Origin of the sequence: Paenibacillus radicis (ex Xue et al. 2023) (assembly GCF_024722015.1) — a bacterium.
In the GTDB taxonomy this organism is placed as follows: domain Bacteria; phylum Bacillota; class Bacilli; order Paenibacillales; family NBRC-103111; genus Paenibacillus_S.
The window spans coordinates 57,672-115,342 of the sequence record NZ_JANQBD010000002.1; the positions used below are offsets into that span (position 1 = coordinate 57,672).

Consider the following 57,671-nt stretch of genomic DNA (forward strand, 5'->3'; position numbering starts at 1 on the left):
TGCTCTCCTCCTCTTCGCCAGCTGCCGCTATAGCTGATATCGTAAAATAAAAAAAGCCGCAAAATAAGCAGCGTCGTATGCATGTATGTTCTTGTCTCCTGAAAGCAAAGAGGAGCTGTCTCACTGCCTGCTCCTCCACTTTTGTTACTCGTTAGAGCTTAATAATGTTGCGGTAGTATATAGGTTAGCTTAAAAAACTGTAGGCACCATGCCTCCGTCCATACGGATTGGAGAACCTTTAAATGCCGATGCATAAGGGCTGCATACGAATGCAGCAAGCCTGCCGATTTCAAATGGCTTGATGAACCGCTGTATTTCGGATTGGGGCAGGTTTGCAGCCATAAATTTTTTCTCTTTTTCCGAAAATGCCATATCATCCGGAAACAAATTGTCAATGATTTGATATACATTTTCGGAAAGCGTTGGTCCTGGCATGATCGTATTGGATGTGACTTCCGTTCCTATCGTTAGTTTAGATAAGCTTTTTGACAGTGATAATAACATAGATTTGGTCATGCAATACTGAGGCATTTGCCCTGAAGGCATAATCGCTTCTTCACTTGCAATGAAAAGTATTCGTCCATAATTGTTTTTCAACATTTGAGGCAAATAAAATTTAGATAAACCATTAGCGGCAAGGACATTCGTTCGAAAGTATTTTTCCCATATTTCATCGTCAACGTCCTCATATGACATGATTTCATAAATACCCATATTGTTAACCAGAATATCAACATCGGGATATTTCTCAAATAAAGCTTCTCTTTGCTGCATATCCACAATATCGGCTGTAGCATTACGAGGGGAGGTAGATGGGAACTCCGACTTCAATTCATTTACCGTTCGTTCTACCACTTCATTATTCCGTCCATTAACGAGGACATTGACACCTTCTCTGGCAAGTTCAATGGCAATTGCTTTCCCTATACCCCTCGTCGATCCAGTTACTAAAGCTGTTTTGTTCCTTAATCCCATATCCATAATATATATCTCCTTTGTTGTCATCCGCAGTAAGCTGATTAGAAGTTATTATTGAAACATCCTTGTGCTCCGGATAGAGATTATATTACCTTGTCTGGATCGTTCGGTAACTAGCGTACAACGCCAAATTTCTTGTTTAACCCGCCAAATAATGAAACCCGGAAAGTGCTACCCTTGAGTAGAACCGTTAGGTTGGTGATTCTATGACGACAGATTTGCCCCTAAATATTCAGAACGCCATTTTGCAGGAGTATCCCCTTCCCAAAGGCGAAAGGCGCGGTAAAATGAGTTCTGATCTTCATACCCAATTAAGAATGCCACTTCTTTTATGTCAAGCTTAGGGTCTGCCAAGTATTCCCGTGCCTGTTCATGCCGTGCCTGTGTCAACAGCTGATTGAAAGTTGTCCCTTCGTCAGTAAGACGGCGCTGCAGGGTACGATCGCTCATGCCCAACTCACTCGCCACAGCCCGAATGTCAAGGCGCCCTCCGGTTAGGCTGCGTTTCAAGATCCACTTGACCATCTCGGGGATTGAACGACTGCGCTGTTCATCCAACGATTGGTCCAAGACGGGAGTCAGGATCTCCAGCAACTCTTTGTTATACGAAATAAAGAGGCGGTCCAGATCTCTTCGATGCAGCGTCAATCGGTTCTCGGCTGCTCCAATCCGGATAGGGCATCCGAAGTAAGCTTCAAGGGCTTTTACATCGCCCATCGAGTGGGAAAATTCTACGGACCTTGCAGTTAAATGCTGGCCGGTGCCGCGTCGCCCAAGCTCTAGAAGAAAGGCCAGCGTGGTGCCAACCAACATTGGCGGTCCGGGTTGCTCGCTGCGCATCCAGTCCAATTCGATTGTACAGCGTTCACCCTCTTCGGTTATACACAAGCTTTCCGGAGGGCATAGTTGTTTGTACCGGGCCATTCGGTTAAGGCCATCGCGATAATCACGAGCATGGTAGGTCGCTAAGACGGTCGGTGGATATTGTGTCGTTTCAAAGACGCTTACAAGCTTGATGATTCCGATGGCTGTGTCACCAACGAGATCGGAGTATGCTTGCCAGATTCTGAAATATTGGGCGGCGGTGACTGCGGCTGGTTCTGTAATAATGGTGAGCGGCAGCTGCGCTTTGCGAGCAACATCGTGTGGGGCAATGCCTAATTGTTGTAATCCCGTCCAAAATCCCATTGGTAATTTTATACGGTCAGATTTCATTACGTATGGATCTCCTTTAGTTGCTTACCTACTCATTCCGGCTATGATTGCATTACTTCATTTTAGCGTTTTAATATACCATGTATCACAGGCAAAATGTTCCGTTGCATTTAATGGCTTTTCTAATTGAATGAACCCATTCTTTTTGTAAAACTTATTGGCTGCAACCATATTGCTAAGAGTTTCAAGATAACATTTTTCATAGTACTGTTTTGCATAATCTAGGGCAACCTGCAGTAACTCGCTTGAAATTCCTGTGCCTCGTGTTTCTTTAAATGCATACATCTTTTGCAATTCACATATATCTGGCCAGCCCATCACGGGTCCTATACCACAACCAGCTACTATTTTTTTATTTTCCTCAACAACCCAATATTTAGAACCCTCATTTTTATACAGATTATAAAAATCCCCTAAACTCGGATCAGACCAAGCAGTCCCAGGTTTATTCGCCCCAAATTCCACCAAACAAGTTCTAATAAGGTACTCTACTTGTTTATTATCTTGTTCCTCTATCTCTCTTATCAACATGAGGTAAACCTCTCTATCTTTTTTTTGGTTACCTTCTATTTTAGCATCGTTTTCCGTTGGTGTAACTAAATGCCACTAGAAACCAAATATAGCTTTGAAACTTTACCAAATAAAGGGAATTAAATGATAACGTGTTTTCTTACAATATTCCTCATATCCTTTTAACTCTTTTAACAATACTTTTTCTTCATTTAACAGCCTTAGAACGATAAAAATGATTATAGTAATCGAGGGAATCACTGCCCAAATTGAACCTAATGCCAGAGGCGTGAAAAGTATAATAAATATAGCCCCGGTATACATTGGATGCCGAACTAACGCGTATGGACCTGTAGTGATAACTTTCTGGTTCTCTTTCACTTCAATTATGGCAGACGTATAAGAATTCTCTTTAAAAACAAAGAAAACAATCGAAAAGCCAAGTAAGACGATAACATCTGCAACGAATAAAATAAATAAAGGAACATTTGACCAACCAAACCGATAGTCTAAACTAGGAAGGACTAACAATCCGACAAAAGAAATTCCCGATATGGTTTGGAAAATTTTTTGTTCCTTTTCTTTTTCTTTAGCATTACTTCTCCTCTCTATCAGTTCAGGATCCCTCTTCAAAAAATAACCATTGATAATGAACGTTGAACCTAAAAAGATCACAAAATAAATCCATGCCTCCCAAAAGTTAAAAGATCCTGCGGGCAAAAAGAGAAAAATAAAGAAAACGATTGAAAACAGGAGCGTCCTAAAGTAGATTTTTTTCTTTAACAAAAATTACACCTCCCCTAAAAATAGTTTCTTCAAAATGGCTCAAACTTACACTTGGATAACCACCCTCGTTTCCCTTATTTATGGTATTATCCTGCTGTCTCAAGACAGGATTGCAAAAAAAGCTCCTTCACAAGGAGAGAGCTTTTTTCTTTAATTTCCTATACTCTTCTATGCAGTTAATTGGGATCCAGCGGCTGTAAGAAATCAACTTGGACCACTTTCGTCAGTTTCTCGGTTAATTAGATAAAGTTGTTGTCTGACAACCATTCCTCACACAACTTCGGCCACATAGCGACAGGCCCCTTGCCAGAACGAATACCAAAACCATGACCGCCCTTTCTAAAAATATGCAAATCGGTCTCCACGTTCGCTTTCTTTAATGCCGAGTAGTACTTGACGCTGTGAGCACTAGAAACAGCAGTATCATCATTGGCGTGAAAGATGAAGGCCGGCGGATGATTTGCGTCAACAAGCTGATCATTGGGATACATTCGCAACGGCTCGAAGTTCGGTTTGGGCTCTCGATCCCCAAGATTGATCACCGGATATCCAAGAATTAGGAAGCTTGGGCGAGCATCTAACTCATCCGCCTCATCTAGAGGGTGATATACACGAGAACTATATTGGGTTCCTAAAGTTGCTGCCAAATGACCACCTGCGGAGAAACCAATAATCCCCACTTTGTTCGGATCCAAATTCCACTGGTCTGCATTACGTTTAATGAGCCTCATTGCTCTTTGCGCGTCCTGCAAGGGAACCGAATATCCTTTCTCGTGCCCTTCTCCAGGCAGCCTGTACTTCAGCACAAAAGCTGTAACCCCCAAAGCGTTGAACCATTTGGCACTATCGTAACCTTCTTTGTCGTAAACCACCCGTTCATAAGCCCCGCCTGGAGCAATCACAACCGCTGTTTTATTTCCTTTCCCCTCTTCCGGAAAAAAAGGAATAATGCTTGGGGTGGTGATTCCCATAAAAGCTCTGTCCTTTATCTCCGGGTTTATGCTTCTTTCGATAAAACTTTGGTTTAATTGAATATGTTCAGAACCTGGTGCTGCTCCTGGCCATAGTAAAATCTCATTTTCAAACAAACAGTCTTTCAACAAGATCACCTTCTTCGTTAGAGTAATTGCCATCATTTAAATTAATTTTTTAGTCAAAATGATTTCCATGGGCTCATTCTCGAGCAATAAACATCCGGCATCCCGATATCCTAAACTTCTGTAGAAATGTTGTGACTCTTCATTAGCCAGAGTGGACGTCATAACAAGTTTAAAGCCATTTTGTATCATTTCATCTTCCCATATGAGGACACTTTGCTTTCCTATTCCCTTGCCTCGATATTGTTCGTCGATCCATATCATATTCATGAACGGTGTGTTATCCCAGAAGTATCCGTATCTCAGCCATCCAATTCTACTCTCATCTTGGTTCTTTAGTATGTATATTTCTTTTCCCTTTATTTTTGGCAATATCAAGTTTTCTAAAATGTGATGGTCATGTTCTCGTATGTATCCATAGTCTGAATCAGTTGCAGGAACCATCTTCATCCTTATTTCGCCCCCTTGATGCAAGCGTAACAACTAATCCAGCTTTTGTAAACTGCCCCTTTACTTAAAAACGAACAAAAAAGGAGCTGCCGCGAGGAAGCTCCCTACATGAAATCACTATTCTGTTTTTTCTCTAAGAGATCTCGGTTGTGCAACAACTTTCGGGGCTCTTCAAAGGTGAATTATTTATACTACATACACCTGTTTCAGGTAAATCCAGTTCAACCTTCAAAGCGGATTCATAGTCACCTGCCAAATAGGCTACTATGGATCTAACTTGTTCATAACCAGTTGCCATTAGGAAGGTTGGTGCGCGACCATAGCTTTTCATTCCAACTATATAAAATCCCTTTTCTGCATGACGCAGCTCTTTTTCACCATGTGGACGCACTGTACCGCAGCTATGAACATTGGGATCGATAAGTGGCGCTAACGTATCTACACTTTCCGTAGCTTGATCAATGTTTAAGCGCAGCTCCCTCAGGAAGGAGAAATCCGGCCGGCTTCCAGCATTTACAATAATTTCGTCCATTTCGGTTATATCCAAAGCTGTCTGATTAAGCATTCCACTTATTGTAATTTTTGTTTCTTTGGATTTTACTTGTTGGATTTTGAACGGTGTCATGACTTTGATTTGTTTCGAATCTACCAGATGATGAATGCGCGTGCCAAGCTCTCCTCTTGCTGCAAGCTGATCGTTCTCTTCCCCGCCGTATGCATCCTGCACCTTATTTTTTCGCATAAGCCATACAATTTCCGTTTCTGGATAGGATTCCTTTAATTCCGCAAGCTCTAGGAGCGTATTTAAAGCCGAATGGCCTCCACCGACAACTGCAATACGCTTGCCAATGTACTTAGCCCCTGCTTTCCCTTTTATGTCAGGAATACCATAGAAAATATTGTTACTAAGTAATTGTTCTTCTTGCGTCCAAACGCCACTCGCATAAAGTGGATTTGAATGACCCCAGGTTCCCGAAGCATCAATTACTGCTTTAGCCTCATAAACCTGAAGTGTTCCATTAACTTTTGCATAGATCTCAAATGGAATACTTTCGCGATTGGCAGATTTCATTTTATCCGTATCTTTTCTACTTACTGCTACTACTTTCGTGTTTAGAATAAGTCGAGATTGGATATATGGAAGTTGTGAAAATGGCAATAAATATCGCTCCAATAATTCATATCCTGTAGGCAGTTCATCAGGTTCAGGTGCTACCCAACCCTGGGATAATAATAATCTTTCAATCGCTTTATCAACATTGAATTGCCATGGAGAGAATAAGCGAACATGGCCCCACTCTGAAATATTATGACCAACATGTTCTCCAGCCTCTAGTAGAATGAATTTCTCCCCTCGCTCCACTAAATGAGCTGCTGCAGCTAAACCGATTGGACCAGCCCCAATAATGGCGACGGGCAAATGATTCAAGGTTTGTTGATCGGTTCCTGATTCTTCTTTTCCTATTGGTGATGCACAGCAAGATCCTGTTTGAGTGATTTCGATGTTTTTCATCATGGTACAACCTCCTATTTTATCCGAAACTTTTTAATAATAAACTGTGCGTCTGCCCCACCGAGACGCCTGCCTCATTGGTTGCCTCTACTACTTTGTTTGCATTTTGCAAGTATTAAAAGAGGAGAAATTACCCCGGAGGGGTCGTGCAACATTGGCTGGATTTTGCCATAGCCTCATTCAAAAGTTTAATAGAGCGAATAACTGTTTCTTTCTCGAAGTCATTCATGTGAGAAAAGACTTCATTTAAATAAACATTCATTTGTTGGTCAATCGTTGCGGCCACATATTTACCTTCTGTTGTCAATGAAAGAATATAGACCCTACGGTCGTCAGGATCAGGAACTTTTTTCACTAAATTCATTTTGATCAACGATTGAACTTGCCGACTAAAGGTCGTAATATCAGTACCTAGTGCGTCCGCTACCTGTTGGATAGAAGGTTTATGTTGATGTTCTATCTCATATAGAATATGGCTTTGAACTAAAGAAATATCGAAGCCTCCAGCAGAACAACAATTTTTGTTCAGAAAACCAAAACGGCGTGTCATGATTTGAAATAGTTCGCGAACATTTTCCATTGTGATTGCACCCCATACCTTATTTATACAATAGTTAATTGCATTTTGCAAGTATTTTGAACGTAAAAAAGAAAAACCACTCTAGTGAGTGGTTACTTGAGGTAATGTGAAAAAATAGTGAGTCTCAACCCAGTATCCCTAATTCTCTGGCACGCTGCAGCACTCGAACGCGATTGTTTACATTTAGCTTTCTGTAAATATTTTTAATATGAGACTTTACGGTTTCACCCGCGATAATCAGGCGATGGGCGATATCTTTGTTCGACAATCCATCCGCGATCAAATGTAGAACATTCGTTTCTTGCTCGGTCAGTATTTCAATGAGCGACATAGACTCTTCCGGGATGACCTGCAAAGCTTGAAGCAACTGCCTCACATAGGCCAAAGAAACCATGGGGGTATTTCCAACAGGATTGCTTGACCCTGTATTCAAATAAGCAGATAGCAGCTCGACCATCTCCGCTCCTTCGTCCACGAAGCTTCGCACATATCCTTCGGGCTCCGCCAACTCCAAAGCGGTCTCCAACTGAGCGAGAGCAGTCTCCGTGCGACCCAAGCGCTGAAGAGTTACACTTTGCAAAATGAGCACCTTGATTCGATCCCGAAGACGGTCTTCCTTGTGCAATAGCTGGTTCAGGCGTCCCAATAAGTCCAGTGCTTCTTCCAATTGTCCACCTGCTACAAGTACTCTGGCCAAAGCCAAATACTCAAGAACATGAAAGAGTGAAACTTCATCCGTATGCACCAGACCGCATCCATGCATCCAATCAAGTGCTTCTTCGACTGCGCCTTGGCGCAAGGCAAGACATGCTTGCTCGGCTTCGATTTTCAACATAAATAATTGAGAATCAGGGGAGGCGATCTGCGACTTCAACTCTGCGAGCAGCTCTGATGCCCGGCTGGCATTTCCTAGGGTTTGCTGAATCTGCGAAGCACCAATGACGACTTGAATGAAAACCCGCGCAAAGGGTTTAATATCCCTTCGTTCAAGTGCCTGGCTGGCATACAATTCAGCCTCCTCCAACCGATTCCACTCGTACAACAATTTGCTGTAAGAAGCAAGCAGGACGCCTGCAAAAGGATAATTTGTCTTCCTCCCCAGTACAACAGCCCATTTGGATAAAAAAGCCGCCGCCGCATGAAGATCGTTGATATAAGACAAATGATCGCAAAACGAATCATAGCCATGATATCGGTTGCGTCTCATCGTTTGAAAGAAGCTGCCTTCCGGCATATATTGTTCTACCAGCTCGTAGTATTCAGAGGTTTTTACCAAGTCTCTTTGCAGATAGGCGGAGACCGCACAGAAAAAATAAATATTGCCCATGACCTTATTCCACTCTACATCAAACAGTCTGCCTTTCAGCGTTTGAAAGCGGGCTTCAGCCCGTTCTATTCTTGTAAATGCCGCTTCCCACTCCTCCACTCCGAGCAATACCGATATATAAAACAGTTCGACCATGGGCTTTTCGGCAAAAGAGTTTTCCGGTAACGCAGATACCCATCTCATCAATACGACACTATGCGATTGCACTAGCGTATGAAGATTTTTTTCGATCAACCGCACGGCATCTGCATAGTGTTTGCCTGCTAAATAATGCTCCATCGCATCGTCGTCCAGTCCATGACTTTCCAACCAGATCGCAGCTTCCCTATGTACCTGCACCCATTTGTCTGGATGTGTTCTCGACCCCATACGCTGTAAAAATTCTGAAAACAAATGATGATAGCGATACCAGTTCCTCTGATCATCTAAAGGGATGACAAACAAATTTAGCTGCTCTAAACTTTCCAAATATTGTTGACTGTTCGATTGACCTGTTACAGCTTGGCACAGGGACTGATTCATTCGGCTTAAAATAGACGTAGCCATTAAAAATGAGCGCATACCCTCCGATTGATGGCGAAAAACTTCTTCAAGCAAATACTCGGATATATGATGATGTTGGCCGTTAAATTGATGAATGGACTCGGCTATATTAACACTGTGCTTAAGAGAGATCGCTGCCAGCTCCAGCCCGCTGATCCAGCCCTCTGTTTGATGGTGCAGCTCTGCCACTTGCTCCGATGTTAACCTTAAATCCGTCGTATCCCGAAAAAAGATAAGCCCCTCATCCAACAGGAAGCGCAAATCCTGCATCGTGATTTGATTGTATTCGCCTTTTACCAGAAGTTTGGCAGTAGGTATAGCCAATTCGCTGCGGCTCGCCAAATATAGATGAATGTGAGAAGGCAGCCGCTCAAGAAAGTAGATCAAAGAATCATGTATAGAAGGATGCTCGATGAACTGATAATCATCAAGAACGATCGCCAGCTCGCTTGTTAACCGATTCAGGTCATTCAGCAGCGCAGGAAGCGCATGTTCCAAAGCAACCCAGAGCCCTTTCTCAAGAAAAGAACTGACTTCCGCGCCAAAGCTTGGGATTCTCTCCTGAATAGAAGCAGTTACACCACTCCAAAATTGAATATAATCATTATCCCGTATATCCAGCGAAAGCCAAGCAACAAGCGCACCGCATTGTTTCGCCCATTCACTTAGCGCTGTTGTTTTTCCGTAACCGGCCTGCGCTGAAACATGCGTCAGCTTGACTTTCATTCCCTCATTGAGCTTATGAACCAGCCTCGGTCGAGCTACCAAATCGCGACGCACATGAGGGATATGAAGCTTCGTACGTACAATCATAGAAACTCCTCCGCATGTAAATTCTCGTTAATCCATTTTATAATTCGACAAATTTCTAGATTTTCCTGTTTATTTCAGGACCCTGCCTAATCCATATCACGAAAGGATGGTTCATCATAGTATTCCATGGAACCTTCCAGACTGGATTAATATTGGTTGCCAAATTATAAGTTGAATCATACTTTAGAATATCCGGGAGGTGGTTGCGGCATGGAAATTAAAAAGTATCTGTTGGCTGAGGCCACCAAGTTCGAAACCCCTTATTACATCATAAATGGAAGCTCAAAAGGAAAAACGGTTATGATAACTGCAGGAGTGCACGGGAAAGAAATTGCCAGTATTCTCTCGGCCAAAAGACTTGTAGCATTGCTTAAGAAAAACAAGCTCCGGATTGAATTCGGGACATTGATCATTGTTCCGGTTGTCAATCGTAAGGCTTTCAAGCGGCGCATCAGGGGAATACCGGATTTGAACCGAACGTTTCCGCGAAAATGGAAGGATAAGGCTCGCCACCCGCTGTCAGCTGCATTATTTCGATTAGCGAAGAAATACAGGCCATCATGGTACATTGATCTGCATGAAGCCAATGGCTTATCTAAAATAAACCCTAGAGTGCTGGGGCAGACGCTGATCGCCCATCCCAAAAGTAAAGCAATACCTGCAATAAAACGAATTGCTGACCATTTGAATCGCTCTATTGTTCAAAAATCAAGACATTTTACAATGCGCTTACGGACTTTGCCTGCGGGTTCTGGACGCCATGCCGCATTTCACTTATTGAAAGCAAAAGCAGTTACGGTAGAGACGTGCTGGAGCATGCCTATGTCTACCCGGATAAACTTTCAAATGAAAATACTGGAGAAATTATTAGCTGAAGCTAACCTAATTTAGCGCGGAAGTATACGAAGCAATTAATTTAAAGGAGTCCCCTGACCTGGCGCATAGCAAGCCTCTCAGTTATCGTGTCCCCTCCCCGCCCTCAAAGCTCAGAAGGACATTGTACAAAAACCTTTATGTAGATGTAACCATAGCATACTGCGCCTTGACTTCGCACTGCTTTGTATCAAGCTCTTTAAGGTGGCTTTTTTAACGGGGAAAGGCAGTCATTAGTTGGCTGCCTTTTCGTTTGGATTATTGAGCTAGAGATTTTAGCATTTCAATATATGTTTTCAATTCTGAATCCGTTAAACGTGAAATACGTTCGTAGAAAATAGCTTCTTTTTCTTTTAGTGCTTTTATTGTCTTTTCATGACCAAGTTCAGTTAAGGACAACAGTACTCCTCGACGATCTTTAGGGTGGGGCTCACTTTTTACATACCCCAGACCTTTCAATTGACCAATAAGTCTACTGATAGAGCTACGGTCCATTGCGATTGACTCTGCTAAAGTAGTAGCGTTAGTAGGACCGTGTGAAAAAAGCCAGCGAACAATCAAAAAGGCTGCAGGCTGCAGGGTTGCATCAAATGTACCTGCAGTTCTGACATTAAGTGCATGTGCTTCACTAATCAACGCATTGAGCTGTTCACCAAGAGTAAATTCCATCTGTTCCCTCATATCAGATTTTTTAATATCCATAGTTCATCATCCTAACTCATCGAAATGTTTGACATATATCAATCAAGTATATATATTAGACATATGTCAAATATATATACTTGCTAAAACAGTGTCAAGTTTAGACAAGGAGAATGTACAATGTCTGAGTATCCAATAATCGTAATCACAGGTGCAACCAGTGGAATTGGTCAACTTGCTGCAATTGAAATCGCAAAACGTGGTGCACATCTGGTGCTGACTGCTCGTAGCAAAAAACGGGCTGAAGCAACTGAAAAACTAATTAAAAAAGCTTCACCAGAAACGGAGGTTGATTTTTATTTTGGAGATCTGTCGCTGATGAAGGATGTGCACCGTATAGGACAGGAAATAAAAGAAAACTATTCAAAGATCGATGTACTCATCCACAATGCTGGGCTTCATGGGTTCGAGCAACGCATTACTACCGAGGGGTTTGCTGAGATGATTGCGGTAAACTATCTAACGCCGTGGTTGCTAACTAATTTGTTAAAAGATTCTTTGGTAGCAGCAGAATGCGCAAAAATTGTTAATGTTGCATCAGAGGCCTCCCGAAATCATGGAGAACTAAAGATACCAGAAGATTTGACCGACACATCTTCATTCACAGCAAGAGGTTCATCTGAAATTTATGGAAAAACCAAGCTTCTAAATATCATGTTTACTTTTGAGTTGGCGCGTCAATTCTCTGGAACAGGAGTCACTGCCAATGCACTGAATCCTGGTTTTAATAATACTGGACTTGGAAGAGAACTGCGTATATCTACTGTAATCGGGAGTATCTTTAAATTACTTCATATCGGAGATCCGAGAAGAGGAGCAAACATCATTGTTCGATTAGCACTTGATTCTGAATACGATAGAGTAACAGGTGGATACTTTAATGTTGGCACTGGTGCTAAAATTGATCCAATCTATCCCGGCAAAGATGTTTCTATGCAGCAACGTTTATGGAACGAAACTAAAGAAATATTGTTTGATTATATAATATGAAACAAAAAAAAGGAGCTGCCGCGAAGCAAGCCCCTCAACTATAGATTTCTGTCAGCTTAGCGAGTCATGGGACTCTATGCATTCATTCCTATCTTTGCTCCAAGCACATCAAACACTGAATTGGGTTTAAAATGTTTCACCTCAGCAAATCTAGATAATTGGGCGGAAAATCCTTTTTATTGGGTCCTTTTAAGTGCTGATAATTTTTGAGCTTCACTTGTACACCCGAGGATATTTCAAATGTAAAGAGATCCCTTCCCACAGGAATGTGTGGCCCAACGGTTGGAGTTGCATCAAGCATGATCAGAAAATCAAACCCTCTAAAACCATTTACTCGTTCTACATGTATTACATCTACAAAGTATGGATATAGATCTGGTGCAACTTTTAATTCTTTGGAATATACCTTTGCAAGCTTATCGTTCATATAGGGTAACAAAAACAGTAAAAGCATATCTTGAAATTGCAGTTCCCTAGAATCTTTTTCAGGTTTTATCTTTGCAGCAGTAACATAAGAGCCCTGCCATGAAGCAAGTAAAGCAATGATCAACAAAATAATAATACATTTTTTTCTCATACGATGATCCCTCCTTTGATAAGTTTTCCAAAAGGAAGGGATTTCATCACATCTATCGCTTAGCTAATGCCAATATTTCATCAGAAACGAGATCAGGGAGATATTGATGAATATAATGCTCGGTATCCTTGACCACATATTGCTTCGCTTGCAAGGACCATGAAGTAAATTCCGCTTCGTATTTGTTCCAGACGTCATTGCTAACCCCTAAGTAATCGGAGGTCAGCACGGTAAGCGGGAAAGGGAAGGCATTTTTGTCATCCAACACGACCTTTGCATTAACCTTGAATTGGCGGAGCTCGTCCTCTATATTGGCATTATCAAGCTTAAGTAATGAGGCTGTCAGGTCAATTTTCTTCAGATCATCCGGCACGAACTTCAAGCCGTTGCGGATTGAGCGTGAACTTTCAATAACACTGTCAAAGCTAAAAAGCATCCGAATTACGCCTGTTTTTATGAGCAGCTTTTTGCTAAATCCGTCAATTACTGGATCCGTATCATTGTAATAATATTCCGGGCTTCCGCCATCCACCATCACAATACCCTTTACCTCGCCCGGATACTTCTGTGCAAACCGGAGCGTTTCGAGGGATCCTAGCGAATGTCCCACAAACAGGTAGGGCGGCTTTTGACCGGATGCTTTCAGCAACTCGTGTATTTCATTCGTTATTGTATCAATGTTACGCTTCTTATCCGTCGTATCACTGTACCCATAGCCGAACCGGTCGTAAACTGCGAATTTCACATAAGGCGCGAGCCGTTCGTACAACGGAGAAAAATCAACATACGGATTAGCCGTGCCCAAACCGGAAGCGAATACAACCGTTACATCCCCTTGACCACCAGTAAATAAATGCATATTTTTCCCATCCACTTTGTATAGCTTGCCGCTGGGAGTATATGATTTCAGATCCTTCCGGACGCCCACCTGTTCATATATCGCACCTGATCCCAGTAAAAGTAGAATAACCACCAAGCCGATAATAACTGTTTTCCATAATCTTTTAAGCCATTTTTTCATCTATTACACTCTCCTTGTATTCCTTTTCATTATAAGTGCTCAATCTTAATAAAGAGAAAACAGCACCATAATTCCAGCTTAATTATTTATTCCCCTTTATGGTCGAATGTAAATATCATCCTCGATAACTTCATTAAAAGCTGCCCAATACATTAATAAAAACAAGGAACAGCTGCGACGGCAGAAACTGCTCCTTGTTTTGTTCAACTACCATTGCTCCCTCTAGACAGGTAAGATAGATTCCTCAATTTATAATAGATAAATATTCAAATGCCGTTGTTCCATATACGCTTTTAAAGTGTTTATTTAAATGGGTTAAATCAAAAAAACCACATTCAGCTACTGCTGAATAAATATCTCTATTTTTTTCGATTAACTGCTTTGCACGCTCGATCTTGCAGTTAAGAAAGTATTGGTAGGGTGAAATCCCGGTATGAGCCTTGAATAATCGGATAAATTGAAATTTCGATAAATGAAGCTCTTTACATATCTCCTCAAGCTTAAGTACATGTTCTAAGTTGGCATGAAGCATATCCTTCGCTTTTCTAATTAGAGCGTTATCTTTCTTGTCGTCTATTGAAAGATTGGTTTGAATTAAGTTATCCGTGAGCGATAAGAGCAATTCACTGCACAAAACCTCATTTTTTTCGCTTAATATTGCATGAGAAAGACTTAGTATTCGTTGTTCAAGTCTATGATCATACACAATTGGAGTTGAAAAACGTACGATATCTTTTTTCTCAATTACCTCTAAAAGCAATTCTGGTTTAATATAAAGCATGACATAATCAAGGCCTGTCTTATCATGGGCCATACCGTCATGCGCCTGTTCTGGATTAAAAAGCATAATCCCATTTTGATAGGATAATTGTAAACTGCCCTCCAAATTATACTCTTGAATCCCACGCAATGTTACGCCTATTGCATACTCCTGGTGAGCGTGCTTTTTATATGTAAAATCAGTCATACTTGCTGACAACGCAGTAATACCTGCCGATTTTTTATAAATAAATTTGTTCATTCCATTCACCTCTAAATAAGCTTACCTACATCCAGATCATAATTGCAACATAGGCGAGAGATAAGGCCATCCATATATTAACAGTCTTATTACGCTTCTGTAAAAACTCCTTGAAGATCGAACCGAAAAGAACCCACGTCATAAATGCTAAAAATCCAATTAGCGTTATGGATAAAATACTTATCGTCACCGCAGAGATCGCGTTATAGTGGGGCATAACAAAAGTGGGGATAACGGTCATTGTAAACAGCACTACCTTTGGATTAAAAAACTGCATTATAAAGCCTGACATAAATGTGGCCGTTCGGTTTACAGTTGGGCTTGATGTATCCATTTTGTAGATTTGATAAGCAAGATAGAACATATAACAGCTTCCGATTATCTGCATCATAATTAATAATTTCGGTATTATCGGCATGAGCATCGTGTTCAATATAGCAGAAATAGCAAGTAATAAACCAAAACCTGTAGTGGATCCATAGGTAAATTTCATTGCCTTTTTGGTCCCAGAATTATGCACGGTGGATAATATGATAATATTAGTAGGTCCTGGGGTAAAAGTAGCAATCATACAGTAAATTAAAAATGATGTAGTATCCATGAGAAAACTCCTTTCAAGTTATTCTCAAATACTACACCCTAAAATAAATGCCCTATAGTACATTATTGCAGATATAAAGCTTCTTCCGCCATGGATTTGTGTGGTCCCTGTCAGCCGTCAAGACATACTTGCCAGATGCTCCTCAAGACGATCCATGGTCTGTTCGGCACCCGGGACGGCATAAGTTTTCACCTTATCGAATACAGCGGCATTTTCTTCGAAAACTGTGCTATAAGTGAGTTTGGTCTTACCTTCCAGATCCTCAAAGATTGCTGTCGCCAGAAAATGGGGAAATACGGCATGTTTGATGACGATTCGCTCGGGTTTAACGACCTCCACAAAGATGTTGGTGTTGGGATAATCAACCCCATCAGGACCGTGCATGATAAACTCCCATGTACCGCCCGGTTGCATATCAAACTGCTGAAAAGTCGTCGTAAAACCTCGAGGTCCCCACCACTTCGACAAGTGCTCCTCTTTCGTCCAAGCATCAAACACAAGATCGCGTGGAGCATCAAATATGCGGGTGATCACAATCTCGCGGTCACCTACTTGCGTTGCGATTTTGTTTGTTGCGTTGTTTGGGTTCATGTCCATCCCTCCAAAATGAATTTGATTTTGACTTGTAAAAACCAATATCACTAAGCAGCTTCACTTGCGTTCTTTTCCATTTTTATATAATCATACCCCAAATAGATCCTCAGTTAAACGTTGCGGTCCTTGTATTTCCGTCCCACTCAACTTGAATACCTAGTATTTCCGCAAGCTGTCTCACAGGTAAAAATGTCACATTGTTTTTAATCATGGGTACCACTTCCTCCAATTGCACCTTTTCACCGTCAACTAAGATATCGGATTTTCCGATATGCATGATGATACTCTTACCGTCCTTGGTCAACGTAATCTTCTCTTGACTTTGTTCCCAACTCACTTCAAACCCGAATCCGTCCGCAATAGCTCGCAACGGAACCATGGTTCGTCCGTTCTCGATAAATGGCACTCCCCCACTGTCTATGAGATGCAGATATCTCCCGTTCACAAGGATCATAACTTGATTCTTCTTTGCTTCCTCACACGAAGGCAGTTCCACTTCTATCCTCTTGCCATCTGTTTCTATACCCATCTTCTTAGGGATTCCATCCCTGTTTTGGTAACATGATTGTAGAGGTACTGCATCGGACCAAAAGAATTCCCTTTCGGCATTCGCCGTATTTCCAATCGCTAGTGCACATAGCAGCCCGAGTGTACTGTACTTCCATTTAGATTTTAACAATTCTATCAGCTCCAGTTTCCTTTTTATTGTATTGTGAGTTTGCATCCTGTTAATCATGGGCAATGACTTCTGAGACAGCCTATTTGACGATTCAAGAGGACCCTTTTATTAATTCTAATTGGGGTTTTCTAGCGGGAATCCATTGTGGCCATTGAGTTTCTTCTTCGCCGCTTTTATAAGTGAAAATTTCTACTTTCACCTTATCTTCCTCTTCTCCGCTTGCCACAATCTTGAATGTGCGGTTAACGTTACTATCCCCAGGTGTAAAGATAGATCGAATACCGCTTCGAACTGCAGGATTCCAGTACACCGCTGTACCTGTTGCCTCATCAATGACAGCCAAGCCAATAGATGGCGAAATGTTCGTCGTTTCTTTGACATCGATGGCTAAGGTTTCTCCGCTTTTCATAACAAAGGATTTTCCGAGCTGAGCACCCTGAGTACCGTCGGCACTTTCGTCACTTATAGTTCTAGGCAGCTTCGAGCTACTATTGAAAATATCTGTTATTTTAGCTTTATTGTCATAGACTGTTAGCTGCTTGTACCCGGTAATATCGTCGTTATTCGTTTTGGATAATTCAAATGTAAATTCTTTAGGGGCCAAGATTTCATAAATCACATACACTCCGCGCTGGAGAACCTGATCGATAAACGCGGTATGATCATACTGATATTTCTTGTTAGAGTACTTCAATTCAAAAGCAATTTGATTCATAATCATTTTTTTAATGACGCTATCCTCTTTATAGGCTGCTGCCTTGTCGGCAAAAGCGACAGTTACGGTTCGATCCTGTACGGAAAAATTTTTTTTGATCATGTCGGCAACCGTGGAGTCGTCTTTGTCTTTCCATAGGATGCCCACCTTATAGTAAGGCTCTGTGCGGTTAAAAGAATCGAGTTTCAACCCATTTGCATCGATATACAGATTTGTTGCAAAAACGCGCATTTTAGATTTTCCCAGCGTGGATTGTACATTTCCTTCTAATGTATCGTTTATATTGTAATAGGTCTTAATTCCTCCGCTATACTCCGTAATCGGTTGGGATGTTTTCGCAAATACCATAGATGATGAGAAAAGAGAAACGGCCGCTATCATAACGGCGAATACGATCCCAAAGAATGTCTGGCCTCTTCCTTTACTCCGGTTCATAATCAGCTTAAATCTTCTGTATAGCTGCTTTTTAGGCTGTGCCAGGCCGCTATTTAAAGCAGGAGACGCTTGAGAAGCAAAATGCAAAATCATTTCGCTATAGCGCTTCTTGTCCATGGGCTTCATCGTTTTGGATAGGGCTTCATCCACAGAGTATTCGCATGCTTCGGTTATATTGGCCAAAGCCAGATAAGAAACCGGATTAAACCAGTGCAGGCAGTTCACGATCACTGCAAAAAGTTTAATCCAGGCGTCTTTTTGCTTAAAATGAATCAATTCATGATTTAATGCTAGCTGGTAATCTTCCGTACTCATGTTTGTATTGGGAAATACAATTTGAGGATTAACGAAACCGATTAACATAGGCGAATGCACGTTTGAACTGGCTAGCACATTCAGGTTCCCTACCTTATCGATCCTGACACCTCGAAGCGCCTTGCGCTTGAATCGAAAGTAATTCAAGAAATAGAGACACAGCATGATCGCAAAACCGCTGACCCAGATCCCAAGGATCCATGCTTCCGTGGATAGAACAGGAGAATTATTAGTAGTATCGGACGGGATCCCTTCGCTAAAGGGTATAAGTGGTTCCAAGGCTTTTGTCTCTGTGGCCGTCAGCGAATTTCCGGTAAGTAAAGCTGTACTTGTATCCGGAATCAGGAACTGAGGAAAAAGGGCTGGCACCTTGAAATTGAGCGGCACTATAAACAGTAACAAAGCTGACAAACAGACGTAATAATACCAGCGGCCACCGCATTTTGCAGCAAGCTTCGTTTTAAAAAGAATGAGGCACAAACTTGCGATACTGCCAGCGAGGGAGGTCATAAGCAGCCATTTAATCATGAGAATCGGCCTCTCTGTTAATAAATTCACGGAGCTCGTCAATATCCTTTTTGGTGAGATTCTCATCCTTGAATAAGGCACTGATCAGGCTTTTGGCAGAGCCGTTATGAATGGCGCGTACGAAGCTCTGCGTCTGCATTTTTTGATATTCCTTTTCGCTTATAGCCGCCCAATATTCATAAGCGTGGGAGCGCCCGAGCTTGATGGAATGCAGAGCGCCTTTGTCAATCAATCTGCCGGCTAGGGTGAGTAGCGTCGTAATTTTTTTGTCGGGCAATTTTTCGGCTATCTCCTTGGTCGTCATCCTTTCTCCGCACTCCCATACCACTTGCATAATCTCCATTTCTGCCTTGGTAATTTGCATAGCAACAACATCTCTCCTTTTTCGTTTCTACAACTTGTTATTTATTATACAAGATGTAGAAACGAAAAACAATACATTGCTATTGATCAATTGGGGAGTGGAAATCGGGAAGAAAAGCTTCTGATCGAAGCCCTTTCGAGGAAGAGACATTCGTGTCTAAGTTGCAGCTTTTCTTGCAATATCAGACTTCTTCAGCTCCGCTGAACACTTATAACGGCTGATATTATAATAAAAATCTATTATTTTATCGTGTGGGGGTGCGTTTCGAGGGAAGGTTATATCCATTTTAACCACGAGGGCAGCTGCCGTGGCAATCTACCCCAATTATTCATATACCATAACCCAATATCTTTCTTCTGGTTTACCTTCTTCAACAACTTTCTTCCAACCATTATTCTCATAAAACTTCATCGCTTTTTGATTTTCGGATACACATTTCAATTTTACTGGTTTATTCATTTTTTCTATGGAGGCTTTAACCAATTGCCCACCAACACCCTTACCTGAGAAATCAGGGTGAACAAATAAATTATGAATAAAATCATCTGGCAGGTACAAAGAAGCAAATCCAAGGATACGAGTATCTTCCTCTGCCAAAATTATATACTCTCCTGCAGTATGCTTATCAAAGTCTTCTAAAGTCATTTCGTCGGTATCTGCCCAATGAAAACTTTTACGGCGAGATTCTAGATATATAAGTCTTAAATCAGGGTAGTCTAATTCATTGGCTACTCTAATAATCATATTTTCACTCTCACTTTCTTCTATATAAATGGGCTCAACAGCTCAACCTCAAAATCAGTACTTGACCCTCATCCGACCACTAGTCCTCACAAAATCCTGCAAAAACGCAGTTAATTTCATACCGGAATGGCTATAGAGAGAACAAACCTGCAAAAGTACAGCAATTTTCATGGAAAACGCTCCGATTCAGCTAAGAATGGAAAAATAAATGCACATTTGCATGAATTCATTAAGACTTCAGATATACCGGCCAAAGGCTGTATAAATGCAGGTTCTTGGGAGTGGGGTTCGACCGACCGCCATGCAATGCCGCAACGCGCGCCTGAGATTCGCGCGCGTTGAGCAAGCAATGGCTTCGAGTCGAATAAAGTCGTGTGCGCTTTAAAAATGTAATGGGTTATTCAATAGCTTGGTGCCATGTATCTTCGAAATCTTTGAAATTATTAAATCCGATTTTTTTATAAAAACCTTTAGATTCAGGAGCGGAAATAAGGAACATCAATGTATCTTTTTCTAATTGTGGTTTTAAATGCTCGACTAGTCCCTTGCCGATTCCCATTCCCTGGTACTCAGGGTCAACAGCTATATCGTTAATGTAACAATCAAAGCAAAAGTCTGTGAATGCTCTCAGGAAACCTACTAACTTCCCATTATGCCAAGCGGATATTTTAATATTTGCATTCTTTAACATCAAATCCATTCGTCTCTCGTCGTTAGGTCGTCTTAAAGCAGCTTTGTTGTATAGTGCTATGACTTCCTTCAATGATGGTGTTTCATCGCTTTTATAAATTATCATTAGTTCAGACCTCCTTTCGATATTGATCCACTTTATTAAGATTTCCATAAATCCAACAATTAACATTCAAATAGCTTTTTATATCATTCGCAATCGCTTCTCGAACAGCCTCATCATCAAACTCCAACAAACCGCTCATATATTCGTGCAAATAATAGAAAAAGCTCAAATAACAATAAAATGCCAGCCGATCCTGGCTTACTTTATAATGAAGGCCCTCTAATTCCAATATTTCATTGAGCAAAATAATTTGCTTCTCATCATGAAGATAAGGCCATATATCCCGTTCTATCGGCGCAAGCATCAGATGATCCCAATCGATAATTGTAAATTGTTCGCCTTGAATAATGACGTTCCCCCCGACATCGCCGCTTGTGATGTGGAAATGGGTTAAGTCATTTTTGTTTTTATCAGCAAATTGCATCAATCGGTCAGCATAATGTTCGATTATCCGGCTATTCCCTTCCAACAAGCGCACAGCTTCTAATACAGAAGGTGATGATGCAATTTTAAGCTTGGTAAGATTCCTGTAATACTCATCCATGTAGTTGATGTTAAAATTTTCCTCTATTATTTGAACGTTTTGAACTGGAACTTTGTATATGTGCGCCAATTTATGAAACAAATCCGATAATGGATAATCCTCTGTATGCTCACCTTCGACATAATGAAATACGCCCACCACACCATCATTAAAAATACTGTACAATTGCTCATCTATCGTCTTTTTAATCTTACTAATAAAGTCAATCCCATTCTGATTCATATGTTCCACTATTGCAAAGCTGTTCATATATCTTGACTTGTGTGGCCCCAAATAAACGAGTTTGGCAAAATAAGTGTCACATTCTGTATCGATCTTCCACGTCTCCCCATGGTATCCACGCTTTGCTGCGGCAATATTATGGATTCCCAATCCATATTTTGCTTCAATAAACTCTTTTAACTGACTAATATAGGTTTCATCACGATACTTTTCAAAAAAAATAATACAACACCCCCTGCATACAAAATAAATACTCTTCCATTCTTGATCATAAGCCCGCATTTATTTCTCATAATGTTTTATTCGCTTCACTCCTCAACTATCCTGCCCGCCCCAACAAGGCTGCCGATCTAAGGCGGCAGCCTCGTCTTGGTTGTTTATTCAGCTATCGTTTTCCGATAGTTCAAGCGCTATATGCTAAATAGCAGCCCTTTTGCCGTTTCCATGCAAAAGCCCCTCCTCTGCATGTTCAACCCGACCATCAAATCGTCGTCCAACGTACTAATGGCTCTTACAAGTAGAGGATTATTACTTAGCCAAAATGCCGATAAAATCCTTATTCTTCAAGTGTCCTCCCCTATTTTCTCACACGAAAGGAGGTGCAGCAGAAGAAAGCCAACGAGGCACATAAAAAAGCCCGCGCTCATAAAAAGCACAGGCTCCGCTATCGCTTCCGTTAGTTGATCGACGCTTCATATATGGAGCGAATAGAACGGGTTAGCATCTCGTTGAACTGCTCCTCCGACTGTTCATCTGACAAGCCTTCCGCCAAGGCGCGGGAGAAGCTGGCGATCAAGCCGTGATGGCGAGCCAGCCGCTCGTTGGCTTCCTCCCGGTCATACCCGCCAGACAGTGCGACAACTCGAGCGACGTGTGGCTCGTCCATCAGATCACGGTAGAAATCGTCTTCGGTTGGAATCGAAAGCTTCAGCATAACGGTGACATCAGGCGCAAGAGCGGACAACTGCTTGAAGATTTCGTCCTTCAAGATCCGTTCCGATTCCCGCTTGTCGGAGCTGTTAATGTCAACTTCGGGCTCGATGATGGGGACAAGTCCTGCGGACCAAATTTGCTTACCGAGCTCGAACTGCTGCTCCACTACCTTGCGAATCCCTTCCGGATTCGCCTCATGAATAACCGAACGCATCTTCGTTCCGAAGACGTTGCGCTCGACCGCCCGCTCAAGCAAGCCATCCAGATCGGGAATCGGCTTCAACATCTGCACGCCATCGTCTGACTCTGCCAGCCCCTTATCAACCTTCAAAAAAGGAACGATACCTTTCTTCTCCCACAAGTAGTCCGCCGTAAACAGCCCATCGATCTTCCGGTCCATGGTGTTTTCGAACAGGATGGCCCCCAGGATGTATTCCGCGTCAAACGCAGTGCTCTTGATGATGCGCGTCCTCATTTCATGCACCAGCGCATACATCTCCTCGTCGCCAGAATAGCGACTCGGCTCGATCCCGTACTGCTGCAGCGCCTTCGGCGTACTCCCTCCGCTTTGGTCCAGCGCTGCGATGAATCCTTTACCAGTGTGAATTCGTTCCATCTGCTTCTTGTTCATATAGGTAATTCCTCCTTATAATGCGTTTTTCTTTCATTGTACATCAAAACGGTTAACAATGAAAAAAGTATCGATCTGCCTTTCTGTCCGTTATCAAAAACAGGATCGGCGACCCATACCGGCAGCCTCGTCCCATTCTTCGTTAGCTTGACATTTAAAGGAAATAATGTGAGTTGTTTATTATCCTTTTATTGTCATCCAATATGAAAAACACCAATTATGGTCTTTCCGTCAACATCATATAATGGGATATCACGACCACCCACAGGTCTATTCTTCTGTATGGCAAGTGCTTCCTCGGGAGTTTTTGGCTGCTCCCCGTCTAAATCTTTCTTCCGCACATACCCTGCAGTGCCATCCACACCCACTGCACTAATTAAATCAGGTATCATTTCATAGGAAGTGGCGTCTGCGGCAAAACCGTATGTCCATCCGTTTTCATTTTTAGGATAGTTAGGAGCTTTTGTAGGGTTTTGATTCATAGCGCCAATACGAAAAGAACCAATAATGGTTTTCCCATCAACATCATAAAGTTGGACATTACGACCACCTTGGGAGCTACTCTTCTGTATGGTTATGCCTTTCTCGGGTATTTTTGGAAGCTCACCGATAAAATCTTTTTTCAGCACATATCCTGCAGTACCGTCCACACTTCCTACAAGAATTAAGTCAGGTAGCGTTTCATTGGAAGTGGCATCTGTGGGAGAACCGTATGTTTGTCCGTTCTTAGTCTTCGGATAGTCAGGGGCATATGTATGAATTTGATCCAAATAAGTTTTAGCTGCTTTAGAGTCGTTTATAATTGTTCTCATCATAATACCAACGACCAAGATGAAACAAACGGTCCCTATTTGTATACCTATTGATTTAATCCTCACTTCATTCACCTCTTTTTTGAAACGTGTTTTGTAAATCCATACCCATACTGTAGCATACATTTATTGCTATGAAAGTAATAGGTGAATGATAAGTTACTTACAATAGTCTGATTAAATTGCGATATCTTACCCTTAGCTTAATAAAAAGAGCAGGAACCGCGGCCCCTGCTGTTTTGTTGCTATTCAATAGTCGTGTTCCGTTTAGTTGAGCGTCTGGCTTTTTCAAGTAAGCTGTAAACGTATTGTGCTTTTTCATCAGAATATGACAGTAACGTGGTTATTCCTTTAGATACTGCATTAATTTTTCTGATGGAGTATTCTTCAGCAATTTCTGGATTCCGCCTTAAGTAATCTCTGATTAGGATATTATTTGACACCGACTAATATATCAATTATTGGTTTGGCCATCATTCCTGGTACTGATGTCCTACCAAAATGCTGTATTTCTATTGCCATATCTCCAAACATCTTATAAAGTTTGTTTTCTTCTTGCTCGTATAAATCTGGCCACAATTCATTATATTCAACAATTATAATTGTTTCATCAATTCCCAGTAAGATCACCCCAATACAAATTGAATATTAGATAATCATATCATTTTTCAGAGTCTCGGAACTCAAAGCAGGCCCCTCCGCAATCGTTTACCGTTTAGTTAAAAATTGTTTATTCAAATCGATTGATTGAAAAAGCGGAAATGTTTTGTTCAGTCTTCCCTGAAATAATCAATTCACTTAAAATCTGTCCAACAACACTGCTAAATTTAAAGCCATGTCCTGAGAAGCCTGATGCAATGGCAATGTTTGAATAGGTAGGATGCAAATCGATAATGAAATCTTCATCAGGAGTCAGTGTATACATACAGGTTTTACCGTACTTCAATTGTTGCGTATAAGGCATATAGCGTTGCAAAAATTGTCTTAAATCTGCCGCGTCTGTCTCTAGTTCACCAAATCCCAGGATGGCTTCATCTGGATTGATTGTTTCTCCTCCATCATGTCGGCCTACTTTTAATCCGGATCCATCGATGTTTGGAAAACCATAATAATGTCCTTGAAATGTCTCAAACGAAAAGGCTGGAAAACCGTTATGATTATATAAATCTTCATTGACATCAAACCAAGCAAATGTTTTTCTTACTGGATTTAGAGGAAGATTTAAATCCAACATAGAAAGGAGACTTCCTGACCAGGCTCCTGCTGAAAGCACTAACGCATTAGCACTAAAAGTATGCTCATCGGTTTTGATGGTAACTCTTTTATCATGAACCATTATTTCTTTCACTTTACTATTGGTTATGATGGTAGCTCCTTTTCGCTCTGCAAGCTCTCGATATGCTTCAATGCATTCCTCACATTTCAGCACTCCTGATGTTGGTTCGAAGCAACCAATGTACTCGTCCGGTAAAATGATGCCCGGCCAACGCTTATTCACATCAATTGAACTTAAAATCTCAAGTGGCAATGAATAGGTTTTTGAACTTGAGATGATATTCTGGATAAAATCCGATTTTTCGTAACCCACGTTTAGAACCCCGGTTTGGAGAAATAATTGTTTTCCCATCACCTTCTCTAAGTCGTTCCATAATTCTTGAGCTTTGAGCGCCAACGGAACATATTTTTCACCTTCACCATACGCATGCCGAATGATTCTCGTGTCTCCGTGATGACTCCCTTTGTTATGGGGCGGGTTAAAGGAGTCTACTAATAACGTTTTTTTTCCACTATTTGATAAAAAATAACCTGCCGCCATCCCCATCGAACCTGCTCCAATTACAATTACATCATAATGCATAGTACGTTACCCCTCCTTGTAATAAATCTACCTGTAACTTTAGTATTAAGTATGACAAATATTCTCCTATATTACTAATGATCCTAACACTTAACAATTGCGCTAACCTGCCCGCTACACAAAAAAGTCTTGGACCAGATCCCATAAAATACAAAAACCGCGATTTACGCGGCCAATAATGAGATAATGTTCTTGTCACCCGACACTCATCGCTTCGAACGGCTTATGAACCCGCCAATGACTTGTAATTAATTAGTGCATGTTCATTTAATGAAATACACTCTAAAAATTCGCAGCCATTTTTATTAAAAACAGATGTCAATTCAAGCCCCCTTTGCACCAACAACTAGAATTATTTTATGTGAACATTGACGATAAAATCGATTTTGGCAGCTTGCAGACTACGCTGTAGGCGGGATTGAACATGTTGGCAATTTCATATTCAACTGCCTGACCCAGTAGCAAGCTGGCTTCCGAAGACGTTAAGCTGAAATCTTCCTGTAGAAACTGAAACATCTCAGTCGTTGCATGTTGAAGCGCCTGGTCAAGCGGCCGGGCATTGCCGATACAAAACCAATGCGTGTCGGTTTCACCCCGAGGCCAGTTTATCGTTTTGCCTTTTTGAACGCTAACAGCAAACCGAACATCCATCGATATTTCGAGACCTGTACCGATGATTTCTCCATCGCCTTGCAAGGCATGACCATCACCAACACCGGAAAATAGACTGTAGTGCCTGTGACCAGTCCCTTATAGTCCATGTTACCTCCATACGAACCGCTCGTTGCAGTTGAGATGAACTGCCCATTGGAAGGAGCTACACCAAAACAACCTAGAAATGGCCGCAAAGGAAGCTTCAATTCAGCCAGCCCCGGCGTTGGGTCCTCAAGAAAAGCAACCCCCTGTGGTACATCCACCGTCCAGCGTACGATGTCCGATGCTGGTAATGTAGCGGCAACAGATGGATCGATAACTGCTGGGGCAAGCATGTTGGTTGTCCAAGCCCAATCACGGTTCGGAGTTATTGATTCGAAACGAACCGCTAGTGTATCGCCGGGCATCGCTCCTTCTACATAGAAAGGCCCTGTCATCGGATTCCCGCGAGTAGCTGCGCTTTCGCCGTTTTTGTCCCAGCCTCTCGCATCAACAGTCGTCGTAATGACCGTATCCCCATCGCGAATCATCAAAATAGGTGGATGCTTGCCTATCGTGTTAAAATAAAGTTGAGGTACGAACTGATGAATCATGGCTACTCCTCCTTGTCGATCGGATACTCTATTGTTTCGACAATTGTTATATATTTCCTGCTGAGTTTACCAACGAGAAATCGGGCGCAATAAGATCCGGGCATCGTATTAACACGTAATACCACTTTCATGTATGGTGTCCGATTGTTGAGCCATTGAATAAATAGCTATGGATTGGAACCATCCCTGGTGCTATCGTTATCCGTTAGAATTCCTGTAATACGAAAAATTTGGCGTTTGAATAAAAACGAGCGCCTCAGTAAGATGGGGTTACGCACGAGGTCATAGCCTCAAAAAGCCCATCTAGGAGGTCGCTCTATCATGAAGTTTAAGGCACAGGACAAACAAAATCAACTCATAGAAAACATTACCGTTCATCATCTGGTCGTTGGTGTAGACATCGCCCAGGAAGTCCACGTCGCCCGCGCTGTCAGCTTTCGAGGGATTGCTCTGGGATCTCCTCTTGAGTTCGGTAATCATCGTGAGGGGTTCAAGTTATTCGAGCGCTGGATCCAGGCTCTGCTTAAATCCTACAAACTGAGCCATGTTATGGTTGGCATGGAACCAACCGGTCACTACTGGTTCAACCTTGCACGTTGGCTTGTCGAGCAAGATATTGAAGCCGTTCTGGTTAATCCTCATCTCGTTAAAAAGAATAAAGAAAACCGGGATAATACACCGTCTAAAAGCGATCATAAGGACGCGCTTGTCATTGCAGATATAATCAAAAACGGGTACTACTCTCCTGTTCGTTTTCACCCGGAAGCTTACGAGGAACTACGTATTCTCATGGCTAACCGTGAAACCGTAACGAAACGTCTTAACAGTGCAGTGAATCAGCTTCATCGCTGGGTTGACATTGTCTTCCCTGAACTGCGTCTGGTCTTTAAAATCCTTACCTGTACCAGTGCAATCGCAACACTCAGACTCTTCCCTTTACCGAGAGATATCAGTCGTTTGAACACGGAGCAGATTCTAGGCGGCTAGAAGCAATATGTGAAGCGTCATGCTGGCGTTAAGCGCGCCAATTTGCTCACTTCACTAGCAAAATCCAGTGTTGGCACCACCCAAGCACTACATGCTTACAAACTTCACCTTGGGCAATTACTCCAAGAATATGACTTGGCGCAGAGCCAGCTTGAACAGATTGAGCAAGAGGTCCATCTCATTCTTGAACGTATTCCTTATGCTCAGAAGATGCTTGAAATACGAGGCATCAACGTCACAAGTCTAGCTGGAATACTTGGTGAGGCTGGTGATTTAAGCGGGTATACGCATGGAAATGCGCTGCTTCGGCATGCCGGGTTGAATCTAGCCGAGGCGAGTTCTGGGAAGTGGCGAGGAACAATGGTCCTCAGTAAACGGGGCCGTCCACGTCTGCGTCATTTTCTTTATCTCATGACAATGTGCATGGTTATGAGTAATCCAGAAGTTCGGGCTTTACATCGCTATAATGTGGAGGAAAAAAAGCTAAAGAAGATGAAATCCATCATGCAATTATGTGGTAAAGTAGCGCGTCTGTTAGTTGGTCTAGCTAAAAGCAACGAGGATTACGATTCAACACGAGTTTTCCCACAAGCAGCTTAAAAACAGTTAATCCTCACCGGTTCAAGAATTCGCAGGATGAAAAGAAGCACGGAGTATCGGGAGACGTTACGCAAAAGGGCTCGGACCCGTTCCGTTAGAAAAACCGACCTCCACCCCCATAGTTAGATGTGACGAAGGAATGAAAGGGCTGAGACCCGTTGAGACATGGGAGCGAGAATCTCTAGGGCGCAGTGGAGACGTGCACATTTGGAACATTATGGGTGATGGATACCTCACCTTTGTTTGCGCACGCCCTTTTCTATTTTCAACAGAAACCAGCTCCTCCTTCTCTTCCTCTCTTCAACTTACTACAGGGTGAAATCCTGCGAATTCATGAGCCTGAGTGAGGAAACTGAATCATTTCGAGGGAGCTTAATCAACAACTGTTATTTTTGGAAGTATCTTAGAAGTAAATTCACTATTGGAACAAGTGAGGAAAATTAAGATCCTGTTTTAACCGACGACTTCGAGTTTATCGCCTAAGAGATCGATCAGTCGTGGAAGAACTGTGTCCTTAAAATGCCTCTTTTTACTTGCCGTAATATAGAGAACCATACCATCATATTCCTCACGATGTTCTTCGGTATAATCGAGAAAGTAGTTATAATTTTCAACAGTCGTGTTCCTGTTCATGATCACACAAGTAAACCACCAATCAGTTAGATCAAATGACCTTAAAATGTCTTCTTTCGAGTTTGCTCGATACCACAATATGTTTTTTAAATTAACGGGTGTGTCATAAGGGAGTGGCCAGGTGGAAGTGGTATCAACTAAACGGTTATTCACAAACGATTGAGTTTTCTTGTCGCGATCCTTAAGGGTGTAAATCGTTTGCATTTCGTGTACGGTAGTACCAATTTTTCTTATTAACTCTTCTTCCAACTCATTCAAAGGGTTTTCTTTAAACTGAGTCATCAGTTGATCCTGCAAAGCCATAATTGATTTCGGATCGCACTTAGGCTCATAATGATGCAAGAGTACCTCCTTCACCTTATGGGCTATTGATTGATCGGGGTCATGGATTATTCCTGAGTGGAAAAAGCACGCTGATTGTTCAATAAAGTAGTCTATATGTGGATCCAATTCTATATCCCAATTTGTATATGAAAAAAGAATATCCTCATTCGGGTTTTGAAATGTTATAATTACTTCCGCCATTGTATCATAAACACTTGGACCAAACCCCAAATCATAACCTTGCTCCAAGCGGAATGGAGAAGTATTCATAATGAGCTTCAAGACCTTTCCTCCCTTAAATGAAATAAAAATATTCATATTTTAACACACCCTATTGAAGAAAACTGCCAGTTAGCTTAACGCGCCCTGGCAATCGGATCAAGTTCTTGACATAGCCACGTTATTTACATTATCCAATCAAATGAGTAAAATATGTCAATCGTTCGATATCTATATCTTCTCTCCCGTATGCATCTAAAAATAAATCTCTATAAATATTTGTCTTTAAATTGTGATTAAGAGTCCAAATTCCCCAACAGATATCATAATGTCTGTCCCCGACACCACCATATCCTACATCAATAAAACCTTTAAATGAAAAGTTATCCATGATGATATTAGGCAAACAATAGTCCCCGTGAATGATGACATTATTTTCAGCAGTAAAAGTGATTCGTTTTTTAAGATCATAGCTTATGTCGGATTGTTCTTCCAGTAATTCTGAGGTCCTATTATCATAAGGACAATTGACTGTGGAGATTGAATGTAACATCCTCAAATATTCCCCAAAAACACTAGATACTTTATTTGGGTACTCAAGATGAACTCCTGATACTCCATCTTCTCCTGTTATTGCTTCGGTTAAAAAATAATCATTATCCTGATCTGATTCAAAAGCAATAACCTTTGGGGCAACGTTATGACTATGTAAGAATGAGGTCATTCTAAATTCTCGTTCTAAACTGCCTTTTTTACTAATCTTAAGAAAAGAGTTATCCGTTCCTTTCACAAATAACGTTTTTGCATTTTTTGAACAACTGCTATCATATATATTGGAATTTTTTATGTATTGTTTTATGGCATTCGGTACCGTTTCTATATCAAAAGATATTTCTCGCCTTTCCATTTGCTCTCCCTCAATTCGTTGATTTTGTCCGTCGGTTTGTTTAAACTTCATAGTAAGAGCGCCTCCTTGATGGTCTAGTGGACAAACCCATCATACCTTAGGCGCTCCTTTTTTTACAAAGCCAATTTCTTAGGCTCAACAGGAATGTTTAGCTTAGTCCCACCAGGCGTATAAATAATCTTCGATACCCAGTTCATCGGTTTTTATGCAGAACGAAATAATATCTTCTTTTAACTTACTCGTTGCATCTTCTTTTGGTACAAAAAGTGTATCTAATGACACTCTGTAATCTATTTTGACTATCAAATGGGTTAATGAATTTGTTTACGATTAGTTCCTTTAAGCTGTTAAATCAATAAAATCAAATTGTCTAATACTGCCAGCACCTCACTTAGCAGGCCATTCACCGGAAATACCTAATAGATTGTCTCTTTGTTCAAAATTCATATTGTAAACAAAATCAACCATAATACCTTCCTCCAGCAGATTATAAAAAGTATTTCTTTTCTTCATTTTACCATGCATTACTGCCTTTTAGTTCGATGAAATGAGCACTGCCGTAGCACCGCCTCTTTCGTTGTTTCTCAGCTATCGTTCCTAGTTAGCTCAATAGCAAATAAATTACAACTCGTTATTTCTCCCAAAGCTCGACCAGTCGACCCTCAGGATCTTCAATCCAAAATAAACTTTCCAAATTCACTAATCTCTTTTTTCTTTGCAACACCTGTTCTTCACCTTCATTCTTTTGTAATTTCAATCTTCAACTATCCTGCCCGTCTAGCCGAGAAGGCAGCTGTCCAGATTGGATCAGCTGCCTTCTCTAATTCTTTATTGAGCTATAGTGTCCCGTTTAGCTTAACGTCTCTACTTTTATGTATAAACCATGAACTTTAATCATTTATCTTGCCCCAACCTTCTCGACCCCGCTATGCCTTCAGGAATAAAATTAGGAAAACACTAACACTTATCACACTAGTTTAAGGATTGCTTATAGATGTTTAAAGCAATTCTTGTTGATTCTTTTCTTAAATAATAATTCCGATCATCATCTGTTTGATTGAAAAAGGTTTGACACTTAAAAAGATAAAATAATACCTCTTTGGAAGCTTGAAGTGCCATTGATTCACATCGAAGGATATACATACAAAGGCTAAAGCATTCTGTTTCATAATTCTTTAAAATTGCTACACGTTTAGCTGTATCCATAATCTCCTCCTTTTTAAAGGATCTATTATTATGTACATTGTTCACATTTAGAATATATTGAGGAAACATCTTACCTTTTATTTTAATTCAAGCTTATTGATTCTCTATAAATAAACTATTAACAAAATATTAACTCCGACATAGGTTAACGTTTGATAACAACTCTCATTTGCGGAAAGTGATACATGTTCCCGTATGAATAGACAAAAGATCTTCAAATGGATCACATCTCCCTCCATTACTTCGTATACAAAACGAAACAATCTGAAATATGGATATTCCAATTTCATTAACCGTCATTTTAAACTGCAGAAAATCAAAAAGGAGCGGCTTTTATGCCAGCTCCTGCGCTATCGTTCTCCGTAAGCTTAATCTTTTTTTCTATTACAGACTATTTTTCAAATGACAGTACGTCAACAATTACTTCACCATCGAGATTCTGTAAATAATATTGTGCAATAAGGTCTTCTTTATAAATTACGTTTAAAGTGGTTTAAATGAACTCGATAGGTGTGTCGAAACTACAATTGATAACCAAAGCAATCCGTTCTCTTATTAATTCTATTGTTGAAATAACTTCGTTTTCCGTTAGTTGTGTATACTGCAGGCCAATGTCATTTCCGGATAAAAGGCTTTAGCAGATCCTCATTTTTCCCGTTGACGAAAAGCAGCAGAAGCCGATTTCCGATATGAAGTATCGTATAGACGATGGCGGTAACAAGATAGCCTGACCATATTAAACCGTAGGCTGCCATTCCGACCAGCGAAAACTCGATGAAGACTACTGCGGCTATTGGTAGAGAGATCCTGGCTTTCGGGGAGATAAAAAGTCCCCATATGATTGCGGCTGTTAGCGGAAGCCCTGCGGTGAGGACGATTCTAGAAAAAGTTCCAGCAGCAAAATGATAACCCCAGACGCCCAATGAAGCGAGAAGAATCAGTTCTAGGAGGAACCGGATCATAAGATTAATTGAAATGAACATAATAGCTACTCCTTTGAAATACCTTTACTTATTTTCAAGTACGACCCTACTAATTTTTGGTAATTAAGATTTCTACATAGATTTTACCAATATTTACACCATCTGCGGTTAGCACAACGCGGCTGCCCAATAGTGCCGGCAGCCGCGTACTTGTTATTTATTAAACTATCGTTTCCGTTAGATGAAAATATTCGTTTTCTCGCCTTAAAAATTATCTATTTCATTATTCCTCATTCGATGAATGTGTATATAAACAACAATTTAATAGTTTGTCACGTTCCTCATCTTTCATGTTTCGAACATTCCCTATTTGTGGAAATTCGCCGTTTTCAACTTCATTTGAGTACGATTGAAATGCTTTAAGCATTATCTGACCTAGATTACCGTAGTTCTTTGAATGACGAAGGTCAAATGGAGTAATACCCAACATATCTTGAACTATGAGTACTTGTCCATCTGTAAATCTTCCAGCACCAATTCCGATCGTGGGAATACTAAGCTTCTCTGTAATTACTTTTCCGAGTTCTTCTGGTATAAGTTCCAATACAATCATGCTTGCACCAGCAGTTTGTAAAGCAATTGCACCGTTTAACAGAAATTTAGCTGAATCAAATGTCTTTCCTTGTACAACTGCCTTATTATGGAGCTGAGGGGTATATCCGAGGTGACCCCAGACCTCTATGCCATTACTATATAAATGTGATATAACATCTTCTCGCATTCCTTCTAACTTAACGCCATCTGCTCCGTTAAGAACTAGTTCTTTAGCAGTAAGCAGTGCCATTTCTGGGTCCTCGTACGTTTTATACGGCATATCTGCCAGCAAATAGGCTTCTTTCACTCCCCGCCGCACTGCTTTCAGATGGTGTATAATATCATCGAGAGTGACGGAAATTTCATGTTCATAACCCAATTCGTTTGTTCCTAATGAATCACCTACAAAAATCACATCCAGCCCAGCTTTATCTTGTAATATGGCTGTGGGATAGTCATAACAAGTTAGCATCGTAAGCTTTTTATCATTCCGTTTTTTCCAATGCAGATAGTCCATATTCTTTTTCATGTGAATCCTCCTTAGTCTCTGTTCGCCTTTGGAATCAGAGCACAGGTAATGGTGAAACAATTAACAAGCAGCCAGGTATGAGCTCCTATCAAGGATGCCATCCCAACACTAAAAACTTATCACAATATAAGAAGCTATACAACAAGAGAACATCAGCTAAGAAAAAAATTCTACAGTCAACAAAACATTCATTTTATATTCGAAGAAAGCAATATCCCGCTAAGAATAACCCCCCTTTATCATAAGGTTAGCTTAAAAAACCACATTTTCACGCATAAAAAACGCTCTGCTCCTGGATACTTCTCGCCTAAACTTTTTATGAAACCACATGACCTATAAAAATTAACTGAGTCTTTATCAGTTTCGGCTTCGATTGTGGTAAAACATGTAATGATATAACCTCATTAACTAAATTACGTCCGATCCCATTTCCTCTAAGGCTATGATTCACGGCGATATGTAGGATTACTGCGCTTTTTTGTTCTGGGTTTAGCTTTAAGCCAATAATTGCTGCGGCAGCTGCATCCTTCGATTCTTTATAGTATGCATATACAATACGGTAAGGATCTGCTTCATATGTCTTCAAGACTCTGTTCATCTTCTCTGTATCTGGGTTATGAATGCATTGTGCCATTACGGAAGTAATATCGGATGAAAACTTCTCAACCTTTTTTAAACAAAACATGGTTTCACCGCCTCGCATTTCCAATGGACATTAGTTCTCCGATAGCTGAGCAATCGTTTAAAAATATTTTTTGAATCCCTTACTTATTGATCCGTTAAATCCTTCCCTTTCAAAGAACTCATGTGCTCTTTCACGGGTTGAATTACTTAGAAGCATAATCCTATGACAATCTATTGATTTACAATAATCCTCAACATATTGCAAAAGTTTTCGTCCAATATTCTTGCTTCGATGGTTCTCATGGACAATTATGTTCTCTACTACTCCATACGGTCTCAAGCCATGCAGAGCTTGTAAACATATGTTTAGTGTTAGTGTCCCTAATATTTTTCCCTTTTCATCAAATACAAGCAAGAAATTGTTAGGATCCCTTTTAATTTTATCAATTTGTTCTTCAAGAACATTCATTTTCTTACTATTGGGTACTAACATTCTATAGAGATCAAATAATTGATCTTTATCTGTTATTTCAGCTTCACGAATCATATTGAATTCGACTCCTTTATAGTTTTATTACAAAAGAGGAGTTACCGCGAAGCAAGCCCCTCAGCTATGTGTACCGCTTACACAACAAGCTTCTTTTTCGCAAGGAACAAGGCAACAGCTTGAGGTTTTATTATCGTTCCGCCATTTTCATCAATTGCATTTTTGATGTTTTCGAATAGCTTAACTCTTACATCTTCGGGAAGTATTCTATGTCGAGAGTGCGTATTTAATAATGAAATATATTCATCCGTTGTGTAGGTGTCATTCCATCTGTATTGCTTTACTATTAAATCTTCAAACAATCCGTCCTTTATAGTTAAAACTGACCTTTCGTCAATGATTTTCTCAACTGATGGTGCATCTGCGTCATCGAGATTTGGCGCATATTTTCTATAACATTCTCGAATTAGTTTAAAAACGTTATTAAATGATGGAACGTGAACGGTCCAAAAGAATGCAATTGATCCTCGGTCACGGAGTAAGTCAAACGCCTTCCGGTACCCAAATTGTTGCGGTTGAATGAAATGAAATGCTGTTGCGGATATTGCTAAATCGAAAATACTCCTTCCGCTTTGCCACTCTTCAAAGGATGAATTAATGATGCTGACGTTGGTGTTATTTTTGAATTTTTCACTAGTAAATTCTGCAAGTTTTTGTCCTAATTCAATGCAAGTCACATTATCGTACCCGAGGTCCACAAATCCTTTTGTTGCCTGACCTGTGCCGCAACCTATTTCGAGTATGGTATCGGACGGCTTTAGTTGCGCATATTCCAAAATATCGTGAAACAGCTGATACGGGTAGCTAGGTCTGTATTTGTCATATTCACCGGCAACTTCGTTAAACGTATTTTTCAGTTCCATTTGCAACACCCCTATTCAATATTTGAATACGAAACAGCTGTTCCTTGTGAATAAAGCAAGTTGGCTGGCATCACAATCATTCCTATCAGCTCCCCGAAAAAATAAAACTCCCGACCCTTAAAAAGGGACGAGAGTAAATACTCCGTGTTACCACCCAAGTTCATCCGTGCATAGCGCATTGACCTCATTTTGCGTGCGCTAACAATGAATGTCACATATACCCTTGCACTTTAACGGGTGCAACCGTCACAGTCTACTCCCCAAAGGGTTTCGAAGTGTCAGCATATAGAAGGGCTCTATGTAAAAGCAAATTTTAGAGGAATTTATTGGTAATTGTTGAAATGTTACCACAAACTAATCATCTGGAGCAACACTTTTCTTGATTTTTTGTTGTAACTATCCCTACATGGTTAGCTTAATCTCCGCGCCAGTTTACTGTTTGAGCATCGTATCTAAATATGAACCGTCTCGAGCAGCATATAAATCATTTTTGCCGCTTCGGCTCTCGTCACATAACTTCCATGGCGGAAAGCCCCATCAGGGTAGCCGCTTACGATCTTTGCAGCGGAGACCGCCATCACGGCTGGTTGCGCCCATTCGGGAATGTCCTTTTGATCCGTGAATGCCGATACTGCCTTATTAGTATGGACGGCATTGCGATCCAGTACTCTGGAGAGAATGACTGCGAGTTCAGCCCGCGTCAGCGGCTGATTCGGCTTGAACCATGCGCTCCCTTTCTCTTCGTAGCCTTGTATCAAACCATCTTGGGCCGTTTGAGCAACGGCATCCTTGGCCCAGTCCGGCAAAAGTTCACTGTCGGCGAAATAGGTCGATGTTCCGGAGGCTTTAAATGCCAACGCATCGGCAATCATTTTGACCAGCTGCACCCGGGTCACCGACTGATCCGGCCGGAATGTATTATCCTCGAAGCCGTCAACGACATTTCTGCCAGTTAAACGATCTACATATTGTGCTGCCCAGTGACCATTCATATCGTTGAAAACGTGCACCTCCGCAGAGAACACCGCGAATGTACCCCAATAATTCACTTCAATAGCCACCGTGTCATTGCCGGTAACAACGCCTCCGACATATAACCATTTGCCTTGCGTCCGATTGAAGACATATACGGCAGGCTTTAATCCGGGTGAAATTGACGAGCCATCATACTTCAAGCTGATCTGGATCGGTTTGTTCAAATTCGCTCCGGTACTGCTCGTAAAATCTACAATCCGTCTGATATTCGTTCGCCCCATTATGTTAGGAGGTGGATTAGCTTGGACGCTGACCTTAACTTTACCGTTGACCAGCAGTGCTTCTGGTGGAATCATGACCGAACCTGCGCTCGGAAGCGTAACCTCCCCTCCTAGCACAGCAATGATCTCCTTCTCCACACTTAACTGATCTTCAGCTGCACCAGTAGCTGTAGAGGTTGTTTCAATGGAAGAAGACGACGACGTTCTCGGTCTGCTATAGACTGGATTAACCGTAACATTAACCGTGTCGCTATATACGCTTTTTGTCACCGTAATAACTGCAGTGCCTGCCTGCTTGGCCTCGATTAAACCATCGGCAGTAACAGTAGCCACAGTACTGTTACTGCTCCGGTACGCCGTCCCATACACAGCATTCGTCACATCCGACACGCTGTTATTCGACTGCTGCGCCGTTACACTCAGCTGCTGGCTGACTTTTCCGACCAGCTGAAGCTCTACGTTCTTCGGTGCTGCCATGATACTTGTGATCTCGTTCACTGGCGGCGGCACGTTCGCTTTCGCTACAGTCACGCTCACCGTGTCGCTGTATACGCCGCTCGTAACCGTGATGATCGACGTGCCCGACTGCTTGGCCTCAATTAAACCATCGGCTGTAACGGTAGCCACAGTGCTGTTACTGCTCCGGTAAGCCGTCCCATACACAGCATTTGTCACATCCATCACGCTGTTGTTGGACTGCTGCGCCGTTACTTTCAGCTGTTGGCTGACTTTTCCACCCAGCTGAAGCTGCACGGTCCTCGGTTCTGCCGTGATTCCGGTGATCTCGTTCACTGGCGGCAGCACGTCCGCTTTCACTACAGTCACGCTCACCATATCGCTGTATACGCCGCTCGTAACCGTGATGACCGAAGTGCCCGACTGCTTGGCCTCAATAAATCCATCGGCTGTAACGGTAGCCACAGTGCTGTCGCTGCTCCGGTACGCCGTCCCATACACAGCATTCGTCACATCCATCACGCTGTTGTTGGACTGCTGCGCCGTTACCTTCAACTGTTGACTGACTTTGCCACCCAGCTGAAGCTGTACGGTCTGGGGAGAAGCGCTGATTCCGGTGATCTTATTATACCGAACCGATAAAGTTGCCGAGCTGGAGCTGGAGTATTTCGGATAAACGCTGAATGCGTACGTTCCCTCATCTGGATTCATCCAACTAGCATTGCCGCTAACAGCAATCTCCATCCTTCCGAGCAGTGGGATATCTTGAGGTACGGTTACCTTTAAGATGGACATGCCAAAATAGCTGCTATAGATCGCTTTCTTGGCTGGAACTCCGTTCACCCGAACCAAGTTCGGATCGATCGCCCCCGAATTCGTAATTGGATCCAGAACAACGGGTACCTTCAACTGTGGCGGAAGGCTCAGCGTGATGAAATCGTCATTGGCAGCAACCAACGGCTCGTTCGGCTGCAGGCTGAACGTATACGGCACATTGGTCTCACTAGCCCACGGTATAGCAGGTATGACCGTAAATTCCTGTACCGTGTCCGGAGTGATAGTGAGCGGTACTGTGTTTGGCTTCACTGTCTGGGAGGTTGTCACCTGCATATCGTATACTCCATATTGAACAAACAGGTTTGGCATGGAAAACACTAGAGAATAATCAGGAATCAAATAATATTCCGGAGGAAGTACGAATTGCAGCTTATTGCCTGCCAAACGGGTGACAGAAGCCGGCGAATAACCGTCCATTTCCAGACCCATGCCCGATTCGATATGAATATCAGTGGCAGCGATGGCTGTATCACTTAATACGGTGCCCGCAGAACTGGTCACCGTAACTGTGTCGCCCCCCTTCAGAATCGTCGGGCTGGTGAACCGGAATCGCAAATTGCCGTCGCTATTGACCTCAACGTAGCCCTCATCCGAATACGGGTTATCGGCTAATGAAGCCCCTCCTTGCGGAATAATTCCGAAACGTCCTGACGCAGCCTCTAGATCAACGCTGGTGGATATTTCAAACGTATAATAGCCGTGTACAGCCGGATTGGCAATCAAGGCCGAAGCATCGATTGTGATAAGCGCAGCCGAATAGCTTGTGAGCAGCTGGCTAGGTTGCAACTGCAGCTTGTCGCCAACGACATTCGCCATTGTAACAGGTACTCCGCCAATCTGTACCTTTGAGACGTCGATTGCAGTAGGTAAGGTAATGCCCGCGGGGAATTTCAAGGTGATCAAATCCATAGGCTTAATCTGCTGCATCACCGTAAACTTGAATTGGTAAGACGTATTCGCCGCAGCCGCATACGTGCTCATATCCGGACGAAAGTTCACTATACTGCGAAAGTAAATATTGCTAAACGTAGTACGTTGAACCGAATTTGAACGGGTACTAACCGCAAATTGCGAAGCTTTTGGTTCTACATAATGATAATCCGGCGTAATCAGGAAATTCGTCAGCTTAATGTCAACGTCCCCCCCGGCAGGTATCGGCTGGTTCATATGAAAGAATACCATTGGCTGCCCATCATCCGATCTTTGCGTTGTAACGGAATCGAATAGAGTGAGCGTTAAACCGTTCACTCTGACCTCGAAACTGTTCGAAGGCACACTGACATCAGTTGTCCACATCCCATAGAAATGCGGGTTTCCAACAAAATTAAAACCATACGGCAGAAGGATTTCAATCGTATCTCCCTCCTGCAAGGCGTCCGTTGACGTCATCTTAAAATGATATGCCGGCGTTTCCTTCGTATAAGTTCCGCCTGACGAATAGCCGCTGTACAATACCGTTGTTTCAGGCTCGACACTGAAATTCGTGAATGCGGCACCCGCTCCCTTCACCTGTATGGGCGCGCCCCAGGACAGAATGAGCAGTATAGACAAAAGCATATAAATGATGGAGATGCGACGAAAGCGCATCCTGTTGTGATGCAGACAAACTGAAAACATAAGTATTCTCCCTCATCTCTTTCTTTGTTTTCTATCAATCTATCAGCAGAAGTTAAAAACTGGTTAAAAAACATTTATAAAAAAACATTTTTAGACGAAAACGACAAAAACCGATTTCCTTAAGTCAGGAAAACCGGTTAATTTGATCTCAAGCTCTATCGAACGCGTTAGATTGAGCAGTTAACAAACTCCTGCCTTATCGGATTGTTCATATGGATGAATTGTGGTTTGCATATGCGATCGCGCTCCCCTTTGATCTTACAATGCTGCTAGCAAGTAAAAATTGAGCAAGGTAGTAGGAGATCATCACCCCGTATCCCGCCCATGAAATCGGCATGACAAACATATTCCAGGCAAGCAGTGAATCGGACATGAAGAACAAAATTGCCCCTGCTATGGCAATCCAGCTTCTACTAATAACAGCGCTCCAAATCATGATAGAAATCACGACGACATAAACCAATACCGGAATCCATAATCCGGCATTTCCACCTGCAAGAATGCTTGCATGGAGTCTGTCTAGGAGTAAAAAGGAGTATGCCGCAATCGGAATTATAACAAGTAAATGAACGGGAGAAAAGCGCCAACGAGTCACAAAAGCGACGACATATGCGATATGAGCGAATAAAAATGCGACCAATCCAAACAAAAACCATTGCTTTCCTGCTAGCAATAAAAAACTATCGCCAATGGCAGAGAGGAATAACCCTGTAATAATTAAATTTTTATAGGGCTTAGGAACATTTCGTGTTGTTGCTGCCAGTAGTATCATCAGAATGATAGTTCCTGGCTTTAAAATCCAGCGCATCGTCATATTTTCACCTGCTAAGGCACAAAGATAACCTAAACCTGAAAAAATAATGGCGGCTATTAATAGCTTTCGATACATGTCAATACCTCCAGTTAAGGGGCTGCGCCCTCTGCTTTCTATCTCCATATTTACGATAGATTATAGCAGACCAAGTTAAAAAACGGTTAAAAAAAAGCGACATTCCACATAAGGAATAATCGCATTGTTTTAAACTAATTTATTTATCCCAGCAAAATTTATATCCGAAACCCCTCACTGTATGAAAGTACTTGGTCGCTGATTGATCAGTTTCAATCTTCTTGCGTAAATTGCTAATATGCACCATAACCGTCCGCTCGTCGCTGAAGCTGTCCCAGCCCCACACCTGTCTGTGCAGTTGTTCCGCGCTAAACACCTGGTTCGGATTTTTCAGCAGAAAAAGCAATAGCTGCCGCTCCTTGGCGAACAAATCGATTAGCTCTCCCTTCACCATAACTTCCAAGCTTTGCAAATTTACCTGCAAATCGCCGCACGTAATAAGCATACTTTCTCTGTCGCGTTTTTGAACGGCTGCGGCCCGTCTGAGATTCGCTTTCACTCGAGAGACGAGCACCATCGGATCGAATGGCTTGGTCATGTAATCATCCCCGCCGGTATCTAGTCCCCAGATGATATCATCCGCTTCCCTTTTACAGCTTAGAAAAACGATTGGTATATCTGAGTGCTCGCGAATGCGCCTGCACAACTCTACGCCATCCATATCGGGAAGCACAATATCGAGAACCATCAGATCGGGCTTCTCCTGCTTCAAAAGCCCCAACGTCTGACTCCCGTCTTTCGCCATGACTACCTGCAACCCGTGATTTCGCAAGTAGAGGCTGATCAGGTCCCGAATTTCTTTTTCGTCATCGACGATTAATATTTTCGCGCCCTCTGTCATACGTCTTCTTCCCCCTCCTCCATATCGACCATAACTGGAAGCGTAAAGGTAAACGTACTTCCTTTGCCAGATTTACTTTCCACATCAATCGTCCCCCCATGATGCTCAATAATTTCTTTGCAAATCGCCAGACCGAGACCTGTTCCAGCTGAACGGCTCTTGTGTGACTCTCTTCCCCGATAGAAACGGTCAAAAACAAACGGTATATCTTCATCGTCAATGCCATTTCCTGTATCCCGGACTTTAACCTTTAAACCTAAGTCGCCCTTCTCAAGAGAACCGTACTTTTCGACGATAAGATGAATGGAGCCGCTAGCGGGCGTGAATTTTTGAGCGTTGAACAACAGATTCATCACAACTTGCTCGATTCTCACAACGTCTATCCAAACGATCAGTGGTTTATCTGCTTGAGAACCGGTATTATCGATAAACGCAAAGCTATGGCCTTCTTGCTTGATAGGTAACTCCAATTTTTCAAATAACGAGCGACAAAACGCCACTGAATCAACCGCTTGGTAATCAAACCGAACTTTCCCCGTATCGAACTTCGACAACTCGAACAAGTCGCTGATAATGCGATCCAAAATCAATGTTTTTTCATAGGTCAGCCGCAAATATCGATCACGGTTATCCTCATCCATTCGGTCCAAAACTGCCTTCACATAACCTTGAATGAGCGTAAGCGGTGTGCCCAGTTCATGCGAAATGTTGGATAAGAGATGACGACGTGACAGTTCCATTTTAACCAATTCCTGATTGATCTTCTTAATGCTTACATTGGATAATTCCAGCGCTTCGGTTCTTTCTTGTACTTTTTGTTCTAATAATTCGTTCCACTCTTGCAATTGCCCCGACATGCTCTCAACACGAGCAAAAGATTTTGAAAATTGATGCGACAAATTAACGGACTCCATAAATACATAAAACAGCATGCCAAGCTGCATCAAATCTCCGGTTGCAACAAAATGATTGTAAAATAGAATATCATTGAGCACTAATACCAAGAGGACGAGTACCGCCGCTATGTTTAGTGAAGCCCCTTCTCTTTTGCTCAGAAAAGCCCGAATAGAAACATAGATGATATAACAAATTATCAACACAGAAACAGCTTGAAAAGCCAACATACTATACGTGTATATCAACGCTGGCGTCAAGAGGATAAAAAAACTGTAGGCCACAATTGCTATAACAAACAAATCTCTCACTTTGCGATACATTTCGCCAGGGTACCGTGAGTAGGAGAACAGGATCAGCATCCATAGGGCAGCAACGACTGACAAATATTCCAAATGAACTTGAAATTCCCAAGCGATATGCGGAAACAGATAAGTGATTAACGTAGGCCCGGTGACTATCGCTCGAAGTCCCATCGCCAACGAGAAGCATCCGAAAAATAGCGGCGATCTATTCTTTCTACGCGCCAGAAAGAGGCCGATATGATATAACCCCATCGTAAACAAGCTGCCTATCATAAGTAGTTGAAACGCTATCTCTTTTTCCCGGCTAATGATCACATCTTTTGAAACACCTATGCGGAAAGATTCCCACAAGCCGCCTTTACGTTGGACGAAATTAGACACCTGAATGACTATTTCGGTCTGGGTGCCCTGTAAATGAAAAAAAACAGGTTTAGGGAAATTCGCCGGAATCATCGTTTCTTTACTCGTTCCTACCTTCCCATTCGCTGCAGCCAGCTCTCCGTTGATCCATAATTGATACGCTGTCGCGATGCTTGGAACATAGAGCGCCATATTGGTACCGTTGTCCGCAGCTGCTGTATGAATCCGCAGCCGGTAGGTTGCATAGCCTTGATTCGACAATGCTTGTCCGCCCGACTCCTGTCCCTCCCACACCTTCGGCACTAGGGCATAAGAGGGAGCATTGCTATTAAGACCGATCGTAAAATCATCGGGAGTTAACAAATGATTCCAATATAATTCCCATTCGCCATCCAGATTTTGCAACCCATCTCGCTCCCAATTCCACGCTGATAAATCGAGAATACCTTTCACTGCCTCAGTCTGAGTGCTTTTTCCTAAAGCAGATGCGCTGGGGAGTAGTAGAAATAATAGGAATGCTAGAAACAGAAAATATAATTTGTACGTTGGTTTCCTCATACGCCCACTCTTTGAAAATCAGAGAGAATTCCCAAATATTTTTTCATTCCGCTGCCCTCGCTTTCTAAAGCTCATTATATAATACTCATGCAACTGTTACGATACACTTTGGAAAAAACACCATTCTTCCGTGTCTGTACATTACGCTGACAATCCAGAACGCACATTTATATAATGACGTAGCCGTGAAGCGGGATGGCGCTTTTGCCATATAAAGCCTCAGCGGACTTTTCTGATCGAGAGCAAGCTCCGTTCACACGCAAATAACACAGCTTAACGGCTGCGTTATTTTTTTCTGTTGCGTGACTGAGTTTATGAGATATGCTGCTGCAAGATTATAGTTAATTATACAAATTGATTGTTTCATAAACCAACATAGATCCGTGATCGTCATCCGGTACAGCATAAAGCCGCAGCTCTTGACCGGCGTTCTCAATGAACACAGGATTGCGGGTAATCACGTGTCCTTGAGGAGAAAACTCAGTGATAGGTGCTTCATGAAGCATATCCAATGTTTTCATGTCTATCAGGGCTATTCCACCTAGCTCGTACGGCTTGGAATTGAGGCTTGAAGGATTGGACAGCTCAGAGATACCACTCAAAATCATTTTCCCTTCGCCTACATAATGACCATCTTGATAATCCACATAATGACTCGAGTTTTCTTTCACAAGCAGAATCTGCCCAATTGGGTTCCATTCATAAAATTTGCGTGAACCCCAGCTATGACCTACTAGCTTTCCATTTTGACCTTCACGGACCACTCCTCCGATATGATCATGGACTCGGAACGATTCTTCTGCTTTCATAGTCTTTGGATCAACTTTGTAAACAATAGATTCACTATTGGGTCGATATTCGGCGACAGGTACCCAAATATTTTTTCCATCAAAATCAATGCCGCCTGGGTGATAGATGTTCCCTTCGCCCAAAGTCACATCATTCATAAGTTTCCCCTGTTGATCAAAGACAAATAAGTGACCGATTCCCTTTCCAGAAGTACGGTCATAACCGTGTTGGGGCTGGTCATATTTTACTGGCATTTCGATAAGTTCAACCGAGGACAAATAAAAGAGATCCCCGATTCGAACCATTCCTTGTGAGTGGTAGTTGTTAAATTGTAGATCAATCTTAGCTTTTTGCTCCCATTTCGTATTGCGTGTAAGATTTTGGAATTGATCGATGAGTTTCAGACTATCCATATATATGCTTCTCCTTTCAGTGGCACCCGCTCTTTTGGTTGCTTTCCAGCTATCGTTTTAAGTTAACTCAATGAAAAATTGGAGGATCCACCGAGCACAAACAGTCTCATTGCTGTTCAGCAAGTATTCGGAGTGCACGGCTGTTATGAAGATTAATTATTTGAATGAGTATACTTTATATTCACCGTTATCTGATGAGAATCTCAATAGGTTACCATCATTGGCTACACCTTCAAAATAGGCACCAATACAACCTGTCGTGCATCTATGTCCAGATAGTAAGATATTGACCTCGTTATCAGCATGCTTGGCCTTAAGTTCATGCATAAAGGAGAAGACTCTTTTTATAAAATTAGGTACATCCTCAACACCTTGATAGAACCTAGAATCTGGAACTACTCCATTCATTTTGACTTCGCCTTTTTTTAATAAGTCAGCTTCGCCTAGATCAAATACATTGAGCCTTTCATCGATGATTGCTTTCATACCTGTTACGATCTCTGCTGTTTGAATGGCTCTTTCTTGAGGTGAGGTGTACACATAGTCAAAATCTACACTATTAAGTCTATCCCTTAATAGCTTGGCCTGTTCTATTCCAAAGTCATTTAGGGGAAAACCCATTCTCCCCTGAAGCTTCCCTTCTCTGTTTAAATCGGTTTGACCGTGCCGTACCACATAAATCAAGCAATAACCCCTCCTTGATATTGCAATCCATTAAACCCAATATACCACATATTGGAAAGAGAAGGAGTCTCAATCAAACGGATTCTTCATGCTGAAAAAGCTGCCGGATCGAACCGACAGCTTCATAGAGATACTCTTATAACAATGAACCGAGTTGCCACGATGTGTAATTGAGTTAGGACGTTTGTAGGTGGTGCTTAATGTCGCCAGCTTCTTGCCAAACGCGATGTATCATCTGGTTGCTTCCTACGAATGCCATATCAATCACCTGCTCAAATACTTGCTTGTAAGTGAATGTTTTGCACTTAAAAGCTGTTTTGGAGTGCCTTCGAATATGACTTTACCGCCATTGATACCGCCTTCCGGACCCATATCTATGATCCAATCGGCGTTTCTGATGACATCAAGGTTATGCTCGATCACAATGACAGTATTTCCGGCATCTACAAGACGATTCATGATAGCCAGTAAATGGGCGATATCCGACATATGCAGTCCGGTCGTAGGCTCGTCCATAACGTAAATACTTCCCTTCTTATGCAATTCGCTGGCCAGCTTGATGCGTTGGCACTCACCGCCCGACAGTGTGCTGAGCGGCTGTCCGAGTTTCAGATAATCCAGTCCCACGTCACTCATGGCCTGCAGCTTGCGCACAACTTCTTTGATATCAAAGAAAGATAGAGCTTGTTCAACGGTCATCTCCAGCACATCGGCGATCGATTTATCTCCCAGTTTGTAGGCCAGCACCTCTTCTTTGAACCGTTTGCCGCCGCATATTTCGCACGTTGTTTTAACGCTGTCCAAAAATGCCAAGTCGGTATAAACGACACCAAGGCCTTGGCAGTTTTCACAGGCCCCCTTGGAATTAAAGCTGAATAAACCTGGGTTCACTTTGTTGGCCGATGCAAAGGCCTTGCGCACATCGTCCATGATGCCCGTGTAGGTGGCCGGATTCGAACGGGTAGAGGTACCGACAGCCGCCTGGTCGATCACTATCGCATCGGGATGCTCTTGCAAAAACACCTCGTTGATCAATGTGCTTTTGCCGGAACCGGCAACGCCTGTCACTACGGTTAATACACCCGTTGGAATATCGACGTTAACATTGTTTAAGTTGTGCAGATTGGCGTCTTTGACGGATAGTTTGCCCGTTGCCGAACGAAAATGGTCCTTAAGCGGCATCGACTGTTTCATATGATTACCCGTCAGAGTATCGACCTGTAGCAGGCCAGAAAAGCTGCCTTCGTAAACAATGGTGCCGCCGCGGCTGCCGGCAAAAGGACCGACATCGACAATATGATCGGCTACTTGAATCACATCGGGATCGTGTTCGACAACTATGACAGTATTGCCTTTATCGCGCAGTTTTTGCAGCAATTCATTGAGCCGGTGTACATCGCGGGGATGCAATCCAACGCTCGGCTCATCAAAAATGTATACCACATCCACTAGGCTGCCGCTCAGATGTTTTACCATTTTGACACGCTGTGATTCTCCACCGGATAAAGTGTCGGTTTCGCGGTCGAGGCTGAGATATTCCAGGCCAATATCAACCAGATGCTGCAGTCTTTCCGTTAATGCTTTAACCATAGGTGCCGCTATCGGATCTTTTATTTCCTTTATGACCTCAATCAGCCGGCCTACCTCCATGGAAGATAGTTCGGCAATATTGCTGCCGTTGATTTTACAGCTGAGAGCCGCTTGGCTGAGACGAGCGCCGCGGCAAAGGTAGCATGGACCTTCTGTAATAAACGGCGCCACCATTTTCTGGGTGCGCTCCGACTTCGTTTTGACATCTTGCTTGATGTACTTGCCGCTGAACTTTGCAATGATTCCCTCTAAAGTAAATTTTACAGGCTTCCCTCCGACGTGCATTTCAACCTTATGCGGTTTGCCGTACAGAAGCTGTTCCATTTCTACCTCGGTATAATCGGCAAGCTTTTTATCGATATCAAACAAACCTGACTGGGTACAAATGTTCCAATCCCAGCTGTCAACACCATAATCAGGAAGCAAAATAGCGCCTTCTTTGAGTGATTTGGATAAGTCCAATGCTTTCTCCATGTCAACTCCAAGCTTACGGCCCATACCGTTGCATTCCGGGCACATGCCTTGCTGATCGTTGAAGGAAAAGGCATTGGCTTTACCGGCATAAGGTTGTCCGACACGTGAGTATAACAGCCGAAGTATAGGTGCAATATCGGTAATGGTGCCCATGGTCGAGTGAGCGCCTCCGCCTAACCGTTTTTGGTCGACGATAACCGCCATGCTAAGATTTTCGATTGCGTCTGCATCTGGTTGCGGAATACGCGGCAGAAAGTTGCGGACGAACATACTGAAGTTTTCATTCAGCAGACGCTGGGATTCAGAAGCGATGGTATCGAAAACGATCGACGATTTGCCGGAACCGGATACGCCGGTAAATATGGTGATTTGGCGCTTGGGAATACGTAAAGATACATCTTTAAGGTTATTTTCCCGGGCGCCGCGGATTTCTATATATTCTTGGTTCATAAGACATCTTCCTTTACTCGTATTTAGATCCTTATCAGATGAAGCGCCGCAAGAGAACGGTTTATGCATCGGATACAGCCGACATACGTGTAAAAACAGATCACTTGATGGGCAATAGAAACCATGAAGTAATCTGTTTTATGATGCGGGGCTATTTCACGATTGTACCCATTTATTGTTCCAACAACTTTTCAAGCTCTCCGCCCCATTTAACCCAGCCATACTTAGCTCCTGCGAGTGCTTGATCATTTGAGATTCCGGTTTGTTCGAGATGTAGATTAACCTTTCCGTCCCCTAAATCTTGCAGCGTCCAAGTGACAGTGTGCTTCTCTCCGCTTTCCATAGTATAGGACAATCGGTTTGGTGCGTCTACGATAAGTACTTCACCGTCAATAATTCCGTTCCACCATTCGGTCGGCTGAGTGCGAAATTGAAAACGGTGTCCTACGATAGGCTCAAAATCATTTTCCATAACCCACTTGGCAAGCTTGCTTGAATCGGTTAAAGCGGACCAAATCTTCTCGATTGATGTCGTGAACTGAAAATCCAAAGATAATGTTAAACTCATTCTTCTTCCTCCTCTAATAGTTGGTTCAAGCGCAACATATTCGTACTCCAGAATTTGCTGTAGAAAGCCACCCATTCTTGAATTTCTCGGAGTGGAGAGGCGTTTAGCCTAAATCGCGTTTCTCTGCCGACTTTTCGGTCAAGTACCAGTCCGGCATCTTTAAGGATTGTCAAATGCTTAGATACTGCTGTCCGACCCATCTGAAACTGTGCCGTTAACTCATGAAGAGGTATCTCCTCTGCCTCTGCTAACAGACGAATCAGTTGGCGCCTAGTTGGATCTGCAATCGCGTCATACACATCATGCAACTGATTGTTCTCGCTCACAACACCCTCTCCTAAATATTATTACCTAGGGACTGCCGTTTAATTATTCACAGCCTCCTTAAAGTATGCGGCTCTTAGGCAGTAGCACCTACGAGTTGAGAATTCAAAATCAGACACCATTTAGTGTCATTTTAATAATAGGTCACCATTTGATGTCGTGTCAACAATATTTTTAAACTCCACATGTAAACTCTCAGTCAGTCAACTTTTGATTATTACTAACAAAATGTAATTTACAAATTATTAATAATAAAGCTGCAACAATATATAGTTTTACATACGTCTAGGTTAACGATTCACAAAAATACAACATGAGGTGAACAATTATGAAAAAAACATTTAAAATAATCACTCTTTCTACAACTGCTTTATTATCTTTTACTCTTGCTACCCAGAGCTTTGCAGCTTCTACAGCTTCTACTTTTACAGATTTGGATAATATTGTTGCCAAAGATAAAATTATTGCATTACAACAAAGTGGTATAGTATCAGGGATCACTCCCGAGTTGTTTGCTCCTCGAACTACGATTTCAGAGGCTCAAAGCGTTCAACTTATTGTTAATGCGCTTGGACTCAATCTTGATCTGGTAAGATTTCTTAAGGAGCCAAAAGCTAACAACTATTTTGCAAAGTCAAATAATGATGCTTGGTATGCAAATGCACTCATTATCGCTGCAGTTAACGGCGTTGAGCTGCCGGCTGATCTTGACCCAGATAAAAAGTTAACTCGTGAACAGTTCACACATCAGCTTATTCGTGCTATTGAAGTAACTGGGAAACTGCCGATGATTAAACCAGTTGTTGTTGATATCAAAGATCAGGACCAAATTAATCCCGATTACTCTGGTTCCATTCAACGCGCAATTCAATATGGTGTGATTAAGCTGAGTGCAGAAGGTAAGTTTAATCCGAATGATGAAATTACACGTGCTGACGCAGCTGAAGAATTATTCAATGCGGTTGCGTACATGAAGGCTCACACAGCACCAGCTTCCAGCAGTGAAGCCTTGACAACGGCTCAAGGAGTCCTACTTATTCAAGAGGTACTTGGGACGGTCGATACTGACTTGAAATTCAAGATTGACCCGAACTCTAAGTTGACAAGAGAGTCGTTCACTTATTTGCTCATTCATACTCTTCAAACAAGCGGGAAACTACCTATGATTAAGTTAGTACCAATTGAGATTAAAGATAATGATCAAATCGATACCTTGAACTCAGGAGCCATTCAAACAGCACTTGCATTAGGTGTGGTTAAATTAAATCAGGAAGGCAAATTCAATGCGAAAGCTGAAATTAGCCTCTCAGATGCTACTGAATATATTAATAACGCTGTTAAAACCGTAAAAGGATTTGCCGAATAATAGATATATATAACCCATATAAGAGAGAGGACAAATCAGTCCTCTCTCCTTTTCTTGTTACAGCATCGTATAACATGATGTTTAACCCATTGCATAATTACGCAGTTTCTATTTAATTCCCCCAGATCCTGAAAGGTTAATTTTTACATTGACATGAAAGACTAGTTGAGGATAAACCGATGACCATCGTCCCCATTCCTTCTCACGGTGATGACGTGTTGCGCGGTACCTTAAGCCCAAACCGATGGGATCCACTCCAATAGACTGCAATTTCCTAAGTACTTTTTCGTATCGTTTAGCTTCCTCTGTTTCAGCCTCATGCTCGTAAAGTTTCCATTTTGAATAATCAAACGACTGGCTGGACTCTGCAGTTTGTCCTGTCATTTTAACATTCATCGTCAGCACGGGTTTTGATTCTTTTGCTTCATCTATAGTGTAGGTATATCCGAATTTTGAAACACTCACAGCAAATTGAACGGTATCTGTTCGCGTCTCTATATCGAATTTACTAATTTTTTTGGATAATTCATTGAAAACACGAGTCTCCTCTGGATTTAACACTTCTCTCATTTTCTCTTTATCAAAGACGGCTACTTGATCGATTAAGTACGTTCCGTTGAGTGGTTTTATGACAGGTAAATAGGGATCCAATCCTTTTTCGCTTAACCTCCTATGAAAATCAAACAAATACTCGGTCACAATAAATGATGACTCCGTACCTTCTTGATCAAAGCTCAAAAATAAACTGTCTCCAGGTAACCGTTCTGACTTGGGTTTTACTTTAAGCACTTGCTCCGCCGATGGATCACCTAAAGCCATGAATGTCATCCCTTGGATTTCTCGTCTCCGCAAAAACCAGTCGATCGATTCCCGATTCAGACGTTCTTCAGCCAAGTCCTTTCCGAAAATGATGATTTTGGATTGTGAAAAATCCAGTTCTTTATCCACTTTTGATTTGAGATGTTGAACAGCTTCCGCGATTGTTTTGGCATCATCACTAACGAATTGAAACGTATTCGTCTGACCTGGTTTGATTTGCGAGAATGGAATGGCGAGTTTTAAAGAAACATGCAGGGGTAGATCTTTATCATTTGACTTATCTATGCCAATAGCCTTAACAATAAATCGTTTATCCATATCTTTGAAACCGCAACTGGATAACAAAGGAACTACTAACAGGAATAACAACATCGTTTTCATAAGATTGGCCTCCGTTTACTTAAGACATAAACAGTTAAGACAATGAAGACGTCTATGGGTAAACGAATCGTCATCCAAAAGGAAGACACTCGGAACAAATCATCTTCACCTAAAAGACTTCCAGTTACAATTGTAGCAATACCCATCAATCCACAGCTTATCGCATTTGGAAGTACAGTAGTTACAGAAGATGTATTCGGGCTACTTCGAGGAAAACAGCTGCTAATGGTTTCAGAAGCGATATGCCATGTCACCATCGTATATAAAAAGGTAATCGCTAAAAAAATGAGTAAAAAAATATAAACAACATGATCTATAAATGCATATTTCATCTGAATCGCCTCTGCCGTAGAAACCCAAGTGAAAATATAGTCATTAACACCATCTGTGCCTAAAGTTCCAATTGGAATAATAAATGTGGACAATAACATGCCAAAACCGAAAATAGGAATCAGCCATCTGTATTTAATGTCTGTTGAGTTAGAAAATGTTCGATTAAATATCGACAAAGTCAAGTAACCCACGAATGCATAAGTAGAGACAGTTAAACTCTTCCAACTTGCAAACATCCAGGTATAGTCAAGTATGACTTTTACTGCATCATAGCTCATATGCTTATTGGTTAACGCTTTTATGATCAGGAACAAGAGTAAAGGCACACTGAGAATGAGCACAATTTCTGCACAATATAACACTGTTTTTGAGGATTGCATAGCGCCAAAACCAACTACGAATACAAAAAGCAATAGCAAAATATACGACGGTGTTTCCGGATTCAGATATCTGGATATGATGAAGGTGAAGTTGATTAGTACAAGCCCTCCGGCAATGAAACCACTTGTACCCAATATAAGCAATGAAGGAATATAGATGCTTTTGTGTAGAGAAAGCTTAAAGATTTCGGGTAGTCCCATCCCTGGAAACTTTAATAGAGAGCCGGTAAAAATGTACAAAAGTATGCTCCCAATCAAGGTTCCAAGAATTAGCGACATGAGTGCACCTTCATACCGCTCGTTAATAAGAATTCTTGGAACGTACAGAATGGAGTTAATCATCATGGTTAGTATCAGAGCGTAAAAAAAATACCGTGACAATGATTTCACCTGGTTTTTTTGTCCTCTCCTATAAACAACTTCAAATAGGGTCGACCAAAGCTTCGCAAACTCGTCGTGTATACAATAAAGAAAAATATCCCTGTTAGCACACCTACCAGCCCAAAAAATATGGCTAGAAGAACAAGTGGAAATTTAATGACCCTGAGAGAAAAACTCAGTGTATTCATTGGAATCACAAAATTGGAGATGGCTACCGCCGAAGCGATAATAATCATAATACTGCTGACCAGCCCTGCCTGTTGAGCCGCTTGCCCTAATATTAGACCACCTACGGTCGTCGCTGTAGTTCCAATAAACTTCGGAAGACGAATACTCGCCTCGGTTAACGCTTCAATTAAGAAAAGCATGAGAAAAACTTCGTAAAAAGAGGGATAAGGTACCGACGAGCGGCTGCCTGCAATTTCAATAGCTAATTGAGATCTGAAAAATTCAGGATTATATGAAACAGTCGCTACGTATAAAGCGGGTAAAGTAGTCGTAATAAACATGCCTATAAATCTCAATATCTGAAGCGGTCTAACAATCCACGGTAACTCGTAGACATCATCCATTGAAGCCATGAAGTCAAAAAATACCGCTGGTAAATTGACCGAGAATGGAGTTCCATTGAGGAGTAAAGCGATTTTTCCTTGGCTTAGATTTAATACGGTTCTATCGGGTCTTTCTGTAACCATTAAAGTTGGAAAAAATTGATGTCGTTTCGTGAGCAACATTTGGAGCTGATTGGCAGCTTGGATGACTTCCGCATCGATTTGCATAAGCTTATTTTCAAGCTGCAAAAGAACGTCCTCATCCACTCTCGTCTTATCGTAAATGATCGCTAATTCAGTTTGACTTTGTTTGCCTATTTTCATAAATTCGATATGTAAATCCTGCGAGGGGTATCGTGTTCGTAGGATTTGTACATTCGTTGCGAGATCTTCGGAAAAAGCAAATTGGGGCCCCTGAAGAATATTTTCAATTGATGTTTCTTGAGGCTGAGACGTCGGGTCTTTTTTTGCTTCAATTGCACAGGTCATCTGTGGGAAAAACAGCAATGTATAGCCGCCAATTAGCTTCTCGATCATTTGATCTTCGCTCTGAATGATCTCAAATCCCGGCAGCATTTTTAAGGCTGATTCAAACTCCGATAAGCTGCTTCTATCTAAAAAATTTTTAATGATCGCGGTATGTATATATTTTTTATCACACATGGTTGAGAAATAAACAAGGTCAACTGTTGCGTCTTTTAAATTGAGCTTTCTAATTTCTAGGTCATCGGCTCGAACCATACTATGAATTAATGTATTTAGTTCAAATGCTTGCATAAGGAAGCTCATCCCTTTTGTTTTTTCGCTATGTACACCTACTTTCCCACTATGCTGGAAAAATTATTCATTCTAGTGCAATTTACAGCAAAATAGTGTTCCTACTTCAAATGCACAGTTCTTGTACAAATGGCTTCTGCCAGATGCTCGTTATGAGTAATCGCCAGAATACCTATCTGCTCTTTTTTAGCATAATCAAGTACAATATCCCAGATTTGCGACTGAGTGATAACGTCCAGCATAGTACTGATTTCATCTGCGATAATAAATCGGGTTTGTGGCTTGAGCACTCTCATGACACAAATCCTTTGAAGCTCTCCGCCTGATAATTCATTAGGCCATCGGTTTAGAAACTCCTTACGAATCCCCATTTCCTTCCTTAAATCATCGTCGTAGTCACCCGATTCACTAAGCGTTTTACCTAGCTTCCATTTTGGATTTACCGCAAGTTCCGGATGCTGGTAAATAAGCTGAACCGGAGAATAGATGCCTTTGGAAACAGGTGCTCCGTCTATAAGCACTTCTCCCTTATCTGCTTGGATCTGCCCAGCCATGATTTTCCCCAAGGTACTTTTGCCACGTCCACTGCTTCCAATGAGACCTACTACCTCACCCGCATTAATATCAAGCGAAATATTCTCAAGTACCCAGTCTTTGCCGCCATCATATTTATAATAAATATTTTTTGCTTCTAATATCATCGCTCACTATCCTCCATATGCTACACACCATCGATGTAACTACCATAGTCCTTACCTCGAATGGAATGAAAGCCGTTTTGTGGCAAGGCATGCCATAAAGCTTTACTGTAAGGGTGCACAACATTGTCTTGAGAAGCTTCAAATAACCTGGCGTCAGCAATTTCTACTGATACTCCCTTGTTAAAGACAGCAATCTTATCCGCAATAATAAAAGCCAAATCAATATCATGGGTGATCATCAGTACTCCACAACCATTATTTGCCAACTCTTTTAATGAACTCAACGTTTCTTCAACCATTGATTTGTGCAATCCGGGTGTAGGTTCATCTGCAATAATTAACTGTGCTCCAGAGGTTAAAGCGGTTCCTATGAGAACCCTTCTAGCCATGCCTCCTGATAGCTGGAAAGGATACTTATGTTCAATGGACTCGGCCAACTGGAATCTTTTCATAATATTTTTTACAGTGTTTTTGACAGTTAGCAGCGGGCTGCCGATCTGGTGTCCTGTTTTCATAAGTGGGTCTAAATAGCTGATGGATTGAGGAATAAGGGATATTTCCCTTCCTCTAAGTGCTTCTTTTTTCTTGGGCGTAAGTTCTTCACCTTTGTATTTGATACTCCCGCTAGTGTAAGCATTTGCTGGAAGAATGCCCAGAATCGCATGTGCAAGAAGACTTTTTCCTGAACCGCTAGCCCCCACAATTGCTAATATTTCTCCAGGGTACAAATCAAGCGTAAAGTTCGATATCACTTGAACATCTTTGTGGTGCAGCCCTTTTCCGTATTGTTTAAAGTTGACCGCAAAATCCCGTACTTCCAATAATGGCTTCTTTATTTCCATAACAGTCTCCTATTCATGCGCCTTATAAGGATTAATTAGAGCTTCAACCTTCTCGCCCAGCAGATCAAATAAAATAACAATGATAAGTAAAGACAATCCTGGCATTAGAGCAATCCACCATTGTCCGGTACTCAAATATTTGAGTGATTCCGACAAGATAACTCCGATTCCCGGCTGATGCGGGGACAACCCAAATCCTAAAAAGGTAAGCGAGGCTTCATGAAGTATCGCATGCGGAAACATTAAAATCAGTCCTACCAAAAATTGCGGAAGCACATGAGGCAAAATATGATGTCTGGCGATATACCAGTTACTTTTTCCAAAGCTTCTTGATGCCAGAACATATTGACTCGATTTTAGCTGCAAAACCTCTGCACGAATGACACGTGCAATATAAGTCCAGTGGGTTAGAATGATGCCAATAATGATACCTTGTGGTCCCTTTCCCAGTACAAAAGAAATCAAGATAAGAAAAATCAAGTGAGGCAAACCCATGACTACATCGATAAGCCAATTGATGAACGTATCCAACTTTTTACCGCCTATCGCTGCTGCAACTCCCAATATAAGAGCGATAATACCGCTCGCTACAGTAGCTACTACTCCGATGATAATGCTAAGCGATAATCCTTTAACCGTTCGCAGGAACATATCGCGTCCAAACCAATCGGTTCCATAAATATGACTGAGTGATGGTTGAAGATTTTTTTCAGTAAAGCTTACACGAAGCGTCTCTTCTGTTATCAGATTCCCTGTTAGGAGAATGGTACTTAGCAATACTACGCAGAGAGCGATATAAAGTAAGGTTTGCTGCCTCCTATTAAAAAGCCTTTTGCGTAAAAGCTTGTTTGCAGCTTTATCAGAGTAGATTCCCCTCTCTTATGCGTGGATCTACCAAGGCATACAGGATATTGGCTATAAAGTTTCCAATGAACACAAATGCGGCTGCAAATAAGCTAATTCCTACAAGAAGCGGAAGGTCCCCTCTAATACCGGCATGCACAACCGCATTGCCAAGCCCCGGATAAGAAAAGATTCCCTCCGCCAAAGTAGAACCCCCGAACAATTCTGCGATTGAAGCAAATTGTAACGTAATAGCCGGTAACAGAATATTTCGAAGACCATGCCTTCTTACAATCATCCATGTGCTTTCTCCTCTTGCTTTAGCAAAGAGCGTATAATCGCTATCCAATACATCGATAAATTTGCGCCTTGTATGCATAGCTATGCTCGCAACCCCTGTCAAGCTCAAGGTCAGCGCAGGCAAAATGAGATGGTACAGCCTGTCTCCCCAACTTATATCACCTGCATACACATGAATCGGAGCACTCAGTCCTATCGGAAACCATCCCAGCTTAACTGAGAAAACTATCAGAAGTAAAATCCCTACCCAGAAGATGGGTGCTGACGCCAAAGTCAAGCAATAAAGTTTAATTACCTTGTCTACAAGCTTGCCCTTGTACACAGCACTAATAATTCCCATCACAAAACCAAGAACACCGGATAATGCCCATGCGATTCCCATTAGAAGCAGAGATGCAGAGAATTTTTCCACAATAACAGTCTTAACCGGTTGATTATAAACGATGCTGGTTCCCATGTTGCCGCTAAGGAGCCCTTTTATCCATTTGATATACCTCACAGTAAAGCTGTCATTCAGTCCCCAATATTCACGCAAATTATTTATTTGCTCCTGCGGTAGTGAAGCATGCTCTCCACCAATATAGGCTTCAATCGGATCAATCGGGGAAAACTTCATTAAGATAAAGCAAATAACCGTAACAGCAAAAAAAAGCAGGAGTAAGCGTACTATCTTTTTTATCAAAAATGTGATGATATGTACCGCCTTGGTGTGTTGGTTAAGT

General features: G+C 41.9%; 55 protein-coding genes and 2 pseudogenes (1 of these 57 only partly in view). 4 read left to right on the forward strand and 53 right to left on the reverse strand.

What is annotated here, in order from left to right; all coding sequences use genetic code 11:
* Positions 1–189: 189 nt before the first annotated feature.
* The 9 genes from NV381_RS02885 to NV381_RS02925 all read right to left on the reverse strand — a co-directional run bounded on the left by NV381_RS02885 (position 190) and on the right by NV381_RS02925 (position 9,812).
* Complete coding sequence (locus tag NV381_RS02885) at positions 190–981, reverse strand: SDR family NAD(P)-dependent oxidoreductase (RefSeq protein WP_258211763.1); 792 nt, start codon at positions 979–981, stop codon at positions 190–192.
* 201 nt (positions 982–1,182) lie between these two features.
* Positions 1,183–2,193 (reverse strand): AraC family transcriptional regulator, encoded by a 1,011-nt coding sequence (locus NV381_RS02890; protein WP_258211764.1) that lies wholly within the window; start codon positions 2,191–2,193, stop codon positions 1,183–1,185.
* A 57-nt stretch (positions 2,194–2,250) separates the two neighbouring features.
* Entirely contained in the window at positions 2,251–2,724 is a 474-nt protein-coding gene (locus NV381_RS02895) for a GNAT family N-acetyltransferase (RefSeq protein WP_258211765.1), read from the reverse strand.
* A 102-nt stretch (positions 2,725–2,826) separates the two neighbouring features.
* Positions 2,827–3,489: a methyltransferase family protein gene (locus NV381_RS02900; protein WP_258211766.1), complete on the reverse strand. Its 663-nt coding sequence runs from the start codon at positions 3,487–3,489 to the stop codon at positions 2,827–2,829.
* A 239-nt stretch (positions 3,490–3,728) separates the two neighbouring features.
* Positions 3,729–4,589 (reverse strand): alpha/beta hydrolase, encoded by an 861-nt coding sequence (locus NV381_RS02905; protein WP_258211767.1) that lies wholly within the window; start codon positions 4,587–4,589, stop codon positions 3,729–3,731.
* A 36-nt stretch (positions 4,590–4,625) separates the two neighbouring features.
* A complete protein-coding gene (locus NV381_RS02910) occupies positions 4,626–5,036 on the reverse strand; it encodes a GNAT family N-acetyltransferase (RefSeq protein WP_258211768.1) in 411 nt (136 codons plus the stop codon).
* Positions 5,037–5,169: 133 nt separating this feature from the next.
* Positions 5,170–6,549 (reverse strand): NAD(P)-binding domain-containing protein, encoded by a 1,380-nt coding sequence (locus NV381_RS02915; protein ID WP_258212140.1) that lies wholly within the window; start codon positions 6,547–6,549, stop codon positions 5,170–5,172.
* A gap of 130 nt (positions 6,550–6,679) precedes the next feature.
* Positions 6,680–7,129, reverse strand: coding sequence for a MarR family winged helix-turn-helix transcriptional regulator (locus tag NV381_RS02920; RefSeq protein WP_258211769.1), 450 nt, complete (start codon positions 7,127–7,129; stop codon positions 6,680–6,682).
* A gap of 124 nt (positions 7,130–7,253) precedes the next feature.
* On the reverse strand, positions 7,254–9,812 hold the full coding sequence (locus NV381_RS02925; RefSeq protein WP_258211770.1) for a LuxR C-terminal-related transcriptional regulator: 2,559 nt from the start codon (positions 9,810–9,812) through the stop codon (positions 7,254–7,256).
* A gap of 210 nt (positions 9,813–10,022) precedes the next feature.
* On the opposite strand from NV381_RS02925, the gene NV381_RS02930 reads away from it, so the two are divergent.
* Entirely contained in the window at positions 10,023–10,703 is a 681-nt protein-coding gene (locus NV381_RS02930) for a succinylglutamate desuccinylase/aspartoacylase family protein (RefSeq protein WP_258211771.1), read from the forward strand.
* 240 nt (positions 10,704–10,943) lie between these two features.
* Here NV381_RS02930 and NV381_RS02935 read toward each other — a convergent pair whose 3' ends face one another.
* Positions 10,944–11,387, reverse strand: coding sequence for a MarR family winged helix-turn-helix transcriptional regulator (locus tag NV381_RS02935; protein WP_258211772.1), 444 nt, complete (start codon positions 11,385–11,387; stop codon positions 10,944–10,946).
* 120 nt (positions 11,388–11,507) lie between these two features.
* Here NV381_RS02935 and NV381_RS02940 point away from each other — a divergent pair, with 120 nt between their 5' ends.
* Entirely contained in the window at positions 11,508–12,377 is an 870-nt protein-coding gene (locus tag NV381_RS02940) for an SDR family NAD(P)-dependent oxidoreductase (protein WP_258211773.1), read from the forward strand.
* A gap of 136 nt (positions 12,378–12,513) precedes the next feature.
* Here the strand turns inward: NV381_RS02940 and NV381_RS02945 are convergent, their stop codons facing one another.
* The 18 genes from NV381_RS02945 to NV381_RS03030 all read right to left on the reverse strand — a co-directional run bounded on the left by NV381_RS02945 (position 12,514) and on the right by NV381_RS03030 (position 27,014).
* Complete coding sequence (locus NV381_RS02945) at positions 12,514–12,954, reverse strand: DUF3888 domain-containing protein (protein WP_258211774.1); 441 nt, start codon at positions 12,952–12,954, stop codon at positions 12,514–12,516.
* A 52-nt stretch (positions 12,955–13,006) separates the two neighbouring features.
* Positions 13,007–13,975, reverse strand: coding sequence for an alpha/beta hydrolase (locus NV381_RS02950; protein WP_258211775.1), 969 nt, complete (start codon positions 13,973–13,975; stop codon positions 13,007–13,009).
* Positions 13,976–14,219: 244 nt separating this feature from the next.
* On the reverse strand, positions 14,220–14,996 hold the full coding sequence (locus NV381_RS02955; protein ID WP_258211776.1) for an AraC family transcriptional regulator: 777 nt from the start codon (positions 14,994–14,996) through the stop codon (positions 14,220–14,222).
* A gap of 25 nt (positions 14,997–15,021) precedes the next feature.
* Entirely contained in the window at positions 15,022–15,597 is a 576-nt protein-coding gene (locus NV381_RS02960; protein ID WP_258211777.1) for a LysE family translocator, read from the reverse strand.
* A 117-nt stretch (positions 15,598–15,714) separates the two neighbouring features.
* Complete coding sequence (locus NV381_RS02965) at positions 15,715–16,188, reverse strand: SRPBCC family protein (protein WP_258211778.1); 474 nt, start codon at positions 16,186–16,188, stop codon at positions 15,715–15,717.
* Between the two features lie 109 nt (positions 16,189–16,297).
* The gene (locus NV381_RS02970) at positions 16,298–16,870 is read right to left on the reverse strand and encodes a copper amine oxidase N-terminal domain-containing protein (protein ID WP_258211779.1); all 573 of its coding nucleotides are present in this window, start codon (positions 16,868–16,870) and stop codon (positions 16,298–16,300) included.
* Between the two features lie 91 nt (positions 16,871–16,961).
* On the reverse strand, positions 16,962–18,863 hold the full coding sequence (locus NV381_RS02975) for a M56 family metallopeptidase (RefSeq protein WP_258211780.1): 1,902 nt from the start codon (positions 18,861–18,863) through the stop codon (positions 16,962–16,964).
* On the reverse strand, positions 18,856–19,227 hold the full coding sequence (locus tag NV381_RS02980) for a BlaI/MecI/CopY family transcriptional regulator (protein ID WP_258211781.1): 372 nt from the start codon (positions 19,225–19,227) through the stop codon (positions 18,856–18,858). Before NV381_RS02980 ends, NV381_RS02975 begins: the two co-directional genes overlap by 8 nt.
* A gap of 324 nt (positions 19,228–19,551) precedes the next feature.
* A complete protein-coding gene (locus NV381_RS02985) occupies positions 19,552–19,971 on the reverse strand; it encodes a GNAT family N-acetyltransferase (protein ID WP_258211782.1) in 420 nt (139 codons plus the stop codon).
* Between the two features lie 397 nt (positions 19,972–20,368).
* Positions 20,369–20,767 (reverse strand): GNAT family N-acetyltransferase, encoded by a 399-nt coding sequence (locus NV381_RS02990; RefSeq protein WP_258211783.1) that lies wholly within the window; start codon positions 20,765–20,767, stop codon positions 20,369–20,371.
* A 4-nt stretch (positions 20,768–20,771) separates the two neighbouring features.
* Entirely contained in the window at positions 20,772–21,815 is a 1,044-nt protein-coding gene (locus tag NV381_RS02995) for an aminoglycoside phosphotransferase family protein (RefSeq protein WP_258211784.1), read from the reverse strand.
* Positions 21,816–22,209: 394 nt separating this feature from the next.
* Positions 22,210–23,097: a fructose bisphosphate aldolase gene (locus tag NV381_RS03000; RefSeq protein WP_258211785.1), complete on the reverse strand. Its 888-nt coding sequence runs from the start codon at positions 23,095–23,097 to the stop codon at positions 22,210–22,212.
* Between the two features lie 194 nt (positions 23,098–23,291).
* Complete coding sequence (locus NV381_RS03005) at positions 23,292–23,975, reverse strand: hypothetical protein (RefSeq protein WP_258211786.1); 684 nt, start codon at positions 23,973–23,975, stop codon at positions 23,292–23,294.
* Positions 23,976–24,154: 179 nt separating this feature from the next.
* Positions 24,155–24,352 (reverse strand): GrpB family protein, encoded by a 198-nt coding sequence (locus tag NV381_RS03010; RefSeq protein WP_258211787.1) that lies wholly within the window; start codon positions 24,350–24,352, stop codon positions 24,155–24,157.
* On the reverse strand, positions 24,342–24,539 hold the full coding sequence (locus NV381_RS03015; RefSeq protein ID WP_258211788.1) for a GrpB family protein: 198 nt from the start codon (positions 24,537–24,539) through the stop codon (positions 24,342–24,344). The genes NV381_RS03010 and NV381_RS03015 overlap by 11 nt, the downstream gene beginning before the upstream one ends.
* 100 nt (positions 24,540–24,639) lie before the next feature.
* Positions 24,640–25,767, reverse strand: coding sequence for an N-methyl-L-tryptophan oxidase (gene solA / locus NV381_RS03020; RefSeq protein ID WP_258211789.1), 1,128 nt, complete (start codon positions 25,765–25,767; stop codon positions 24,640–24,642).
* A gap of 357 nt (positions 25,768–26,124) precedes the next feature.
* On the reverse strand, positions 26,125–26,463 hold the full coding sequence (locus tag NV381_RS03025; RefSeq protein WP_258211790.1) for a hypothetical protein: 339 nt from the start codon (positions 26,461–26,463) through the stop codon (positions 26,125–26,127).
* The gene (locus tag NV381_RS03030) at positions 26,373–27,014 is read right to left on the reverse strand and encodes an acetamidase/formamidase family protein (protein WP_258211791.1); all 642 of its coding nucleotides are present in this window, start codon (positions 27,012–27,014) and stop codon (positions 26,373–26,375) included. Before NV381_RS03030 ends, NV381_RS03025 begins: the two co-directional genes overlap by 91 nt.
* Positions 27,015–27,335: 321 nt before the next feature.
* Between NV381_RS03030 and NV381_RS03035 the strand changes: the two are divergent.
* Positions 27,336–28,601, forward strand: a pseudogene (locus NV381_RS03035) (IS110 family transposase).
* Positions 28,602–29,054: 453 nt separating this feature from the next.
* On the opposite strand, the gene NV381_RS03040 reads toward NV381_RS03035, so the two are convergent.
* From NV381_RS03040 to NV381_RS03125, 18 genes and pseudogenes are all read right to left on the reverse strand, one after another.
* Positions 29,055–29,876 carry a hypothetical protein gene (locus tag NV381_RS03040; RefSeq protein WP_258211792.1) on the reverse strand — a complete coding sequence of 274 codons (822 nt, stop codon included), beginning with the start codon at positions 29,874–29,876 and terminating at the stop codon, positions 29,055–29,057.
* 91 nt (positions 29,877–29,967) lie between these two features.
* Positions 29,968–30,735: an aminoglycoside 3'-phosphotransferase gene (locus NV381_RS03045; protein WP_258211793.1), complete on the reverse strand. Its 768-nt coding sequence runs from the start codon at positions 30,733–30,735 to the stop codon at positions 29,968–29,970.
* A 580-nt stretch (positions 30,736–31,315) separates the two neighbouring features.
* Positions 31,316–31,400, reverse strand: a pseudogene (locus NV381_RS03050) (VOC family protein); the annotation flags it as partial.
* Positions 31,401–31,656: 256 nt separating this feature from the next.
* Complete coding sequence (locus NV381_RS03055) at positions 31,657–31,890, reverse strand: hypothetical protein (RefSeq protein ID WP_258211794.1); 234 nt, start codon at positions 31,888–31,890, stop codon at positions 31,657–31,659.
* Positions 31,891–32,504: 614 nt separating this feature from the next.
* Positions 32,505–32,873, reverse strand: a complete 369-nt coding sequence (locus NV381_RS03060) for a YrdB family protein (protein WP_258211795.1) — start codon at positions 32,871–32,873, stop codon at positions 32,505–32,507.
* A 223-nt stretch (positions 32,874–33,096) separates the two neighbouring features.
* Positions 33,097–33,936 carry a 3-methyl-2-oxobutanoate hydroxymethyltransferase gene (panB, locus tag NV381_RS03065; protein ID WP_258211796.1) on the reverse strand — a complete coding sequence of 280 codons (840 nt, stop codon included), beginning with the start codon at positions 33,934–33,936 and terminating at the stop codon, positions 33,097–33,099.
* A gap of 316 nt (positions 33,937–34,252) precedes the next feature.
* The gene (locus NV381_RS03070) at positions 34,253–34,639 is read right to left on the reverse strand and encodes a GNAT family N-acetyltransferase (RefSeq protein WP_258212141.1); all 387 of its coding nucleotides are present in this window, start codon (positions 34,637–34,639) and stop codon (positions 34,253–34,255) included.
* 39 nt (positions 34,640–34,678) lie between these two features.
* Complete coding sequence (locus tag NV381_RS03075; RefSeq protein ID WP_258211797.1) at positions 34,679–35,107, reverse strand: GNAT family N-acetyltransferase; 429 nt, start codon at positions 35,105–35,107, stop codon at positions 34,679–34,681.
* Positions 35,108–35,184: 77 nt separating this feature from the next.
* Positions 35,185–35,970, reverse strand: coding sequence for a class I SAM-dependent methyltransferase (locus NV381_RS03080; protein ID WP_258211798.1), 786 nt, complete (start codon positions 35,968–35,970; stop codon positions 35,185–35,187).
* Between the two features lie 452 nt (positions 35,971–36,422).
* A complete protein-coding gene (locus NV381_RS03085; RefSeq protein WP_258211799.1) occupies positions 36,423–40,136 on the reverse strand; it encodes an S-layer homology domain-containing protein in 3,714 nt (1,237 codons plus the stop codon).
* Between the two features lie 208 nt (positions 40,137–40,344).
* The gene (locus NV381_RS03090; RefSeq protein WP_258211800.1) at positions 40,345–41,025 is read right to left on the reverse strand and encodes a lysoplasmalogenase; all 681 of its coding nucleotides are present in this window, start codon (positions 41,023–41,025) and stop codon (positions 40,345–40,347) included.
* Positions 41,026–41,164: 139 nt separating this feature from the next.
* Complete coding sequence (locus tag NV381_RS03095; protein ID WP_258211801.1) at positions 41,165–41,866, reverse strand: response regulator transcription factor; 702 nt, start codon at positions 41,864–41,866, stop codon at positions 41,165–41,167.
* Entirely contained in the window at positions 41,863–43,983 is a 2,121-nt protein-coding gene (locus tag NV381_RS03100; RefSeq protein ID WP_258211802.1) for a sensor histidine kinase, read from the reverse strand. The genes NV381_RS03095 and NV381_RS03100 overlap by 4 nt, the downstream gene beginning before the upstream one ends.
* Positions 43,984–44,324: 341 nt before the next feature.
* Positions 44,325–45,185 (reverse strand): DUF6454 family protein, encoded by an 861-nt coding sequence (locus NV381_RS03105; protein WP_258211803.1) that lies wholly within the window; start codon positions 45,183–45,185, stop codon positions 44,325–44,327.
* Positions 45,186–45,341: 156 nt separating this feature from the next.
* Entirely contained in the window at positions 45,342–45,869 is a 528-nt protein-coding gene (locus NV381_RS03110) for a histidine phosphatase family protein (protein ID WP_258211804.1), read from the reverse strand.
* A 264-nt stretch (positions 45,870–46,133) separates the two neighbouring features.
* Positions 46,134–48,383: an excinuclease ABC subunit UvrA gene (locus tag NV381_RS03115; RefSeq protein WP_258211805.1), complete on the reverse strand. Its 2,250-nt coding sequence runs from the start codon at positions 48,381–48,383 to the stop codon at positions 46,134–46,136.
* Positions 48,384–48,555: 172 nt separating this feature from the next.
* The gene (locus NV381_RS03120) at positions 48,556–48,951 is read right to left on the reverse strand and encodes an SRPBCC family protein (protein WP_258211806.1); all 396 of its coding nucleotides are present in this window, start codon (positions 48,949–48,951) and stop codon (positions 48,556–48,558) included.
* Positions 48,948–49,277 (reverse strand): ArsR/SmtB family transcription factor, encoded by a 330-nt coding sequence (locus tag NV381_RS03125; protein WP_258211807.1) that lies wholly within the window; start codon positions 49,275–49,277, stop codon positions 48,948–48,950. The genes NV381_RS03120 and NV381_RS03125 overlap by 4 nt, the downstream gene beginning before the upstream one ends.
* A 326-nt stretch (positions 49,278–49,603) precedes the next feature.
* On the opposite strand from NV381_RS03125, the gene NV381_RS03130 reads away from it, so the two are divergent.
* Positions 49,604–50,641 (forward strand): S-layer homology domain-containing protein, encoded by a 1,038-nt coding sequence (locus NV381_RS03130; RefSeq protein ID WP_258211808.1) that lies wholly within the window; start codon positions 49,604–49,606, stop codon positions 50,639–50,641.
* 108 nt (positions 50,642–50,749) lie between these two features.
* Here the strand turns inward: NV381_RS03130 and NV381_RS03135 are convergent, their stop codons facing one another.
* From NV381_RS03135 to NV381_RS03165, 7 genes are all read right to left on the reverse strand, one after another.
* Positions 50,750–51,841 (reverse strand): Ger(x)C family spore germination protein, encoded by a 1,092-nt coding sequence (locus NV381_RS03135; protein ID WP_258211809.1) that lies wholly within the window; start codon positions 51,839–51,841, stop codon positions 50,750–50,752.
* Positions 51,838–52,944: a spore germination protein gene (locus NV381_RS03140; protein ID WP_258211810.1), complete on the reverse strand. Its 1,107-nt coding sequence runs from the start codon at positions 52,942–52,944 to the stop codon at positions 51,838–51,840. Before NV381_RS03140 ends, NV381_RS03135 begins: the two co-directional genes overlap by 4 nt.
* Positions 52,941–54,263: a spore germination protein gene (locus NV381_RS03145; protein ID WP_258211811.1), complete on the reverse strand. Its 1,323-nt coding sequence runs from the start codon at positions 54,261–54,263 to the stop codon at positions 52,941–52,943. Before NV381_RS03145 ends, NV381_RS03140 begins: the two co-directional genes overlap by 4 nt.
* Before the next feature lie 101 nt (positions 54,264–54,364).
* Positions 54,365–54,964: an ABC transporter ATP-binding protein gene (locus NV381_RS03150; RefSeq protein ID WP_258211812.1), complete on the reverse strand. Its 600-nt coding sequence runs from the start codon at positions 54,962–54,964 to the stop codon at positions 54,365–54,367.
* 20 nt (positions 54,965–54,984) lie between these two features.
* Positions 54,985–55,806 carry an ABC transporter ATP-binding protein gene (locus tag NV381_RS03155; protein ID WP_258211813.1) on the reverse strand — a complete coding sequence of 274 codons (822 nt, stop codon included), beginning with the start codon at positions 55,804–55,806 and terminating at the stop codon, positions 54,985–54,987.
* 9 nt (positions 55,807–55,815) lie between these two features.
* Positions 55,816–56,457, reverse strand: a complete 642-nt coding sequence (locus NV381_RS03160) for an ABC transporter permease (protein WP_308861646.1) — start codon at positions 56,455–56,457, stop codon at positions 55,816–55,818.
* A 208-nt stretch (positions 56,458–56,665) separates the two neighbouring features.
* A protein-coding gene (locus NV381_RS03165) for an ABC transporter permease (protein WP_258211814.1) crosses the window boundary here: on the reverse strand, positions 56,666–57,671 show its 3' portion. It continues 26 nt past the right edge of the window; only the last 1,006 of its 1,032 coding nucleotides appear in the window; its start codon lies off the right edge, out of view — the gene reads right to left on this strand; it ends in the stop codon at positions 56,666–56,668.

What these genes read in the sequence shown, in the direction of transcription:
- NV381_RS03030 (WP_258211791.1), bottom strand. Translation starts at nt 27,014, where the DNA reads ATGATTCATCAGTTCGTACCTCAACTTTATTTTAACACGATAGGCAAG.
- NV381_RS03100 (WP_258211802.1), bottom strand. Translation starts at nt 43,983, where the DNA reads ATGAGGAAACCAACGTACAAATTATATTTTCTGTTTCTAGCATTCCTA.
- NV381_RS02940 (WP_258211773.1), top strand. Translation starts at nt 11,508, where the DNA reads ATGTCTGAGTATCCAATAATCGTAATCACAGGTGCAACCAGTGGAATT.
- NV381_RS02990 (WP_258211783.1), bottom strand. Translation starts at nt 20,767, where the DNA reads ATGATAATTTATAAAAGCGATGAAACACCATCATTGAAGGAAGTCATA.
- NV381_RS02995 (WP_258211784.1), bottom strand. Translation starts at nt 21,815, where the DNA reads ATGCGGGCTTATGATCAAGAATGGAAGAGTATTTATTTTGTATGCAGG.
- NV381_RS02955 (WP_258211776.1), bottom strand. Translation starts at nt 14,996, where the DNA reads ATGAACAAATTTATTTATAAAAAATCGGCAGGTATTACTGCGTTGTCA.
- NV381_RS03095 (WP_258211801.1), bottom strand. Translation starts at nt 41,866, where the DNA reads ATGACAGAGGGCGCGAAAATATTAATCGTCGATGACGAAAAAGAAATT.
- NV381_RS03135 (WP_258211809.1), bottom strand. Translation starts at nt 51,841, where the DNA reads ATGAAAACGATGTTGTTATTCCTGTTAGTAGTTCCTTTGTTATCCAGT.
- NV381_RS02890 (WP_258211764.1), bottom strand. Translation starts at nt 2,193, where the DNA reads ATGAAATCTGACCGTATAAAATTACCAATGGGATTTTGGACGGGATTA.
- solA (WP_258211789.1), bottom strand. Translation starts at nt 25,767, where the DNA reads ATGCATTATGATGTAATTGTAATTGGAGCAGGTTCGATGGGGATGGCG.
- NV381_RS03055 (WP_258211794.1), bottom strand. Translation starts at nt 31,890, where the DNA reads ATGGATACAGCTAAACGTGTAGCAATTTTAAAGAATTATGAAACAGAA.
- NV381_RS03105 (WP_258211803.1), bottom strand. Translation starts at nt 45,185, where the DNA reads ATGGATAGTCTGAAACTCATCGATCAATTCCAAAATCTTACACGCAAT.
- NV381_RS03150 (WP_258211812.1), bottom strand. Translation starts at nt 54,964, where the DNA reads ATGATATTAGAAGCAAAAAATATTTATTATAAATATGATGGCGGCAAA.
- NV381_RS02975 (WP_258211780.1), bottom strand. Translation starts at nt 18,863, where the DNA reads ATGATTAAATGGCTGCTTATGACCTCCCTCGCTGGCAGTATCGCAAGT.
- NV381_RS03080 (WP_258211798.1), bottom strand. Translation starts at nt 35,970, where the DNA reads ATGGAACTGAAAAATACGTTTAACGAAGTTGCCGGTGAATATGACAAA.
- NV381_RS02915 (WP_258212140.1), bottom strand. Translation starts at nt 6,549, where the DNA reads ATGAAAAACATCGAAATCACTCAAACAGGATCTTGCTGTGCATCACCA.
- NV381_RS02960 (WP_258211777.1), bottom strand. Translation starts at nt 15,597, where the DNA reads ATGGATACTACATCATTTTTAATTTACTGTATGATTGCTACTTTTACC.
- NV381_RS03075 (WP_258211797.1), bottom strand. Translation starts at nt 35,107, where the DNA reads ATGATTCGTGAAGCTGAAATAACAGATAAAGATCAATTATTTGATCTC.
- NV381_RS02895 (WP_258211765.1), bottom strand. Translation starts at nt 2,724, where the DNA reads ATGTTGATAAGAGAGATAGAGGAACAAGATAATAAACAAGTAGAGTAC.
- NV381_RS03115 (WP_258211805.1), bottom strand. Translation starts at nt 48,383, where the DNA reads ATGAACCAAGAATATATAGAAATCCGCGGCGCCCGGGAAAATAACCTT.
- NV381_RS03045 (WP_258211793.1), bottom strand. Translation starts at nt 30,735, where the DNA reads ATGAAGTTTAAACAAACCGACGGACAAAATCAACGAATTGAGGGAGAG.
- panB (WP_258211796.1), bottom strand. Translation starts at nt 33,936, where the DNA reads ATGAAAAAGAATATGGACTATCTGCATTGGAAAAAACGGAATGATAAA.
- NV381_RS03040 (WP_258211792.1), bottom strand. Translation starts at nt 29,876, where the DNA reads ATGAATATTTTTATTTCATTTAAGGGAGGAAAGGTCTTGAAGCTCATT.
- NV381_RS02885 (WP_258211763.1), bottom strand. Translation starts at nt 981, where the DNA reads ATGGATATGGGATTAAGGAACAAAACAGCTTTAGTAACTGGATCGACG.
- NV381_RS03120 (WP_258211806.1), bottom strand. Translation starts at nt 48,951, where the DNA reads ATGAGTTTAACATTATCTTTGGATTTTCAGTTCACGACATCAATCGAG.
- NV381_RS02965 (WP_258211778.1), bottom strand. Translation starts at nt 16,188, where the DNA reads ATGAACCCAAACAACGCAACAAACAAAATCGCAACGCAAGTAGGTGAC.
- NV381_RS02985 (WP_258211782.1), bottom strand. Translation starts at nt 19,971, where the DNA reads ATGATTATTAGAGTAGCCAATGAATTAGACTACCCTGATTTAAGACTT.
- NV381_RS03000 (WP_258211785.1), bottom strand. Translation starts at nt 23,097, where the DNA reads ATGAACAAGAAGCAGATGGAACGAATTCACACTGGTAAAGGATTCATC.
- NV381_RS03090 (WP_258211800.1), bottom strand. Translation starts at nt 41,025, where the DNA reads ATGTATCGAAAGCTATTAATAGCCGCCATTATTTTTTCAGGTTTAGGT.
- NV381_RS02920 (WP_258211769.1), bottom strand. Translation starts at nt 7,129, where the DNA reads ATGGAAAATGTTCGCGAACTATTTCAAATCATGACACGCCGTTTTGGT.
- NV381_RS02945 (WP_258211774.1), bottom strand. Translation starts at nt 12,954, where the DNA reads ATGAGAAAAAAATGTATTATTATTTTGTTGATCATTGCTTTACTTGCT.
- NV381_RS02950 (WP_258211775.1), bottom strand. Translation starts at nt 13,975, where the DNA reads ATGAAAAAATGGCTTAAAAGATTATGGAAAACAGTTATTATCGGCTTG.
- NV381_RS02925 (WP_258211770.1), bottom strand. Translation starts at nt 9,812, where the DNA reads ATGATTGTACGTACGAAGCTTCATATCCCTCATGTGCGTCGCGATTTG.
- NV381_RS03145 (WP_258211811.1), bottom strand. Translation starts at nt 54,263, where the DNA reads ATGCAAGCATTTGAACTAAATACATTAATTCATAGTATGGTTCGAGCC.
- NV381_RS02930 (WP_258211771.1), top strand. Translation starts at nt 10,023, where the DNA reads ATGGAAATTAAAAAGTATCTGTTGGCTGAGGCCACCAAGTTCGAAACC.
- NV381_RS03060 (WP_258211795.1), bottom strand. Translation starts at nt 32,873, where the DNA reads ATGTTCATTTCAATTAATCTTATGATCCGGTTCCTCCTAGAACTGATT.
- NV381_RS02935 (WP_258211772.1), bottom strand. Translation starts at nt 11,387, where the DNA reads ATGGATATTAAAAAATCTGATATGAGGGAACAGATGGAATTTACTCTT.
- NV381_RS03085 (WP_258211799.1), bottom strand. Translation starts at nt 40,136, where the DNA reads ATGTTTTCAGTTTGTCTGCATCACAACAGGATGCGCTTTCGTCGCATC.
- NV381_RS03070 (WP_258212141.1), bottom strand. Translation starts at nt 34,639, where the DNA reads ATGCGAGGCGGTGAAACCATGTTTTGTTTAAAAAAGGTTGAGAAGTTT.
- NV381_RS02910 (WP_258211768.1), bottom strand. Translation starts at nt 5,036, where the DNA reads ATGAAGATGGTTCCTGCAACTGATTCAGACTATGGATACATACGAGAA.
- NV381_RS03130 (WP_258211808.1), top strand. Translation starts at nt 49,604, where the DNA reads ATGAAAAAAACATTTAAAATAATCACTCTTTCTACAACTGCTTTATTA.
- NV381_RS02980 (WP_258211781.1), bottom strand. Translation starts at nt 19,227, where the DNA reads ATGCAAATTACCAAGGCAGAAATGGAGATTATGCAAGTGGTATGGGAG.
- NV381_RS03160 (WP_308861646.1), bottom strand. Translation starts at nt 56,457, where the DNA reads ATGTTCCTGCGAACGGTTAAAGGATTATCGCTTAGCATTATCATCGGA.
- NV381_RS03155 (WP_258211813.1), bottom strand. Translation starts at nt 55,806, where the DNA reads ATGGAAATAAAGAAGCCATTATTGGAAGTACGGGATTTTGCGGTCAAC.